This window comes from Pseudomonas sp. NUPR-001 (assembly GCF_052147955.1).
Taxonomy (GTDB): domain Bacteria; phylum Pseudomonadota; class Gammaproteobacteria; order Pseudomonadales; family Pseudomonadaceae; genus Aquipseudomonas.
Genome location: NZ_CP197353.1, coordinates 3,869,074 through 3,926,744 on the forward strand (window position 1 = coordinate 3,869,074; position 57,671 = coordinate 3,926,744).

Below are 57,671 nucleotides of genomic sequence, written 5' to 3' on the forward strand. Positions count from 1 at the left end.
TTTCAGCACCAGCGTTGGTGGTCATGATCACGATGACGTTGCGGAAGTCCGCCTTGCGCCCGTTGTTGTCGGTCAAGGTACCGTGGTCCATGACCTGCAGCAGCAGGTTGAAGACTTCCGGGTGGGCCTTCTCGATTTCATCCAGCAGCAGTACGCAATGCGGTTGCTTGGTGATTGCCTCGGTGAGCAAACCACCTTGGTCGAAACCGACATACCCCGGAGGCGCACCGATCAGCCGCGATACGGTGTGACGCTCCATGTACTCGGACATGTCAAAGCGCACCAACTCGACACCCAGGGCCTTGGCCAGCTGACGCGCCGCCTCGGTCTTACCGACACCGGTAGGGCCGGCGAACAGGAACGAGCCGACCGGCTTGTCAGGTGCCTTCAATCCAGCACGAGACAGCTTGATCGCGGTAGCCAGCGAATCGATCGCCGCATCCTGACCAAACACTGTCAGCTTCAGGTCACGCTCAAGGTTACGCAGCAGCTCTTTATCAGAGCTGGTGACGTGTTTTGGCGGAATTCGCGCAATTTTCGCGACGATATCCTCAACCTGCGCAACATCGATACGCTTGACGCGCATCTCTGCTGGCTGCAGGCGCTGGTAGGCACCGGCTTCGTCGATGACATCGATTGCCTTGTCGGGCATGTGCCGGTCATTGATGTAGCGTGCAGCAAGCTCGGCAGCCGCGCGCAGGGCCTCATCACTGTATTCGATATTGTGATGAGACTCGAAACGCCCCTTGAGCCCGCGCAGGATACCCACGGTGTCTTCCACCGACGGCTCACTGACATCAACTTTCTGGAAGCGCCGCGCCAAGGCGCGATCCTTCTCGAAAATGCCGCGAAACTCCTGGAATGTGGTCGAACCGATGCAGCGGATATCGCCCGAGGACAGCAACGGCTTGAGCAGATTGGAGGCATCCATTACACCGCCGGACGCCGCCCCCGCACCGATGATGGTATGAATCTCATCGATGAACAGGATGGCCTGCGGGCGTTTGCGCAGCTCATTGAGCAGCGCCTTGAAGCGTTTTTCGAAGTCGCCCCGGTATTTGGTACCCGCCAGCAACGCGCCCAGGTCCAGGGAATAGACCACGCTTTGCGCCAGCAAATCGGGCACTTGACCATCGACGATGCGTTTGGCCAGCCCCTCGGCGATGGCGGTTTTACCCACACCGGCCTCCCCGACCAGCAGCGGGTTGTTCTTGCGCCGACGCGCGAGAATTTGCGCTACGCGCTCAACCTCAAGCTCACGACCGACCAGCGGGTCGATACGCCCTTGCCGGGCTTGCTCGTTGAGGTTGCTGGCATAGGCATCCAGCGGGTTACCCGACGATGAGGTTTCGCCCGCGTCTTCGTCCTGCATGTCCTGCTCGCCTTCAGAGTGCTCACCATGGCCCGGCACTTTGGAGATACCGTGGGCGATGTAGTTGACCACGTCGATACGGGCCACGCTCTGTTGTTTGAGCAGGAACACGGCCTGGCTTTCCTGCTCGCTGAAAATGGCTACCAGTACATTGGCGCCAGTGACTTCTCGCTTGCCCGAGCTCTGGACATGGAAGACTGCGCGCTGCAGTACACGCTGAAAGCCCAGGGTTGGCTGGGTTTCACGATCCTCGTCATGCACGGGAATCAACGGCGTGGTGGAGTCGATGAACTCCTGCAGGTCGTGTTTGAGTTTGTCGAGGTTCGCGCCGCAGGCACGCAAAACGGTCGCGGCGGCCTCATTATCCAATAGCGCCAGCAGCAGGTGTTCGACGGTCATGAATTCATGACGCTTCGAACGGGCCTCCTTGAAGGCCAGATTGAGGGTGACTTCGAGCTCGCGGTTTAACATAGCTTCACCTCATACCCAAGTGGCCGGCGATTAACCGTCCTTCTCGATTTCACAGAGTAGCGGATGCTGGCTTTCCCTTGCGTATTGGTTGACCTGCATAGCCTTGGTCTCGGCGATGTCACGGGTAAACAATCCGCATACTGCCCGTCCTTCGGTATGGACGGCTAGCATGACCTTGGTCGCCAGCTCGCGATTCAGGTTAAAAAACACCTCGAGCACTTCGACGACGAAATCCATCGGTGTGTAGTCATCATTGAACAAAACCACCTTGTACATCGGTGGCGCCTGCAGGGCCGGCTTGGCCTCCTGTACCGCCAGGCCAGAACCATCGTCCTCATGCGATTGCGGGCGATCCTGATTGAATGTTAGTCGAATCTGGCTATGTGCATGCATGGAAAGAATTTCATCATTTCGACAAGTTGGATTATGGATTGACCGCACAGGTGATGCAGAACAGCCATCACCTCACCTTGACTATCGGCAAAACGGTGTTACAACCAATAAGAACCCACCGTGGTCGATAAAGATCCGCGCAGTCAACCAGAATTTTCGCAGGTTCATATGCGGATGGAGTGGATGATACTCCAGTGATGGAGTCCTTTGCAGAGGGATATGAGGATGGCAAGCGGTAAAGTCAAGTGGTTCAACAATGCCAAGGGCTACGGATTCATCAATGAGGAGGGGAAAACAGAAGACCTGTTCGCCCACTACTCGGCCATTAAGATGGACGGCTATAAAACACTGAAAGCCGGCCAATCCGTCAGCTTCGAGATAATCCAGGGCCCCAAAGGCTTGCACGCGGTGGAAATCACTTCCGCGACTGTTCAATCCACCTCTGCCCCGACCACTAACCCGGAAACGGTTAGAGCCTGACCCTCCAGGCAATAAAAAACCGACCAACCCGCAAGGGCTGGTCGGTTTTTTGTGCTGCTTACATATGCTTGATCAGTGCGTCACCGAAACCGGAACTGCTGACCAGGGTCGCGCCATCCATCAGGCGCTCGAAGTCATACGTCACGGTCTTGGCAGCGATTGCACCGTTGGTGCCCTTGATGATCAGGTCAGCCGCCTCGGTCCAGCCCAGGTGACGTAGCATCATCTCGGCCGAGAGGATCACCGAGCCCGGGTTGACCTGGTCTTTGCCGGCATACTTCGGCGCAGTACCGTGGGTCGCTTCGAACATGGCCACGGTATCCGACAGGTTGGCGCCCGGCGCAATACCGATGCCGCCCACTTCTGCCGCCAGGGCGTCGGAGAGGTAGTCACCGTTGAGGTTGAGGGTGGCGATCACATCGTATTCGGCCGGACGCAGCAGGATCTGCTGGAGCATGGCGTCGGCGATGGCATCCTTGACGATGACTTCGCGGCCGGTTTTCGGGTTCTTGAACTTCATCCACGGGCCGCCATCGAGCAGCTCGGCGCCAAATTCGTTCTTGGCCACCTCATAGCCCCAATCTTTGAAGGCGCCTTCGGTGAACTTCATGATGTTGCCTTTGTGCACGATGGTCAGCGACTTGCGATCGTTGTCCACGACGTACTGCAGGGCTTTACGCACCAGGCGCTGAGTGCCTTCTTTGGAGACCGGCTTGATGCCGATGCCGCAGTCCTGGTCGAAACGGATCTTGGTAACACCCATTTCTTCCTTGAGGAACTTGATGACCTTGGCCGCCTCGGGAGAACCGGCCTTCCACTCGATGCCGGCATAAATGTCTTCGGAGTTTTCGCGGAAGATCACCATGTCGACGTCACCCGGCTTTTTCACCGGGCTCGGCACACCCTGGAACCACACCACCGGCCGCAGGCAGACATACAGGTCCAGCTGCTGGCGCAGGGCAACGTTGAGAGAGCGGATACCGCCACCCACTGGCGTGGTCAGCGGACCTTTGATGGAGACAACATAATCTTTGACTGCGTCCAGGGTTTCCTGGGGCAGCCAGGTATCCTGATCGTACACCTGGGTGGCCTTTTCACCGGCGTAGACTTCCATCCAGGAAATCTTGCGCTTGCCCCCATAGGCTTTTTCTACAGCAGCATCGACCACTTTGATCATGACGGGACTGACGTCTACGCCAATGCCGTCGCCTTCGATGAACGGGATGATCGGATTATCAGGAACATTGAGAGAATGGTCCGCATTGACGGTGATTTTGTCGCCGACTGCCGGAACCTTGATTTTCTGGTATCCCATGCTGCACTCCGTTTTTTTTGGTGTGGTACGTCATCTGGATCCCCAGAGCGTACCCCAGTTGCACGGCAACGGGAACCACGCAGGAAAATGCCCCGTAATGGGGCAGCATCGTCTACATCTTTGGTCTAAAAAACACGCTTCGACGTGTTGATCTTGATCAATACGACCAAGGGTTTGGTATACTCCGCCGGTGACCAAAGGGTCACTTGGGGCGAACCGTCTGGAACGAGACCTGCAGGCCCCGACAAGACTGAGCTGTTACCGCAGCTCAGCCGTTTGACACTCGACTGATGCAATCCACCATCACCGCACAGAATCCTCGACCTTCTGCTCATGGATGTGTCTGAGCGAAGCGCTTACCCTGCGCACCTCCGAGATTCTGCGCACGCTCAGCAAAACAGAGAGTTAACCCGAATATGCCCACCCGATCCAAGATCATCTACACCTTCACCGACGAAGCCCCTGCCCTCGCCACCTATTCACTGCTCCCCATCGTCGAAGCCTTTACCGCTTGCGCCGACATTGCCGTAGAAACCCGGGACATCTCTCTGGCCGGCCGCATCCTTTCTGCCTTCCCTGAACAGCTCGGCGCCGACAAGCAAGTGGCCGACCACCTGGCAGAACTGGGCCAACTGGCAACCACACCAGAAGCCAACATCATCAAATTGCCAAACATCAGCGCCTCGGTTCCACAACTGAAGGCCGCAATCAAAGAACTGCAAGCCAAAGGCTTCAACGTTCCTGACTACCCAGAAGCTGCCGCTACCGACGCCGAGAAAGAAGCCAAGGCGCGCTACGACCGCATCAAGGGCAGCGCCGTGAACCCGGTACTGCGCGAAGGCAACTCCGACCGTCGCGCACCGCTGTCGGTCAAAAACTACGCGCGCAAGCACCCGCACAAAATGGGCGCCTGGGCTGCTGACTCCAAGTCCCACGTCGCTCACATGAGCCACGGCGACTTCTACGGCAGCGAGAAAGCCGCGCTGATCGAAGCCGATGACAGCCTGCGCATCGAACTGCTGGACAAGAACGGCACCACCACCGTTCTGAAAGAAAAAACCTCGGTTAAAGCGGGCGAAATCATCGACTGCGCCGTGATGAGCACCAAAGCGCTGCGCGCGTTCATCGCTGCCGAGATCGAAGACGCCAAGGCCAAGGGCGTACTGCTGTCGGTACACCTCAAAGCCACCATGATGAAAGTCTCCGACCCGATCATGTTCGGCCAGATCGTTGCCGAGTACTACCAGGACGCGCTGAACAAGCACGCCGAAGTACTGGAGCAAATCGGTTTCAACCTGAACAACGGTATCGGCGACCTGTACGCCCGTATCAAAGCGCTGCCAGCTGAACAGCAAGCGCAGATCGAAGCAGACGTCAAAGCGGTTTACGACGTACGCCCGGCACTGGCCATGGTCAACTCCGACAAGGGCATCACCAACCTGCACGTACCGAGCGACGTTATCGTCGACGCTTCGATGCCGGCGATGATCCGTGACTCGGGCAAGATGTGGAACACCGAAGGCCAGCTGCAAGACACCAAGGCAGTGATCCCGGATCGTTGCTACGCAACCATCTACCAGGCCGTTATCGAAGACTGCAAGCAACACGGCGCCTTCGATCCGACCACCATGGGCAGCGTGCCAAACGTTGGCCTGATGGCGCAGAAAGCCGAAGAGTACGGCTCGCACGACAAGACCTTCCAGGCCAAAGTCGACGGCACCATCCGCGTAGTTGACGGCAAAGGCAACCTGGTACTGTCCCAGGAAGTCGAAGCGGGCGACATCTTCCGCATGTGCCAGACCAAAGACGCACCGATCCAGGACTGGGTCAAACTGGCGGTCAACCGTGCCCGTGCCAGCAACACCCCAGCCGTATTCTGGCTCGACCCACTGCGTGCCCACGACGGCGTGCTGATCGAGAAAGTCCAGAAGTACCTGAAAGACCACGACACTGCCGGCCTGGACATCCGTGTCCTGTCGCCTGTCGAGGCCATGAAGGTCTCCCTGCAGCGCATCCGCGCAGGCCAGGACACCATCTCGGTCACCGGCAACGTGCTGCGTGACTACCTGACCGACCTGTTCCCGATCATGGAGCTGGGCACCAGCGCCAAGATGCTGTCGATCGTACCGCTGATGAACAACGGCGGCCTGTTCGAAACCGGCGCCGGTGGTTCGGCCCCGAAGCACGTACAGCAACTGGTTGAAGAGAACTTCCTGCGCTGGGATTCCCTGGGCGAGTTCCTGGCCCTGGCCGCTTCTCTGGAGCACCTGGGCACTGCCTATGCCAACCCGAAAGCCAAGGTACTGGCGGCGACCCTGGACCAGGCCACCGGCCAGTTCCTGGACACCAACAAGTCCCCTGCGCGCAAAGTCGGCGGTATCGACAACCGTGGCAGCCACTTCTACCTGACCCTGTACTGGGCCCAGGCACTGGCTGCACAGAACGACGACGCTGCCCTGCAGGCACGCTTCGCCCCACTGGCAAAAGCCCTGAGCGAGAACGAAGCGACCATCGTCGCCGAACTCAACGCCGTTCAAGGCAAGCCGGCTGAAATCGGTGGTTACTACTACCCGGATGCCGAGCTGACCAGCAAAGTGATGCGCCCAAGCCAGACCCTGAACAGCGCGATTGCCGCCCTGTAAGGTTCGCTTGACGTAACAACAGAAGCCCCGGCCACGCACCGGGGCTTCTGCTTTTTCGGAACCCATCGCGCCCACTGTGGGAGCGGGCTTGCCCCGCGATAAAAATACAGGAACCGCACAATGACCTGGCAACCGCACATCACCGTCGCCACCATCGTCGAAGACCAGGGCCGCTTCCTCATGGTCGAGGAATTCAAAGCCGGCAAACACGTCTTCAACCAGCCCGCCGGCCACCTGGAAGCCAACGAAAGCCTGCTAGACGCCGCCCGCCGCGAAACCCTGGAAGAAACCGCCTGGGAAGTCGAGCTCACCGGCGTGGTCGGCATCTACCTCTACACCGCGCCGAGCAACGGCGTGACCTACCAACGCGTGTGCTTCGCTGCACGCCCGCTCAAGCACCACCCCGAACGCGCCCTGGACAGCGACATCGTCCGCGCTGTGTGGCTGAGCCGCGAAGAACTGCTGAGCGACCCGGAACGCTGGCGCAGCGAACTGGTGCCGCGCTGCATCGACGACTACCTGAGCGGGCCGCTGCACAGCCTGGCATTGATTCGCGACTGACAGTGACGATGCCTTGACGGCCACAGCCTGATAGAATTGTTGTCTTTTTCCAGAAACACAGCCGGTACCTATGACCAGTCCAGCACTTTACGAACCCGAAAAGACACGCGTTATTGTCGGCATGTCCGGCGGCGTGGACTCTTCCGTCTCCGCCCTCCTGCTGATGGAGCAGGGCTACCAGGTGGAAGGCCTGTTCATGAAGAACTGGGAAGAGGACGACGGCACCGAATACTGCACCGCCCGCGAAGACCTGGCCGACGCTCAGGCCGTGTGCGACCGCATTGGCATCAAGCTGCATACCGCCAACTTCGCCGCCGAATACTGGGACAACGTGTTCGAGCACTTCCTGGCCGAATACAAGGCCGGGCGCACCCCCAACCCAGACATCCTGTGCAACCGTGAAATCAAGTTCAAGGCGTTCCTCGACTACGCCATGATGCTTGGCGCCGACCTGATCGCCACCGGCCACTACGTACGCCGCCGCGACACCGACGGGCGCACCGAGCTGCTCAAGGGCCTGGACCCAAACAAAGACCAGAGCTATTTCCTCCACGCCGTTGGCGGCAAGGAAATCGCCCGCACCCTGTTCCCGGTGGGTGAACTGGAAAAACCTGAAGTGCGCGCCATCGCCGAAAAACACGGCTTGGCCACGGCGAAGAAGAAAGATTCCACCGGCATCTGCTTTATTGGTGAACGCCGCTTCAGCGATTTCCTCAAGCAATACCTGCCGGCCCAACCCGGCGAAATCCAGACCACCGAAGGCGAAGTCATCGGTCGCCACCACGGCCTGATGTACCACACCATTGGTCAGCGTCAGGGCCTGGGTATCGGCGGCCTCAAAGACGCCAGTGACGAGCCGTGGTACGTACTGGAGAAAGACCTCAGCCGCAACGTGCTGGTAGTCGGCCAGGGCAACGAACACCCATGGTTGTTCTCCCGCGCCCTGCTGGCCTCGGAAATTTTCTGGGTCAACCCGATCGACCTGTCCAGCCCGCGCCAGCTCACCGCCAAAGTGCGCTACCGCCAAAGCGATCAGCGCTGCACCCTGGAGCGCACCGAGAACGGCTACCGCGCAGTCTTCGACGAGCCGCAACGGGCGGTCACCCCCGGCCAGTCCGTGGTGTTCTATGACGGTGAAATCTGCCTGGGCGGCGGCGTGATCGAAACGGCCGAGCCGTGGAGCGCGCACTGATGAGCTCGATTCAAGAGCAGTTGATTGCCCTGGGCGGCGTGTTTCAGGCGGCGGTGCTGGTTGACCGCATCGCCCGCACCGGCCAGGCCAGCGAAGCGAACCTGGGCTGCATGCTCGGCAGCCTGCTGGTGCGCGACCCGCAAAACACCCTTGAAGTGTTTGGCGGTGACGACCTCAACCTGCGAGACGGTTATCGCGCCCTGGCCAGCGCCCTGGAACGTGATCCAGGCAGCCTGCAGCGCGAACCACTGCGCTATGCGCTGTCGATGCTGGGCCTGGAGCGCCAGCTGGCCAAGCGCGGCGACATGCTTGATGTAATCGGCAACCGCCTGCCACAGATCCAGTCCCAGGCCGAACATTTTGGCCTGGTGCACGAAAACGTCATCGCCTCCAGCGGCGCCCTGTACCAGGACACCCTGAGCACCCTGCGCCAGCGCATCCAGGTGCACGGTGACATGCGCCACCTGCAACAGCCGAGCAATGCCTCGAAGATCCGCGCCCTGCTGCTCGCTGGCATCCGTGCGGCGCGCCTGTGGCGGCAACTGGGCGGGCACCGCTGGCAGTTGGTAATCAGCCGGCGCAAACTGCTCAAAGAACTGTACCCGATGTTGCGTGGCTAATTTGAAGCTATCGCGGGGCAAGCCCGCTCCTACGGTGGGAGCGGGCTTGCCCCGCGATTAAGATTTATCGGCAGACCATCTGTCAGCCACCCAACCCAGGCGCATTTTTCATGTATGATATGCGCCCTCTCAAAAGCCTGACTGTCCGAGAACACCCCATGCAGCTTTCCTCGCTCACTGCGGTTTCCCCTGTTGACGGCCGTTACGCCGGCAAAACCCAGGCCCTGCGCCCTATCTTCAGCGAATACGGTCTGATCCGTTTCCGCGCCCTGGTCGAGGTTCGCTGGTTGCAGCGCCTGGCCGCCCACCCGCAAATTGCCGAGGTTCCGGCGTTTTCCGCTGAAGCCAACGCACTGCTCAATGGCCTGGCCAGTGAGTTCGCCCTCGAGCACGCCGAGCGCGTGAAAGAAATCGAGCGCACCACCAACCACGACGTCAAGGCCATCGAGTACCTGCTCAAGGAGCAGGCTGCCAAGCTGCCGGAACTGGACAAGGTCAGCGAGTTCATCCACTTCGCCTGCACCAGTGAAGACATCAACAACCTGTCCCACGCCCTGATGCTGCGCGCTGGCCGTGACGACGTGCTGCTGCCGCTGATGCGCCAGATCGCCCAGGCCATCCGTGAACTGGCCCACCGCTTCGCCGACGTGCCGATGTTGTCGCGCACCCACGGCCAACCGGCTTCGCCAACCACCCTGGGTAAAGAGCTGGCCAACGTCGTCTACCGCCTGGAGCGCCAGATCGCTCAGGTCGCCGCCGTTCCGCTGCTGGGCAAAATCAACGGCGCCGTAGGTAACTACAACGCCCACCTGTCGGCCTACCCGCAGATCGACTGGGAAGCCAACGCCCGCGCCTTCATCGAAGACGAGCTGGGCCTGGTGTTCAACCCGTACACCACGCAGATCGAGCCGCACGACTACATCGCCGAGCTGTTCGACGCCATCGCTCGCTTCAACACCATCCTGATCGACTTCGATCGCGACATCTGGGGCTACATCTCCCTGGGCTATTTCAAACAGCGCACCATCGCTGGCGAAATCGGCTCATCGACCATGCCGCACAAGGTCAACCCGATCGACTTCGAAAACTCCGAAGGCAACCTGGGTATCGCCAACGCGCTGTTCCAGCACCTGGCCAGCAAGCTGCCGATCTCGCGCTGGCAGCGTGACCTGACCGACTCCACCGTGCTGCGCAACCTGGGTGTTGGTTTCGCTCACAGCGTGATCGCCTACGAAGCCAGCCTCAAAGGCATCAGCAAGCTGGAAATCAACGAAGCGCGCATCGCCGAAGACCTGGACGCCTGCTGGGAAGTCCTGGCCGAGCCGATCCAGACCGTAATGCGCCGCTACAACATCGAAAACCCCTACGAGAAGCTCAAAGAGCTGACCCGTGGCAAAGGCATCAGCCCTGAAGCGCTGCTGACCTTCATCGATGGCCTGGACATGCCAGCCGACGCCCGTGCCGAACTGAAAAAGCTGACCCCAGCCTCTTACATCGGTAACGCCGCAGCGCAAGCCAAACGCATCTGATCTGCGCCCTGCGCGTAAACGCCCGGCTCAGCCGGGCGTTTTTATTCCCGAAAGAAATTTACTTTTTTTCAATAGGTTACACATGAATCCTGATACTCCACTGCAGCTGCTGGGCGGCCTCACTGCCCGCGAATTCATGCGCGACTACTGGCAGAAGAAACCTCTGCTGGTACGCCAGGCCTTTACCGACTTCGAAAGCCCGATCGACGCCGACGAACTGGCCGGCCTGGCGCTGGAAGAAGAAGTTGAATCGCGCCTGATCATCGAGCACGGCGAGCGCCCCTGGGAAATGCGCCGCGGCCCGTTCGAAGAAGACACCTTCAGCACCCTGCCCGAGCGTGACTGGACCTTGCTGGTACAGGCAGTGGACCAGTTCGTCCCCGAGGTCAACGAGCTGCTGGAGCACTTCCGCTTCCTGCCGAGCTGGCGTATCGACGACGTCATGATCAGCTTCGCAGCCCCAGGTGGCAGCGTCGGCCCGCACTTCGACAACTACGACGTGTTCCTGCTGCAAGGCGAAGGCAAGCGCAACTGGAAGATCGGCCAGATGTGCGACAGCGACAGCCCGCTGCTGGAGCATGCCGACCTGCGCATCCTCGCCGACTTCGAGCAAAGCGACGAGTGGACCCTGGAACCGGGCGATATGCTCTACCTGCCGCCGCGCCTGGCCCACTACGGCATTGCCGAAGACAACTGCCTGACTTATTCGGTAGGCTTCCGCGCCCCAAGCGCCGCTGAAGTGCTGACCCACTTCACCGACTTCCTCAGCCAGTTCCTGCCTGACGAAGAACGCTACAGCGACGCCGATGCACAGCCGGTCAGCGACCCACACCAGATCCAGCACGACGCCCTTGATCGCCTGAAGAACCTGCTGACCGAGCACATGGGCGACGAACGCCTGCTGCTGACCTGGTTCGGCCAGTTCATGACCGAGCCGCGCTACCCGGAAATGGTCAGCGGCGAGCCGCTGGACGAAGCCGAACTGATCGAAAGCCTGGCCCAGGGCGCCATCCTGATCCGCAACCCAAGCGCGCGCCTGGCCTGGTCGGAAGTCGATGACAATCTGCTGCTGTTCGCCAGCGGCCAGAGCCGTCTGCTGCCGGGTGACCTGCGCGAGCTGCTGAAGCTGATTTGTGCCGCTGATGCGTTGCACATTGAAAACCTTGAGCAGTGGCTCGAAAACGATCAAGGCCTTACATTGATCTGCGAACTGGTCAAACAAGGAAGCTTGGGGTTTGCCAATGAATAAGATCCGTGTCCGCCTTGCCGACTGGCACAAAGACAACGCCGACATCCGTCGCATCCGTGAAGCCGTGTTCATCGCCGAGCAATGCGTGCCACCGGAGCTTGAGTGGGACGCCGACGATGACAGCGCCGTACACTTCCTCGCGATGGAAGGCGACTACGCCATCGGCACTGCCCGTCTGCTCGCCGACGGCCAGATCGGTCGCGTGTCGGTGCTCAAGGACTGGCGCGGCCTGAAGGTTGGCGATGCGCTGATGCAAGCGGTTATCGTCGAAGCGCAGAACCGCGACCTCAAGCAGCAGATGCTGAGCGCGCAGGTGCAGGCTACGCCATTCTACGAACGCCTTGGCTTCAAGGTGGTCAGTGAAGAGTTCCTCGAGGCGGGCATCCCGCACGTGGACATGGTTCGCGAGTCGCGCGAACTGGCTTGATAGCTGATCGCGGGGCAAGCCCGCTCCCACGGTGGGAGCGGGCTTGCCCCGCGATGAAGCCAGCAAACCCCCGACAAATTTGCCATCATGTCCACTCCACCCGCGGAGATCATGGACATGCCGCTACGCCCCCTGCTCGCCTCCCTGCTTCTGTCGTTCAGCCTGAGCGCGCTGGCCGCCACTGAAGTCCTGCCGTTGAACCACCGCAGCAGCGCCGAATTACTCCCCACCGCCCAAGCCTTCCTCGGCAAAGACGGCAGCGTCAGCGCCTTCGAAAACAAACTGATCGTCAACGCCGAGCCGCAACGCATCGATGACCTGCGCACCCTGCTGCAACAGCTGGACACTGCGCCGCGCCGCTTGATGATCAGCGTCGACAACAACGACAGCAACTACCAGGACAACCGCGGCAACGCCCGCATCATCCACTACGGCACCGCCAACCGCGAAGGCGGCCTGCAGCAGGTTCAGGCCACTGAAGGCAAGCCGGCACTGATCCAGGTCGGCCAGAGCATTCCGGTCACCAGCACCCGTACCGATGGCTATGGCCGCATCGACAGCAACACCGAATACCGCAACGTCACCCAGGGTTTCTACGTGACTGCGAGCGTCAACGGCAACGACGTTAACCTCAGCATCAGCACCAACAACGATCGCATGAGCCAGGAACGTCCCGATGTAGTGAAGGTTCAAAGTACCGACACAACCGTCAGTGGCAAGCTCGGTGAATGGATCACAGTGGCCGGCATCAACCAGCAGAGCCAGTCCGACCGCAGCGCTTCTACCCTCAGTTACAGTACTCAGCGCGGTGAAAACATGACATTGCGGGTAAAAGTCGACGCTTTGAACTGAACCCAGAGAAATCAAGGCCTCGACCAAAGGCCTCGGAACTGACTGATGGGTCGTATTAGACCAAAGATGTAGTGGAATGAAAAAAGCACTACAAAACATTTGACGACCACATTTGGCCAAGGCATGATGGCCCCGCTCCCGCTAATCAGAGGCCCTGGCAAGGGCCTTCGAGTCGCGCTCTAACCTACCCACTTGAGCCGACTCGTGTCTGTACAGCCCACAAGGCAGTTTGACGAGATTGCGACTGGAACGAGGTTGTCCTGAGGGACGGAAGCGCATCAAGAGGCACCCGGCAGTACTGTTCACTGCAGCTCGGCAACCACGAGCCACCCTGCAGCGATCACCTCGCCAACGCCTGCTCACTTCCCCCTTCGAGCCCCATCGTTCGACCGTCGCAACTTTCGCTGAACATGACTGACGCCAGGCTTCTGATCTGCGCTGTGTGAGCGAGAATTTTTACCCAAGACCGATGCGACGAGGTTTATTTCCATGGCACTGACACGCGAACAGCAAATTGCAGCCCTCGAAAAAGACTGGGCCGAAAACCCGCGCTGGAAAGGCGTGACCCGTACCTACACCGCCGCTGATGTCGTTCGTCTACGTGGCTCGGTCCAACCTGAGCACACGCTGGCCCGCATGGGTGCCGAGAAACTGTGGAAACTGGTTACCCAAGGTGCACACCCGGCTTTCCGCCCAGAAAAAGATTTCGTCAACTGCATGGGCGCCCTGACTGGCGGCCAGGCTGTTCAGCAGGTTAAAGCCGGTATCCAGGCAATCTACCTGTCCGGCTGGCAAGTGGCTGCCGACAACAACTCGGCCGAGTCCATGTACCCAGACCAGTCGCTGTACCCAGTCGACTCGGTACCGACTGTGGTCAAGCGCATCAACAACTCGTTCCGTCGCGCCGACCAGATCCAGTGGAAAGCTGGCAAGAACCCAGGCGACGAAGGCTACGTCGACTACTTCGCACCGATCGTGGCTGACGCTGAAGCCGGTTTCGGCGGCGTACTGAACGCCTACGAGCTGATGAAAAACATGATCGAAGCAGGCGCAGCTGGCGTTCACTTCGAAGACCAACTGGCTTCGGTCAAGAAATGCGGCCACATGGGCGGCAAAGTATTGGTGCCAACCCAGGAAGCTGTACAGAAGCTGACCGCTGCGCGTCTGGCTGCTGACGTTGCTGGCGTACCGACCATCATCCTGGCCCGTACCGACGCCAACGCCGCTGACCTGCTGACCAGCGACTGCGACCCGTACGACCAGCCGTTCGTTGTCGGCGATCGTACTCCAGAAGGCTTCTACAAAGTGCGCGCTGGCTTGGATCAAGCCATTGCCCGTGGCCTGGCCTACGCCCCGTACGCCGACCTGATCTGGTGCGAAACCGCCAAGCCGGACCTGGACGAAGCCCGTCGCTTCGCCGAAGCAATCAAAAAGGAATACCCGGACCAGATCCTGTCGTACAACTGCTCGCCTTCCTTCAACTGGAAGAAGAACCTGGACGACGCCACCATTGCCAAGTTCCAGCGCGAACTGTCGGCCATGGGCTACAAGCACCAGTTCATCACCCTGGCCGGTATCCACAACATGTGGCACGGCATGTTCAACCTGGCGCACGACTACGCCCGCAACGACATGACCGCCTACGTGAAACTGCAAGAGCAAGAGTTCGCTGACGCTTCGAAAGGCTACACCTTCGTTGCCCACCAGCAGGAAGTCGGCACTGGCTACTTCGACGACATGACCACCGTGATCCAGGGTGGCAAGTCTTCGGTTACCGCTCTGACCGGTTCGACTGAAGAAGAGCAGTTCCACTGATCACTGATCAGTTGCTGATATTCGGGTAACACGCAAAACCCGGGGCTTGTGATGGGGCCCCGGGTTTTGTTTTTTCTATAGGAGCGGGCTTGCCCCGCGATTGCGGATTGCCAGTCACCTCGCATCGCGGGGCAAGCCCGCTCCTACAGCCATATGATCTGGCGGATTCGGCGCTTTCCTATAATTGCTCAATAGCTATCCTAGGCACACAACAACACCAAGGATTGGCCATGTCTCGCCCTCTCACTCTGCTCTGCCTGGCACTGCTTGGCGCAGCCCTCTATTTATATGCACTGGCCAGCCAACAGGCACTGCTCGGCCTGGCGGTCAAACCGATTCCGGTGCTGGCCCTGATTGTCTGGCTCAACGCCGCCGAGCCCTCCCCCTATCGACGCTGGATCAGCATTGGCCTGGGCTTCTCGCTACTTGGCGACATTCTCCTGGCAGTACCCGGTGATCTGTTCGTATTTGGCCTGGCAGCGTTTCTCTGCGCTCACCTGGCGTACCTGCGCGGCTACCTGCGTGAGAACCGGCAACCCGCGCTCTGGGCCCTGGCAATCTCGGCAAGCATCGGTGCGGTCTTGTTGGCGGTACTGATCAGCCACGGCCTGGGCGAACTGCTGATTCCAGTGACCGTGTACGCCCTGGCCATCAGCGCGATGCTGTGGCGCGCCCTGGCCTGCGGCGGGCTTGCCGCGCTGGGCGCTGTTGCCTTTGTGTTCTCCGACAGCCTGATCGGCATCGACCGCTTCGTCGCCCAGTTCCAGGCGGTGCCGTACCTGATCATCCTCGCCTACTGGCTGGGACAGTGGGCCATCGCGGCCTCGGTATACACCAGACGTTCGCCAGAAACCTTGATCCAGAGCGCGGCAAATCAGAAAAAATTCGGTTAAAACACGAAGAGTGGAAACTTGCAGGCGATGCCTGTGCAAGCCAACTTTATAATTGACCGTATCAGTGGGTGATCTGTACTTCAGCAAATGATATTAATTATCATTACGAAATTGCGAGTTCATTACGCAGTGCAAGAAACATAATTAACAAAACCGCAGACAATGCCCGTCCCATGCGGGCTGCAGCGAGTTACGAAAGGTTTTTGTTCTTAATCCTACGAATAAATTTGCTGTAGAAATTTTACTTGCACCGGGTTTACCCATAAAATCAGCACGATAGATTCCGCTGCGACATATCGTCACTGCTCTACTACTTTCCAAGCCGCAGAGACTGGTCTCTGTATAAGGATTTTCAGCATGCCCGATTCGACAGGACTCATCGCCCACAACTGGGGCTTTGCCATTTTCCTTTTGGGTGTCGTTGGCCTGTGTGCCTTCATGCTCGGTCTGTCCGCCCTGCTCGGTAGCAAGGCCTGGGGCCGCAGCAAGAACGAACCCTTTGAGTCCGGCATGCTGCCTACCGGCGGCGCCCGCTTGCGCCTGTCGGCCAAATTCTATCTGGTCGCGATGCTGTTCGTGATCTTCGATATCGAAGCCCTCTTTCTCTTTGCATGGTCTGTGTCCGTCCGCGAAAGCGGCTGGACCGGATTCGTCGAAGCTCTCGTTTTCATAGCAATTCTGTTGGCAGGTCTTGTCTACCTTTGGCGCGTCGGTGCTCTTGATTGGGCTCCCGAAGGTCGCCGTAAGCGGCAAGCGAAGCTGAAACAATGAGGCTTTGGCAATGCAATACAATCTCACCAGAATCGACCCGGATGCTCCTAACGAGCAATATCCAATCGGAGAGCGGGAAACCGTCTCCGATTCGCTGCTAGAGGACCAGGTCCACAAGAACATCTTCATGGGCAAACTTGAAGATGTGCTCAGTGGCGCGGTCAACTGGGGGCGTAAAAACTCCCTGTGGCCGTACAACTTCGGCCTCTCCTGCTGCTACGTGGAAATGACCACGGCCTTCACGGCGCCCCACGACATCGCCCGCTTCGGCGCGGAAGTGATCCGGGCGTCGCCGCGTCAGGCCGACTTCATGGTCGTTGCCGGTACCTGCTTCATCAAAATGGCGCCGATCATCCAGCGCCTGTATGAGCAGATGCTTGAGCCCAAGTGGGTCATCTCCATGGGTTCGTGCGCCAACTCCGGTGGCATGTACGACATTTACTCGGTCGTTCAGGGGGTCGACAAGTTCCTCCCCGTGGATGTCTATGTGCCTGGCTGCCCGCCTCGCCCTGAAGCCTTCCTGCAAGGCCTGATGCTGTTGCAGGAGTCGATTGGCCAGGAGCGTCGTCCTCTTTCCTGGGTTGTCGGTGATCAAGGCATTTACCGTGCCGAGATGCCGTCGCAGAAAGAGCAACGCCGTGAACAGCGCATCCAGGTCACCAACCTGCGCAGCCCCGACGAAGTCTGATCCAGCGACCTGTTGCCTGCGCATGCGCGACAGGCAGCCTGGCTTCATTCTCTACGTTGACCGAAAGCGACCGAGACCATGACAGCGGACACCGCTATTTATATCCCGCCTTACAAGGCTGACGACCAGGATGTGGTTGTCGAACTGAACAACAAGTTTGGCCCCGAGGCGTTCGTCGCCCAGGAAACCCGTACCGGCATGCCGGTGCTTTGGGTTACCCGTGCCAAACTCAAAGACGTATTGACCTTCCTGCGCAACGTCGCCAAGCCGTACAGCATGCTCTACGACCTGCACGGTGTGGACGAGCGTCTGCGCACCCAGCGCCGTGGCTTGCCAGGTGCCGACTTCAGCGTTTTCTACCACCTGCTTTCGGTAGAGCGCAACAGCGACGTCATGATCAAGGTAGCCTTGAGCGAAGGCGACCTGAACCTGCCGACCGTCACTGGTATCTGGCCTAACGCCAACTGGTACGAGCGTGAAGTCTGGGACATGTTCGGCATCGACTTTGCCGGCCACCCGCACCTGACCCGCATCATGATGCCGCCGACCTGGGAAGGTCACCCGCTGCGCAAGGACTACCCTGCCCGCGCGACTGAATTCGATCCGTACAGCCTGACCCTGGCCAAGCAGCAACTCGAGGAAGAAGCTGCACGCTTCAACCCTGAGGCCTGGGGCATGAAACGCCACGGCGCCAATGAGGACTACATGTTCCTCAACCTTGGCCCGAACCACCCTTCGGCGCACGGTGCGTTCCGTATCGTCCTGCAGCTGGACGGCGAAGAAATCGTCGATTGCGTCCCGGACATCGGTTACCACCACCGTGGTGCCGAGAAGATGGCCGAGCGTCAGTCCTGGCACAGCTTCATTCCTTACACCGACCGTATCGACTACCTCGGCGGGGTAATGAACAACCTGCCATACGTACTCGCGGTCGAGAAGCTGGCCGGCATCCAGGTGCCGCAGAAGGTCGACGTGATTCGTATCATGCTGGCCGAGTTCTTCCGTATCACCAGCCACCTGCTGTTCCTGGGTACCTACATCCAGGACGTCGGCGCCATGACCCCGGTGTTCTTCACCTTCACCGACCGTCAGCGTGCCTACACCGTGATCGAAGCCATCACCGGCTTCCGTCTGCACCCGGCCTGGTACCGTATCGGTGGCGTTGCCCACGACCTGCCGCGCGGCTGGGACAAACTGGTGAAAGACTTCGTCGAATGGCTGCCAAAGCGCCTCGACGAGTACACCAAGGCCGCCCTGCAGAACAGCATTCTCAAAGGTCGTACCATCGGCGTTGCCCAGTACAACACCAAAGAAGCCCTGGAATGGGGTGTCACCGGTGCTGGCCTGCGTTCCACCGGCCTGGACTTCGACCTGCGTAAAGCCCGCCCTTACTCCGGCTATGAGAACTTCGAATTCGAAGTACCGCTGGCCCACAACGGCGATGCCTACGATCGCTGCATGGTCCGTGTCGAGGAGATGCGCCAGAGTATCCGCATCATCGACCAGTGCCTGCGCAACATGCCGGAAGGCCCGTACAAGGCGGATCACCCGCTGACTACGCCGCCGCCGAAAGAGCGCACCCTGCAGCACATCGAAACCCTGATCACTCACTTCCTGCAAGTTTCGTGGGGCCCGGTCATGCCGGCCAACGAATCCTTCCAGATGATTGAAGCGACCAAGGGCATCAACAGTTACTACCTGACGAGCGACGGCGGCACCATGAGCTACCGCACCCGGATTCGCACCCCGAGCTACCCTCACCTGCAGCAGATCCCTTCGGTGATCCGCGGCAGCATGGTTGCCGACCTTATTGCGTACCTGGGCAGTATCGACTTCGTTATGGCTGACGTGGACCGCTAAGCATGAACAGCACGCTTATCCAAACCGACCGTTTCGCCCTGAGCGAAACCGAGCGCTCGGCCATCGAGCACGAGATGCATCACTACGAGGACCCGCGCGCGGCGTCCATCGAAGCCCTGAAGATCGTTCAGAAGGAACGTGGCTGGGTGCCGGACGGCGCCATCTATGCCATCGGCGAAGTGCTCGGCATTCCTGCCAGCGACGTCGAAGGCGTGGCCACCTTCTATAGTCAGATCTTCCGTCAGCCGGTTGGCCGGCACATCATCCGCGTTTGCGACAGCATGGTCTGCTACATCGGCGGCCACGAGTCGGTGGTCAGCCAGATCCAGAGCGAGCTGGGTATCGGCCTGGGTCAAACCACTGCCGACGGCCGCTTCACCCTGCTGCCGGTTTGCTGCCTGGGTAACTGCGACAAGGCCCCGGCGCTGATGATCGACGACGACACCTTTGGCGATGTCCAGCCTGCTGGCGTCTCCAAGTTGCTGGAGGGTTACGTATGACCATCACTTCCTTCGGCCCGGCCAACCGCATTGCCCGTGCGGCCGAGACGCACCCGCTGACCTGGCGCCTGCGCGACGACGGCGAGCCGATCTGGCTTGACGAGTACCAGGCTAAAGACGGCTACAGCGCTGCCCGCAAGGCACTGGCGCAGATGTCGCAGGACGACATCGTCCAGACGGTCAAAGATTCCGGCCTCAAGGGCCGTGGCGGTGCGGGCTTCCCCACCGGCGTCAAATGGGGCCTGATGCCCAAAGACGAATCGATGAACATCCGCTACCTGCTGTGCAACGCGGACGAGATGGAGCCCAACACCTGGAAAGACCGCATGCTGATGGAGCAACAGCCCCATCTGCTGGTCGAAGGCATGCTGATCAGTGCCCGCGCACTGAAAGCCTACCGTGGCTACATCTTCCTGCGTGGTGAATACACCACCGCGGCAAAGAACCTCAATCGCGCCATCGATGAAGCCAAGGCCGCAGGCCTTTTGGGCAAGAACATCCTCGGCAGCGGTTTTGATTTCGAGCTGTTCGTGCACACCGGTGCCGGGCGTTACATCTGCGGTGAAGAAACCGCACTGATCAACTCCCTCGAAGGCCGCCGCGCCAACCCACGCTCCAAGCCGCCCTTCCCGGCCGCCGTTGGCGTCTGGGGCAAGCCGACGTGCGTGAACAACGTCGAGACCCTGTGCAACGTGCCGGCCATCGTCGGCAACGGCGTTGACTGGTACAAGTCGCTGGCCCGCGAAGGCTCCGAAGACCACGGCACCAAGCTGATGGGCTTCTCCGGCAAGGTCAAGAACCCGGGCCTGTGGGAACTGCCATTCGGCGTTACCGCCCGTGAACTGTTCGAAGACTACGCTGGCGGCATGCGCGACGGCTACAAGCTCAAGTGCTGGCAGCCTGGTGGTGCCGGTACTGGCTTCCTGCTGCCTGAGCACCTCGATGCGCAAATGTATGCCGGTGGCATCGCCAAGGTCGGCACCCGTATGGGTACTGGTCTGGCCATGGCAGTCGACGACAGCATCAACATGGTGTCGCTGCTGCGCAACATGGAAGAGTTCTTCGCCCGCGAGTCCTGCGGCTGGTGCACCCCATGCCGTGACGGCCTGCCATGGAGCGTGAAAATGCTGCGCGCCCTGGAAAAAGGCCAAGGCAAGGCGGAAGACATCGAGACCCTGCTGGGCCTGGTCAACTTCCTCGGCCCTGGCCGCACCTTCTGCGCCCACGCACCGGGCGCCGTTGAGCCGCTGGGCAGTGCCATCAAGTATTTCCGTCCGGAGTTCGAGGCCGGCGTCGCACCTGATTCAGGTAGCGAAGCCCTGCGCCCGAACCTGGCCAAGCCGATTGTCGTCGGCGCATAACAAATGAAACGCGGGTGGTCCGTGCCACCCGCTGCCTCGACAGCTCGCCAGGTAGTCCCTGTGCGGGCTGCAGGCACACAGATTTCCATTAGCCACGCCCGCAGACGCGGGCCAACGAAGAACTTTGAACCATGGCCACTATCCACGTAGACGGCAAAGCGCTCGAAGTCAACGGTGCAGACAACCTGTTACAGGCGTGTCTGTCGCTCGGCCTCGACATTCCTTATTTTTGCTGGCACCCGGCGCTTGGTAGCGTCGGCGCCTGCCGCCAGTGCGCAGTCAAGCAGTACACCGACGAGAACGACACCCGTGGTCGTATCGTCATGTCCTGCATGACCCCTGCCACTGACGGCACCTGGATTTCCATCGACGACGACGAGTCCAAGGCGTTTCGCGCCAGCGTCGTTGAATGGCTGATGACCAACCACCCGCACGACTGCCCAGTCTGTGAGGAAGGCGGTCACTGCCACCTGCAAGACATGACGGTAATGACCGGCCACAATGAGCGCCGCTACCGTTTCACCAAGCGTACTCACCAGAACCAGGAACTCGGCCCGTTCATCGCTCACGAGATGAACCGCTGCATCGCCTGCTACCGCTGCGTGCGTTACTACAAAGACTACGCCGGCGGTACCGACCTGGGCGTGTACGGCGCTCACGACAACGTGTACTTCGGTCGTGTTGAAGACGGCGTCCTCGAAAGCGAGTTCTCCGGTAACCTCACCGAGGTCTGCCCGACCGGTGTGTTCACCGACAAGACGCACTCCGAGCGCTACAACCGTAAGTGGGACATGCAGTTCGCCCCGAGCATCTGCCATGGCTGCTCCAGCGGTTGCAACATCAGCCCGGGTGAGCGTTACGGCGAACTGCGTCGCATCGAAAACCGTTACAACGGCTCGGTCAACCAGTACTTCCTCTGCGACCGTGGCCGTTTTGGCTATGGCTACGTCAACCGCGAAGACCGCCCACGTCAGCCATTGCTGGCCGATGGCAGCAAGCTGGGCCTGGACGCTGCACTGGATAAAGCCGCCGACATGCTGCGCGGTCGCAACATCGTCGGTATCGGTTCGCCACGCGCCAGCCTGGAAAGCAACTACGGCCTGCGCGAGCTGGTCGGTGCCGAGCACTTCTACTCGGGTATGGAAGCTGGTGAGCTGGAGCGCGTGCGCCTGGCCCTGCAGGTCCTCAACGACAGCCCGCTGCCGGTCCCTACCCTGCGCGACATGGAAGACCATGACGCGGTGTTCGTCCTCGGCGAAGACCTGACCCAGACCGCCGCCCGTGTGGCCCTGGCCCTGCGTCAGTCGGTCAAGGGCAAGGCTGAAGCCATGGCCGATGCCATGCGTGTTCAACCGTGGCTCGACGCGGCGGTGAAGAACATCGGTCAGCACGCCATGTACCCACTGTTCATTGCCAGCCTGGCTGAAACCAAGCTCGATGACGTGGCTGAAGAATGCGTTCACGCCGCACCGGACGACCTGGCCCGTATCGGCTTCGCCGTAGCCCACGCCATCGACCCGAGCGCCCCGGCTGTTGAAGGCCTGGACGCCGAAGCCCTGGCCCTGGCCAAGCGCATCGCCGATGCCCTGGTTGCTGCCAACCGTCCGCTGGTGGTTGCCGGTACTTCGCTGGCCTCCAAGGCCCTGATCGAAGCCGCTGCCAACATCGCCAAAGCCCTGAAGCTGCGCGAGAAGAACGGCTCACTGAGCCTGGTGGTGCCTGAGGCCAACAGCCTCGGCATGGCCATGCTCGGTGGCGAGTCGATCGACGCCGCGCTGGACGCTGTGATCAGTGGCAAGGCCGACGCCATCGTCGTGCTGGAAAACGACCTGTACAGCCGTGTATCGGCCGCCAAGGTCGATGCTGCCCTGGCCGCCGCCAAGGTAGTGATTGTTGCCGACCACCAGAAAACCGCGACCGCCGAGCGCGCGCACCTGGTGCTGCCAGCGGCCACCTTCGCCGAAGGCGATGGCACCCTGGTCAGCCAGGAAGGCCGTGCCCAGCGCTTCTTCCAGGTGTTCGACCCTACCTACCTGGACAGCAGCATCCTGGTACACGAAGGCTGGCGCTGGATGCATGCCCTGCGTGCGACCCTGCTCAACAAGCCGGTGGACTGGACCCAGCTGGACCACGTTACCAGCGCTTGTGCCTCTGCTGCACCGCAGCTGTCGGGTATCGTCAACGCTGCGCCGTCCGCGTCGTTCCGCATCAAGGGCATGAAAATCGCCCGTGAGCCGCTGCGTTACTCCGGCCGTACCGCCATGCGCGCCAACATCAGCGTGCACGAGCCGCGTACCCCGCAAGACAAAGACACCGCGTTCGCCTTCTCCATGGAAGGTTACTCGGGTACCGCCGAACCCCGTTCGCAAGTGCCATTCGCCTGGTCGCCGGGCTGGAACTCGCCACAGGCGTGGAACAAGTTCCAGGACGAAGTCGGCGGCAGCCTGCGCGCTGGTGATCCGGGCACCCGTCTGATCGAAACCGAAGGTGACAAGCTCAACTGGTTCGCCAGCGTACCGGCAGCCTTCGCCCCGGCCCGTGGTACCTGGCAAGCGGTGCCGTTCTATCACCTGTTCGGCAGCGAAGAGAACTCCTCGCGCGCCGCGCCGGTACAAGAGCGCATCCCACAGGCCTACGTTGGCCTGGCCAAGTCCGAAGCCGACCGCCTGGGCGTCAACGACGGCGCGATGCTGAGCTTGAACGTGGCCGGCCAGACCCTGCGTCTGCCGCTGCGCATCAATGAAGAACTGGGCGCAGGCCTGGTTGCCCTGCCCAAAGGCCTGGCCGGCATTCCGCCTGCCATCTTCGGTGCATCCGTCGAAGGCCTGCAGGAGGCAGCACAATGACCTGGTTCACCCCTGAAGTGATCGATGTGATCATCACCGTCGTCAAGGCCGTCGTGGTCTTGCTGGCCGTGGTGGTCTGCGGTGCGCTGCTCAGCTTCGTCGAGCGGCGCCTGCTGGGCTGGTGGCAAGACCGTTACGGTCCGAACCGCGTAGGCCCGTTCGGGATGTTCCAGATCGCAGCCGACATGCTGAAGATGTTCTTCAAAGAAGACTGGAACCCTCCGTTTGTCGACAAGATGATCTTCACCCTGGCGCCGGTCGTGGCCATGAGTGCCTTGCTGATCGCTTTCGCCATTATCCCGATCACCCCGACCTGGGGTGTCGCGGACCTGAACATCGGCCTGCTGTTCTTCTTCGCCATGGCCGGTCTGTCGGTGTATGCCGTGCTGTTCGCCGGCTGGTCGTCGAACAACAAGTACGCCCTGCTCGGCAGCCTGCGGGCGTCGGCGCAGACCGTGTCGTACGAAGTGTTCATGGGCCTGGCGCTGATGGGTATCGTTGCCCAGGTCGGCTCGTTCAACATGCGCGACATCGTTGACTACCAGGCGCAGAACCTGTGGTTCATCATTCCGCAGTTCTTCGGCTTCTGCACTTTCTTCATCGCTGGCGTCGCCGTGACTCACCGTCACCCGTTCGACCAGCCAGAAGCGGAACAGGAACTGGCCGACGGTTACCACATTGAATATGCCGGTATGAAATGGGGCATGTTCTTCGTCGGTGAGTACATCGGCATCATCCTGATCTCGGCGCTGTTGGTAACCCTGTTCTTCGGTGGCTGGCACGGTCCGTTCGGCATCCTGCCGCAAGTACCGTTCCTGTGGTTCGCCCTGAAAACCGCGTTCTTCATCATGCTGTTCATTCTGCTGCGCGCCTCGATCCCGCGCCCGCGCTATGACCAGGTGATGGACTTCAGCTGGAAGTTCTGCCTGCCGCTGACCCTGATCAATTTGCTGGTGACCGCTGCGCTCGTGTTGCTCAACACGCCAGCTGTTGCGGCCCAGTGAGGATTTGACCCATGTTCAAGTATATTGGCGACATCGTTAAGGGCACTGGCACCCAGCTGCGCAGCCTGGTGATGGTGTTCTCCCACGGTTTCCGCAAACGTGACACCCTGCAGTACCCCGAAGAGCCGGTCTACCTGCCGCCACGCTACCGTGGCCGCATCGTCCTGACCCGTGATCCGGATGGCGAAGAGCGCTGTGTAGCGTGCAACCTGTGTGCCGTGGCCTGCCCGGTTGGTTGCATCTCGCTGCAGAAAGCCGAAACAGAAGACGGTCGTTGGTACCCGGAGTTCTTCCGCATCAACTTCTCCCGTTGCATTTTCTGCGGCCTCTGCGAGGAAGCCTGCCCGACCACCGCGATCCAGCTGACGCCGGATTTCGAAATGGCCGAGTTCAAACGTCAGGACCTGGTGTACGAGAAAGAAGATCTGCTGATCTCCGGCCCCGGCAAGAACCCTGACTACAACTTCTACCGTGTTGCAGGTATGGCTGTTGCCGGCAAGCCGAAAGGCGCCGCGCAGAACGAAGCCGAACCGATCAACGTGAAGAGCTTGCTCCCTTAAGGAAGAAAGATGGAATTCGCTTTCTATTTCGCATCCGGTATCGCTGTGGTGTCCACCCTTCGGGTGATCACCAACACCAATCCCGTGCACGCCCTGCTCTACCTGATCATTTCGCTGATCGCCGTGGCGATGACGTTCTTCGCCCTCGGCGCTCCGTTCGCCGGTGTGCTGGAAGTGATCGCCTACGCTGGCGCCATCATGGTGCTGTTCGTCTTTGTGGTGATGATGCTCAACCTGGGCCCGGCTTCGGTCGCCCAGGAGCGTGGCTGGCTCAAGCCGGGTATCTGGCTGGGGCCGGTGGTCCTGGCCGCGCTGCTGCTGCTCGAACTGCTGTACGTCCTGTTCGGCAACCAGAGCGGCGCCGGTATCGGTCACACCACTGTCGACGCCAAGGCGGTCGGCATCAGCCTGTATGGTCCTTACCTGCTGGTGGTTGAACTGGCCTCGATGCTGCTGCTCGCTGCAGCGGTGACGGCGTTCCACCTCGGCCGCAACGAGGCGAAGGAGTAATCACATGCCTGCAATTCCTCTCGAGCATGGCCTGGCTGTCGCCGGCATCCTGTTCTGCCTCGGCCTCGTCGGCCTGATGGTGCGCCGCAACATTCTTTTCGTGTTGATGAGCCTGGAAATCATGATGAACGCCTCGGCACTGGCGTTCATCGTTGCCGGTAGCCGCTGGGCGCAGCCGGATGGACAGATCATGTTCATCCTGGTGATCAGCCTGGCCGCTGCCGAGGCCAGTATCGGCCTGGCGATCCTGCTGCAACTGTATCGCCGCTTCCACACTCTCGACATCGATGCTGCCAGTGAGATGCGCGGATGAACCTTATCTTTCTGACGTTCGTATTCCCCCTGATCGGCTTCCTGCTGCTGTCGTTCTCACGCGGTCGCTGGTCCGAAAACCTGTCGGCGCTGATCGGCGTCGGCTCGGTCGGCCTGTCGGCTGCCGTGGCCGCTTACGTGATCTGGCAGTTCAACGTTGCACCGCCTGAAGGCGGCGCTTACAGCCAGCTGCTGTGGCAGTGGATGTCGGTGGACGGCTTTGCACCGAACTTCACCCTGTACGTGGATGGCCTGTCGGTCACCATGCTTGGTGTGGTCACCGGTGTCGGCTTTCTCATCCACCTGTTTGCCTCCTGGTACATGCGTGGTGAAGCCGGCTACTCGCGGTTCTTCTCCTACACCAACCTGTTCATCGCCAGCATGTTGTTCCTGGTGCTGGGCGACAACCTGCTGTTCATCTACTTCGGTTGGGAAGGCGTAGGCCTGTGCTCGTACCTGTTGATCGGTTTCTACTACAGCAACCGCAACAACGGTAACGCCGCACTCAAAGCCTTCATCGTCACCCGTATCGGCGACGTGTTCATGGCCATCGGCCTGTTCATCCTGTTCGCCCAGCTCGGCACCCTCAACGTGCAAGAGCTGCTGGTACTGGCACCGCAGAAGTTCCAGGCAGGCGACACCTGGATGGTGCTGGCGACCCTGATGCTGCTCGGTGGTGCGGTCGGTAAATCCGCCCAGCTGCCGCTGCAAACCTGGCTGGCTGACGCGATGGCCGGCCCGACCCCGGTTTCGGCACTGATCCACGCCGCAACCATGGTAACCGCCGGTGTCTACCTGATCGCCCGTACCCACGGCCTGTTCGCCCTGGCACCTGACATCCTGCACCTGGTGGGTGTGGTCGGCGGTGTGACCCTGGTGCTGGCCGGCTTTGCTGCCCTGGTACAGACCGACATCAAGCGTATCCTCGCCTACTCGACCATGAGCCAGATCGGCTACATGTTCCTGGCCCTGGGCGTTGGTGCCTGGGAAGGCGCGATCTTCCACCTGATGACCCACGCCTTCTTCAAGGCCCTGCTGTTCCTGGCTTCCGGTGCGGTGATTGTTGCCTGCCACCACGAGCAGAACATCTTCAAGATGGGCGGCCTGTGGAAGAAACTGCCGCTGGCCTACGCCAGCTTCATCGTCGGTGGTGCCGCCCTGGCTGCCCTGCCGCTGCTGACCGCCGGTTTCTACTCCAAGGACGAAATCCTCTGGGAAGCCTTCGCCAGCGGTCACAACGGTCTGCTGTACGCCGGCCTGGCCGGTGCCTTCATGACCTCGCTGTACACCTTCCGTCTGATCTTCATCGCCTTCCACGGCGAAGCCAAGACCGAAGCCCATGCTGGCCACGGGATCTCCCACTGGCTGCCGCTGGGTGTACTGATCGTGCTGTCGACCTTCGTCGGTGCCTGGATTCATCCACCACTGGCTGGTGTGCTGCCGCAAAGCGTCGGCCATGCCGGCGGCGAAGCCAAGCACAGCCTGGAAATCGCCTCGGGCGCCATCGCCATCGCCGGTATCCTGTTGGCTGCGGTGCTGTTCCTGGGTAAACGTCGCCTGGTGACCGCGATCGCCAACAGCGGCATCGGTCGTGTTCTGTCGGCCTGGTGGTTCGCCGCCTGGGGCTTCGACTGGATCTACGACAAGCTGTTCGTCAAACCTTACCTGCTGATCAGCCACATCCTGCGCAAGGATCCGGTTGACCGCAGCATTGGCCTGATTCCGCGTATGGCGAAAGGCGGTCATGCCGCCATGAGCAAAACCGAAACCGGTCAGCTGCGCTGGTACACCGCTTCGATCGCCGTAGGTGCCGTGCTTGTACTCGGTGCCGTTGTTATGGCTGCGGTCTGATATGAACCTTGCGACTTTGCGAAAGGAATTGAGCCCGTCATGATTTTGCCTTGGCTGATCCTGATCCCCTTTATCGGCGGCCTGCTGTGCTGGCTGGGTGAGCGCTTCGGCGCCACCCTGCCGCGCTGGATTGCGCTGCTGACCATGTCCCTGCTGCTCGGTGTCGGCCTCTGGCTGTGGGCCAACGGCGACTACACCCTGGCCCCTGCACCTGGCGCTGCGCCAGAGTGGGCGGTCGAATTCAAAGTGCTGTGGATCGAGCGCTTCGGCATCAGCCTGCACCTGGCCCTCGACGGCCTGTCGCTGCTGATGATCCTGCTCACCGGCCTGCTCGGTGTGCTCTCGGTACTGTGTTCCTGGAAAGAGATCCAGCGTCACGTCGGCTTCTTCCACCTCAACCTGATGTGGATCCTGGGCGGCGTGGTCGGTGTGTTCCTGGCCCTGGACCTGTTCCTGTTCTTCTTCTTCTGGGAAATGATGCTGGTGCCGATGTATTTCCTCATCGCGCTCTGGGGTCACAGCTCCTCCGACGGCAAGAAGACCCGGATCTACGCTGCGACCAAGTTCTTCATCTTCACCCAGGCCAGCGGCCTGATCATGTTGGTGGCGATCCTGGGTCTGGTACTGGTCAACTACAGCAACACCGGTGTGATCACCTTCGACTACACCCAGTTGCTCAAGGCTGATCTGCCAGCGGGCACCGAATACCTGCTGATGCTCGGCTTCTTCATCGCCTTCGCGGTCAAGCTGCCGGTGGTACCGTTCCACTCCTGGCTGCCAGACGCTCACGCCCAGGCGCCAACCGCAGGTTCGGTTGACCTGGCGGGTATCTTGCTGAAAACCGCTGCGTACGGCCTGCTGCGTTTCGCCCTGCCGCTGTTCCCGAACGCTTCGGCGGAGTTTGCGCCGATTGCCATGACCCTGGGTCTGATCGGGATCTTCTACGGTGCGTTCCTGGCCTTCGCCCAGACCGACATCAAGCGTCTGGTTGCGTTCTCCAGCGTCTCGCACATGGGCTTCGTGCTGATCGGTATCTACTCGGGCAGCCAGCAAGCACTGCAAGGTGCAGTCATTCAGATGCTGGCACACGGTCTGTCGGCAGCGGCACTGTTTATCCTGGCCGGCCAGCTGTACGAGCGCCTGCACACCCGTGACATGCGTGAAATGGGTGGCCTGTGGCACCGCATCGCCTACCTGCCGGCCATCAGCCTGTTCTTCGCCGCCGCGTCGCTGGGCCTGCCGGGTACCGGTAACTTCGTTGGTGAGTTCCTGATCCTGATCGGCAGCTTCGTGGCTTCGCCATGGGTCACCGTGATTGCCACCTCCGGCCTGGTGTTCGGTTCGGTCTACTCGCTGATCATGATTCACCGTGCCTACTTTGGCCCTGCGAAGTCGGACGAAGTCCTGGCTGGCATGGATACCCGCGAACTGATCATGGTACTGGGCCTGGCTGGCCTGCTGATCTTGCTGGGCGTCTACCCGCAGCCGTTCCTGGACACTTCTGCCGCCACCATGAGCGGTGTGCAGCAGTGGCTGGGCTCCGCTTTCACTCAACTCGCTTCGGCCCGGTAAGAGCGCTATGGACCTGACGATTCAACACTTTATCGCGCTTGCGCCGCTGCTGATTACCAGTCTCACCATTGTCGTGGTGATGCTGGCCATCGCCTGGCGCCGCAACCACTCGCAAACCTTCCTGCTGTCGACCGTAGGCCTGAACCTGGCCCTGCTGTCGATCTTGCCAGTTCTGAAAGTTGTGCCCCTGGCGGTCACCCCGCTGCTGACCATCGACAAGTTCGCCTGCCTGTACATGGCGCTGATCCTGGTGGCCACCCTGGCCTGCGTTACCCTCGCCCATGCGTACCTGGGTGATGGCGGCAAAGGCTACCCGGGCAACCGCGAAGAACTGTACCTGCTGATCCTGCTGGCCGCCCTCGGTGGCTTGGTACTGGTCAGCGCGCAGCACCTGGCGGGCTTGTTCATCGGTCTGGAGCTGCTTTCGGTTCCGGTCTATGGCCTGGTTGCTTATGCCTTCTTCAACAAGCGTTCGCTGGAAGCTGGCATCAAGTACATGGTGCTGTCGGCCGCCGGTTCCGCGTTCCTGCTGTTCGGTATGGCCCTGCTGTACGCCGATGCCGGCAGCCTGAGCTTCGACGGTATTGGCAAGGCCCTGGCCGCCACCAACATGCCAAGCCTGCTGGCACAACTGGGCCTGGGCATGATGCTGGTTGGCCTGGCGTTCAAACTGTCGCTGGTACCGTTCCACCTGTGGACCCCAGACGTTTACGAAGGTGCTCCGGCACCGGTTGCAGCCTTCCTGGCTACCGCCAGCAAGGTGGCTGTATTCGCCGTTGTCGTACGCCTGTTCATGCTCTCCCCTGCTGCCAGCAGCGGCGTGCTTACCACCGTACTGTCGGTGATTGCGGTTGCTTCGATCCTGATCGGTAACCTGCTGGCCCTGACCCAGAGCAACCTCAAGCGTCTGCTGGGTTACTCCTCGATCGCCCACTTCGGCTACCTGCTGATCGCCCTGGTGGCGAGCAAAGGCCTGGCCGTTGAAGCCATTGGCGTGTACCTGGTCACTTACGTGATCACCAGCCTCGGCGCGTTCGGCGTAATCACCCTGATGTCCTCGCCGTACAACGGCCGTGACGCTGACGCACTGTACGAGTACCGCGGCCTGTTCTGGCGCCGTCCGTACCTGACCGCGGTACTGACCGTGATGATGCTGTCGCTGGCTGGTATCCCGTTGACTGCAGGCTTCATCGGCAAGTTCTACATCATCGCCACCGGTGTCGAGTCGCAGCTGTGGTGGCTGGTGGGTGCGCTGGTGATCGGTAGTGCCATCGGCGTGTTCTACTACCTGCGCGTCATGGTGACCCTGTTCCTGATCGAGCCAAACCTGCGTCGTCACGATGCCCCGCTGAACTGGGAACAGCGTACCGGTGGCGTCATGCTGCTGGCCATCGCCATCCTCGCCTTCGTGCTGGGTGTGTACCCGCAGCCGTTGCTGGACATGGTTCAGCACGCTGGATTGCAGTTGATCGGCTGATCGACCTGGCAATAACCAACACCCCGCTTCGGCGGGGTGTTTTGTTTTTGTGGGACCAACTGTCTTGCCCCGCCTGTGGGGGATACCGTCTTGCTCCGCCTGTGGGAGCGGGCTTGCCCCGCGAACACGGGCGAAGCCCGTGCCATTCACCGCAGTGCCTGCTTCGCGGGGCAAGCCCGCTCCTACGGTAGATTTCTGTGACTGTGCTTCGTCTGGTAGTTGTGACGTCTGATACCCGCTCACTGTCCCGGAACCCGTTTGATGCGTCCCACCCTACCCCGCTCGTCCCTCGCTCTGTTGATCTCTTGCACCGCCTCCGTCCAGGCCAGCGACGGCATTGAACTTGGCCAAGTACTGATTCAGGAAACCGAGCAAAGCGAGCTGCAAGATGCCCGTGAACGCCTGAGTCAGGTGCCCGGTGCCACCAACCTGGTGGACATGCAGCGGGTCGAGCAAGGTCGGGTCGCCAGCAACCAGGACGTACTCGCCTATCAACCGGGTGTTTTTGCCCAGTCCGCCGGCAACGACGGGATCAAGCTGTCGATCCGCGGCTCCGGCATCAACCGCGCGCCCGGCGCCCACGGTTCGGGCGTGTACACGATGTTCGACGGCCTGCCACTGACCGGCCCGGGCGGTACGCCTTATGAGCTGTTCGAACCGCTGTGGCTGAGCCGCGCGGAAGTGCTACGCGGCGCCAATGGTTTTGACCGCGGCTCCCTGGCCTTGGGCGGTGCGATCGATTACATCACCCATACCGGCCATGATGCCGCGCCGCTGCAGCTGCGTTATGAGCTGGGCAGCCGTGGGTATGCCAAGCGTCAGATCAGCTCGGGCCAGATATTGGGGGATCTGGATTACTACGTGGCCCTGACCGACTCTGAATACGACGGTTATCAGGAACACAGCAGCGGCAGCAGTAAAGGTATCGCCGCCAATGTCGGTTATCGCGTCAACCCGAACCTGGAAACCCGCTTCTACCTGCGCTACCGGGAAACCGAAAATGAACTGGCCGGGCGCCTGACCAAAGAGCAGATCAAGCACCATCCACGCGATGCCAACCCGGCGTACCTGGCCCGGGATGATAGCCGCCCGCAACCGGGCAGCACCTGGGTGGGCAACAAGACCACATTCTACCTGAGCGACGACGCACGCCTGGAAGCCGGGCTGGTCTACCACGACTACCCGATGGACCTGCGCGAGGGCCCGATGCGACTCAAGGTCGCTTACACCGACGTTAGCGGCACACTGAATTATTTCCGTACTGACACCCTGCTCGGCCACGAAAGCAAAACGACGGTGGGCTGGCGTTCCACCAAGCACCTGCCCAACAGCGGGGCTTCGCAGTTTGCCCGGACAAACGACATCACCGGCGCCCGGAGCCGAGACTTCAGTTATCAAGGCTCGGACAACGTTGCACATATCGGTAACGAACTCGAACTGGTGCCCAACCTGTGGCTGACCAGCGGCCTGGCGATGATTTACACCCGCCGCGAAAGCGAGGTGAGCTTTCCGGCCAACGGGGGCAAGGTCAGCCAGCATGACTGGGACTACGCACCGCGTCTCGGGCTGCATTATGACATCAATCCCGGACTGCAGGTGTATGGCAACCTGAGCCGCTCGGTCGAGCCGCCGCACCCGTGGTCGCTGATATGGAGCTCGACCAACGCCACTCAGCCGATCGAGATGCAGAACCAGACCGCAACCACCCTTGAGCTGGGTGCACGCGGCGAGTCGCTTATCGGCCGTTGGGACCTGGCCTGGTACTACTCCAACGTGCGTCATGAACTGCTGGCCGTGGAGATCGTGCAAGGCCTGCCCGCCAAAGAATTCAACGCCAGCCCCACCGTCCACCAGGGCGTCGAAGCCGGACTGGACAGCCTGCTCTGGGAACGAGCTGCAGTCGGCAAGCTGTCGCTGCGCCAGGCTTACACCTTCAGCGACTTCCATTACCGCGACGACGATACCTTCGGCGACAACCGCCTGCCGGGTATTCCGATGCATTACTACCAGGCCGAACTGCGCTTCGACCTGCCGAGTGGCTTTTTCGCCGGGATCAACACGCAAATGGCGTCCAAGGTCCAAGTCGACTACGCCAACAGCTATCACGCCGATCCCTATGCCTTGCTCGGCGCCACCCTGGGCTACAACGCCCCCAAGCAGGACTGGCAAACCTGGCTCGACCTGCGCAACCTGACCAACAAGCGCTATGCCGCCACGGTGACACCGGGCTATAACGACAACGGCCAGGACATCGCCCGCTCGACGCCTGGTGAAGGGTTCGGAGTTTACGCAGGCGTGTCCTACAGCTTCCGCTAATCGGGCAACTGCACCTTGGGTTTAGTCGAGACGAAGATCGCCCAGCTGGACATGAACAGCGCGGCGATCAACGGCCCGATGACAAAGCCGTTGAGGCCGAACACGGCCAGACCACCGAGGGTCGATATCAGGATCAGGTAATCGGGCATTTTCGTGTCTTTGCCCACCAATATCGGCCGCAACAGGTTATCAACCAGGCCGATGACCAGCACACCGAAGGCCGTCAGCACCACGCCTTTCCAGACGGTCCCGACGAGCAGGAAGTAAATGGCCACGGGCGCCCAGACAACACCCGCCCCAACCGCCGGAAGTAGCGACAAGAATCCCATCAGCACCGCCCAAACCAGCGGACTGGGAATGCCCAGCACCCAAAAGATGATGCCGCCCAGTGCTCCCTGTGTTACCGCCACCACCAGGTTGCCTTTGACCGTAGCCCGTACCACCCGGTTGAACTTCAACTGCAAGCGGCGTTTTTGCTGTTCGGCCAACGGCAGCGCGGTGCGTACTTTGCGTGCCAGTTCAGCGCCATCGCGCAGAAAGAAAAACAGCAGGTAGAGCATGACGGCAAAGCTCACCAGAAATTCGAAGGTGCCCTGGCCGAAGCTGAACGCTTGGCTGGCAAAGAACTGGCTGCCCTGCATCGCGCCCTTGCTGATCGCTTCGCGCAGCCCTTCCAGGTCCGCCATTCCCATGCGCTGCAAACCGCGCTGGGCGAACGCCGGTAGCAGGTCGTTGAACCGTTCGATATAACCGGCAATGTCCAGTTGGCCGCTTTCAATATTTTTGTACAGCGCCGCGCCTTCCTGTACCAGCAAAGTGCTGATGACGATCACCGGCAAGATGGCAATCAGCAGACAAGTCAGCAGCGTCACGCCGGCGGCCAGATTGCGCCGCCAACTCAGGCGCAACAACAGACGGCGCTGCAAGGGGGCGAAGAGAATGGCGAGGATGACCGCCCAGAACACCGCGCCATAAAAAGGCAACAGGATCCATACAAAGGCGATGGTGACCAACGCCAGTAACAGGTGCAGGGCCTTGTGCTGCCGGGCGGTCTCGCTCATAGGCACTCCGTTGGGGTTGTCAACGTTAGTGCGCAGCACAGGGCCAAAAGTGCCGTTATAGCAGCGCTATATCCCTATTGAAGTGCTATCCAGCGCTTTTACCAGTAATCGATCGTTGGGAGGCGGCAGGCCCGGTGCTGGCTGCCTGACTTCGTCAGGTTCCCAGCTGAAAGTGGCCGTCAGTTCGACAGGCACATAAACCGGGGCTTCTTGCCCTTGTTCCCCGTCAGTTGACGACACGTTGTACCAGCTGTTCTGGCTCGCGCTGTTGCTCCAGGTTATCGATTTACGCGTTTGCAGATCCTCAAACAGGTAGGTGCAGTTACTCACCCCCGCCAGGCTTTGCCCCTTCCAGTCCCACTGGTAGGTAGTGTCGCTGCACGACTTTTCAATCAACGAGTAACAAGTCGGGCCGGTTGCGTATGCGCCGGTAGGCGTCGCGTGGCTGATGGACCACGGTCCAAGCGATACCGTCAACGTCATCTGTGCTCCTCAATGCAGGCTGAGCCCACTATGGTCGGGGTTGCAGGCGCGGCTGCCAGGTATCAGGTCAACGATGCGAACCTCTTTGCCATCGACCTCAATCAACCCGTTTTGCTTGAGGCGAGTCAGCACCCGGGACACCGTTTCTGACGCCAGGCCCAGGTAGTTGCCGATCTCGTTTCGAGAAATACTTAAGTTCAACTGATTGGCCGAGTGGCCCAAGGTGTGAAAACGTGCCGAGAGGTTGACCAGTAACGCCACAACCCGCACATCAGCGGCCTTGGTCGACAGCAGGCGGGTCATTTGTTGGGTACTGCGGATCTCGCGGCTCATCGCCCGGATCAGGTGGCGCCGTACTTGCGGCAAGCGGATCAGCAGCTCGTCGAGTGGTCCGAAAGGCAGCTCGCAGACATGGCTGCTTTCCAGGGCCTGAACCGACACCGGGTAAGCGTCGGTGTCCATGCCGGACAAGCCGATCAGCTCACCCGGCAAATGAATTCCGATGATTTTTTCTTCCCCGTCGGCACTGAGGGCAACGGACTTCAATACCCCGGAGCGGATGGAATAAATAGAGTTGAAAGGTTCACCTTGGCGAAACAGGAAGTCGTCTTTTTTCAGTGTGCGACCGTGTTTGACCATGGCATCGAGTACGTCGATTTCTTCGTGGCCCACTGAACCGGGCAGGCAAACCTGCGCAAGGCTGCAGGTCCTGCATTGCGGCTGGCGGTGAGCGGGCAAGCTAACGTGCTGCGACATTCATCAGGTCCTTATGGAGTAACACCTGTGTGGCTGATCACAGTGCGATCATGCCCACGTTACGAACCCGACCAGTGTCCGATGAGCGGCTTTACAACACTCCTCAATAATCGTTATTTGATATCAAAGCACTGATTTTCTTTATAAAAATCAGAAAACGCAGCGTATTGGCGCAGTGCACGCTAACGGGCTGCGAATGCATAACGTTGATGCAGGTCAATCGCCCAGCCAGGAATAATCGTTAGCATCCGCGCCTTTTGCCGCGACCTAAAATGACTTCGCTCGCCAAACCTGAATTACTCGCCCCTGCCGGCACCCTGAAGAACATGCGCTACGCCTTTGCCTACGGCGCCGATGCCGTTTATGCCGGGCAACCGCGCTACAGCCTGCGCGTACGTAACAACGAGTTCGACCACGCCAACCTGGCCCTGGGCATCAAAGAAGCCCAGGCGCAGGGCAAACGCTTCTACGTGGTGGTGAACATTGCGCCACACAACGCCAAGCTGAAAACCTTCCTCAAAGACCTGGCGCCGGTCATCGAGATGGCGCCCGATGCGCTGATCATGTCTGACCCGGGGCTGATCATGCTGGTTCGCCAGCACTTCCCGCACATGCCCATTCACCTGTCGGTGCAGGCCAACACGGTGAACTGGGCCAGTGTCGAATTCTGGCGCAGCCAGGGGCTGACCCGGGTGATCCTGTCCCGTGAACTGTCGCTGGAAGAGATCGAGGAAATTCGCCAGCAAGTGCCGTCCATGGAACTGGAAGTGTTCGTGCATGGCGCGCTGTGCATGGCCTACTCCGGCCGCTGCCTGCTATCGGGTTACCTCAACCGCCGCGACGCCAACCAGGGCAGCTGCACCAATGCCTGCCGCTGGAAATACAGCGCCACGGCGGCGGTGGAAGATGCCAGCGGCGATATCGTGCGCGAAGTGCAGCCCACCCTGGGGGTCGGCGCGCCCACCGACCAGGTGTTCCTGTTGCAGGAAAGCAGCCGTCCAGACGAAGACATGCCCGCCTTCGAGGATGAACACGGCACCTACATCATGAATGCCAAAGACCTGCGGGCCGTCCAGCATGTAGAGCGCTTGACCCGCATGGGCGTGCACTCACTGAAGGTCGAAGGTCGGACCAAGTCGCACTTCTATTGCGCGCGCACCACCCAGGTTTACCGCCAGGCCATCGATGATGCCGTGGCTGGCCGCGAGTTCGACCGCAGCCTGATGCTCAACCTAGAGTCGTTGGCCCAACGCGGGTACACCGAAGGCTTCCTGCGTCGTCATGTGCATGATGAGTATCAAAACTATCAGCGCGGCAATTCAGTGTCCGAACGCCAGCAGTTCGTCGGTGAACTGACCGGCGAGCGCGTCGATGGCCTGGCCGAAGTGCGGGTCAAGAACCGCTTTGCCCTGGGTGATCATCTGGAGTTGATGACCCCGCGCGGCAACTATCACTTCGACCTGCACCAGTTGCGCGATCGCCAGGGGGCGGCCATTGAGGTGGCGCCGGGGGATGGGCATACGGTGTACCTGCCGATTCCTGAGCAGGTTGACCTGGCGTTTGGCTTGTTGTTGCGCGAGCTGGTGCACTGATCGCATCGCGGGGCAAGCCCGCTCCCACGGTAGGAGCGGGCTTGCCCCGCGAAGCGATTTACAATCAGGGCACACTATTTTCCTGAATCCGCTGCACCCGATACTGCGGATCCGCCTTGATCTGCGCCTCAGTGAACGGAATGGTATGCCACTGCTTAGCCGAGAAAGCCTTGGTCTGGTCGCTGGCATGCGCCGAATCGGCATCGCTGGACTCCGAAAAAGCCAACAGCCCTTTGGCTTGCGGCCCCTTGGCATCAAAGGTCACCAACTGCAAGTAACTGGTACCACTGACCACCAGGCGCTTTCCGGGTGCCGTCGGTACACTCTGGATCGCGTTATACACCCCCAAGCTGGCCGGCCCGCCATGGATCGGCGTGCCATCGGCAGCGTGCTGGACTTGCCCCCACTGCGCATCGGCAGCCAGCCCGGCCTGCTGCACTGCCGCCAATGAAGCCTGGGCCGCGTCATGCAAGGCTGCGCCGACTTCAGCCCGCTCGAATGCCAAGCCACGCGGGGTGTGCTGCGGGTCGTTCGGGTCGAAGGCGACCCGCCAGATATCCGGGCGTTCAAGCAGGTGTTCAAGCAGGTTCTGGAAATGCACCAGGCCGATGCCACTGTCCAGATCAGCGCGCAAATTCCAGGCCTTCAAACTGCTGCACACGGCGGTCACGGGTGAGTCTGCGGGTTGTTCAGCACACCACTGCGACACGTCCGGCATCAACAACTGCGCCAGATAAACCTGGTTATCCATGACCATTCGCTGCAGATCGGCCCCGGTCAGCTTGTCATCGCCACTCAAGCGTTGCAGGGCAAAGCGGCTGCGCGGCCCCAAGGGCTGGTCTTCAAGGCTGATCAACGGCGAATAGCCACGCAGAGGATGCGCGGGGTTGACCATCCAGGCCGAGTCGTTGGAGTGCTGAATAAAATCGCGCCGGCTCAGGCTTGGTTGCAACTGGGCAGGGAAGATACCGGCTTGCGCCGCACGTGAGTCAACCTTCCAGTTGCAGGCGCTGCGCGAGCCGTCGAGGACAATCAGTTCTTGCCCGGCCGCCGGATCGCTGCACTGCTTGAGCAAATCGGCATCCACAAACGGCACCACCGACTGGTTCAAGTACAAGGTTTGCCCCTTGGCGTCCACAGCCAGGGTGTTGACCCAGGGAATGCCTTGCAAACGCTGCACCGAACCCTGCAATGCCTGCAGGCTGTCTGCCTGGTTCATGCTGTACCACTGTTGCAGTACGCGGGTGTTGTCGAGGTTGGCATCACGCAAGCTGAACGCGTAATGGGCGTTCCAGTCCAGGCGCCCGGGCCATTGCACCACTGGGCCGAAGACTGAACTGTAGACATCGCGATTGACCGCTGTGAGCTTGCCATCCTCGCCTTTGACCATCACGGTCAGACGCTGCTGTTTCATGGCGTGCGACTTGCCGTCGAGCAGGTAGCGGGTCGGGGCCTTGGGATCAAGCTCAAGCCGATACAGGGTGAAGTGCTTGGAGGTATCCACCGTATGGGTCCAGGCCAGATGCCGGTTGAAACCGATATTGATCAACGGCAAGCCCGGCAGCGCCGCGCCCATGACATTCAGTTTGCCGGGAACCGTCAGTTGCATCTGGTAAAAACGCATGCCGCCAGCCCAGGGGAAATGCGGGTTCGCCAGCAGCATGCCCTGGCCCGTGGCTGAGCGTTCACTGCCAACGGCCACGGCATTGCTGCCACGCTCTAGGGCGAAGTTATTCTGCCGCGCTTGCGCCTTGCTCATGTCCAGCGCCAACGGTGCCACGGCATTGGGTGGCGTAGCGCTGGCCAGGGCTTCGGCAAACTGCCCCACCCCGCCCTCAACCAGCAGGCGCCGGGTCAACTTGACCAGATCCAGGGTAGTGATCGGCCGCAACCACTCAGCCTGCAGACACTGCGCCCCCTGACCTTGCGCCAAGCGTTCAGCCAGCGCGCGGTTGTAGCCCTTGGCATAGCCTTCGAGCAACGCACGCACCTGCGCCGGTTGCGCCTGCCAGAAGCCGAACACGGCAGTCGGCGTATTCAACCAGCTGAAAAACAGATCACTGGCCAGGTTCTCTCGTTGCTCGAACGTGAGCTGATCAGGCCCGAAGTAACGCGAACGTTCAGCATTGACGGTAACCACCTCGTTGGCCAACAGGCACAGGTTGTCCTGGGCATAGGCGTAGCCGATGCCATATCCCAGACCCTGTTCATCCTGGGCCAGGATGTGCGGCACACCAAAGCTGGTACGGCGGATTTCAGCACTGGCATCACCTGGGACAACCCGGGCCTGGGCAGCAACGCTCAGGCCGAGCAGCAGCCCGGCCAGGCAGAAACGGGTCAATGGACGGGGTTTGTTCACGAATACTCCTGCACCGTTCAGGGAACTGTTGATCCTGATTGAACGAAGCACAGGCGAAAAATTTACGGTAAATGCGGGCCCGATACGTCTTTACCTGAGTGGTTCGATAATTTTTTCGCCAGGTACTGCAGTTTTTCGACGCTCATTCGTCTTATAGGGTGTAGGGAACAATAATTCGGTAACAGGACTGACCACGAAAGGGAGTGTTCACATGTACAACCAGCAACAGCTTGCGATTGCCAATCGCCCGGAACGCAAAGCCCGGCAGGCGCTGAGCGTAAAAGCCGCGAACAGCGACAACGAACGCCCGGGCAATGAGCATATTCGTGAACTGCTCAGGTCATATGGGCTGCGTACCAGCCTGATCCGCCTGAAAGTCATCGATGCCTTGCACATGGCCGACCGCAGCGGGCGTAGCATCGGTGTACGCGGCGTACATAGCCAGCTTGAGCAGCTGGATATTCCACTGTCGTTTCTCAGTGTGCGCGAAGTGCTCAAGCGCCTGTGTGTCGAGGGCGTGATCAGCATGGGCAACGACAAGTGCTACAGCCTCAACCCCGAGGCCCGTAGCATTCTGGAACAAACCTACCCACGCTAAGCGCATGGCCGGCCAGGCTGCCGGCCGCGCAGATCAGCTCACATCTTCACTTTGCGCCGCATGATGCCATTGATCACCACGACCGCAATGGCCACCGCAATAGCGATGTACTGGAACACTTGCTCACTGATCGTCCCCTGCTTTTGCAGGTAAGACAGACCGAGCATGATCCCCAGCACCAGCAGGGAGATCAGAATGGAATATTTCAGGCGTTGACCTTGAGTCATGGATATTTCCTTGCAACATCGGGGTGAGGGCCGAAACGGCCCGTGCGCATCATACAACGTGACCTTGCCGCAAGCGGACAATTTCCTCCTTTTGCTACGACCTCGTGCTTGAAAACATGGCGTTCCGGGCTTTGCCCTCTGACGAACGGAAGATCGCCATGTTTCTGCGCCAACTGGCAACCGCCATCACCTTGCTGGTGAGCCTTCAGGCCCACGCGCTCTCCACCGCGGAGCTTTCTCCCGAACAACACCAGGCCTTGGGCAAGCAACTGGTCGAACAGGCCGGTGCGAGCCAATGGCAACAACTCTGGCATCGCTCCCGCCAGGCCGGACACCTGCAGAAGCAATCAACCGCCCCCTACTTTAGCCTGCCATCTGACGCGCTCATCAAAGCGGCAGCCCTGACCGTTTCAAACCCCGATCAAACCCAAGCGCTCAAGCAGACCCAGGTGCTATATCGGCGGGATTTTTCGCCACAGATTGTAGGCAAGCAGGCGCAGCATGACCTCAACGCCATCTGTATCTGGGTTGACTGGCGCACGCTGCCGAAACACGCCGCGCATCGACCCGGCCCCTATCTTGGCCAGATCAGCTTGCTGCTGGCACGTCCCTGCCAGTGAGCATGGTTTGCCCATGCATGAACACTTCTCACAGCTACCTGAAGCGCAGACTCAAGGGCTTACGCACTTATGGCCATGGATTTCCTATTTAAGCGAACCACGCTGCCTACAAACCATATACCCGATGCCCACCACCCCCGCCGCGCTTGCTGCCTGTTACCAGGGGCCCGAATGTTCAACCATGAAGGTGTCTAGCCACTCCCTACAAGGAAGTCACCATGGAACTGTGCGACCTCAAACGAATCGACACCCAGCAACTGCCCCATTCACTGCAAATGCTGATCGAATGCCTCGGCATTGAAAACGCCTACAACTTGACCCTCGCCTTCGGTGGCCGCCCCAAATATATCCCCAAACACCGGGAACGCACCGCACTGGCCCAAGTACTGCCAGAGGCGGCGCTGGACGCGTTGATCAAACGTTTCGCCGGTATGGCCCTGGAGATCCCCAAGGTCGACCATTTCCTGCGCCAACTACGTAATCAACAGATTCAACAAGAAAGTGCAGAAGGCCAGTCTCGCAGCATGCTGGCCAACAAGTACGGTTTGAGCTTGCGTCAAATCGGCAACATTCGCCGCCAGGAATCCTGCACGCACAGGAGCCTGAACCCTTGAACCGATAATCCCCTCGCCCAAAGAATGATTCGCACACTGATGTGCGCTCTATACAGGGAGTTTTCTCATGGCAACAATCGATAACAGTTTGATCGGCTCGGTGATGAATGCCCTGCCCCTGGACCGGATGATTTCCGGGCCGTTGCAAGCGATGATCCAGGCTCAGATTTCGGCGAGCAAGTCGTACGCCGACTTCCTGATGGGTGTCTGCGTTCAGGATGGAAAGGCTGTCGCCATTCAGTTCGACTACGACGAAACCATCACCGATGGGCAAGGCGTCTACAAGGGTACTGTTGCCAAAAAGATACAGATCCCGCTGCTCGCAGCGATTACCCACCCCAACATTGTGATGGAAGAAGGTACCGTCGAGTTTGAGCTGACCATCAGTCAGCAAGCCGAACGCATCTCCGAGACGGCCGGAGAAGCAAGTCTTGCCGCTTCATTGGGCTGGGAGGCGCTCAAGCTCGAAGTCAAAGGGCAAGTCAGTCACAAATCCACCCAAACGCGTAAAACCGATACTCGCGCACGCTATGCCTTCAACACCAAAGTTCGCCGTCAGGACCCACCAGAAGCCTTGATGCGCGTGATCGACCTCCTCATCGAGGCTTCGAGCAAACCAGTGGTCATGGCCGATACCACCGCGCAGAACCTCGACGCACTGCCCGAGTCGCCCTTGGCCATGCCGGACACAGAAGCTCAATCCTGATTCCTGCTTTTTTTACTGCCTTATTGCTGGCAAACAGGGCCTTTCTTTCCAGGAGAGGCCTTGAGCTAGAACCACCAGGAGTGTGCACACTTGGATGATCGTTCCTCGAAAACCGCCCCCATCACCGCTAGCGATTTGTGCGACATTACCCGCGGCCTGCAAGAGGCCGCTGCCGCCACCAACAATTTGATCGCCCAGCAATACATTCAGCTCTTCGACCAGTTTTTCGACTATGACGCCCAGCAGCTGGGCGCGCCGATGAAAGCCAAAATGGTTGAGGTGTCAATGGGCGAGCAGCACACCCTGAGGGTGCCGCTGATTGCGCTGGTGTCGCCCAGAGGCTTGGCGCTGGAGCGCATGCAGGTCGACCTCTCAGTACGCATCAACAACACTGAGACCGCTGAGGATAACAACAGCCTCAAGCGCGAGCGTTTCTATGTCACCGTAGGTGGCCAGAACAAGCGAAACGGCGATGGCCGTGATCCCGATGAGGTGCAGATCCGCATGCAGTTCCAAGCCTGCGAGCCACCTGAAGCGCTCAATCGCCTGATCGAGGAATACACCAACCTGATCAACCCGCGACCATTGCCTGATCAGCCGTCCCCTGCGGGCGACAGCAACGAACCAGTCGAAGCTGCCGCCGTCCACCGCTGAGGCGCCTCAAAAATCGCGCTTATAGAAAATATCCAGGGAGCTTGCCAGACCGCTGGCAGCTTCCAGATAGACTTTCTTGCTCAGTTTGTAGCGCAAGGCAACCGTGTTGACCGGCTCAAACACCCCCACGCCATAACGCAAGCTCAAGCGTTCTGTCAGATTACCGCTGGCCACTACACTCGTGCTGTTGCCGCTGCCTTGCGTATCGAGCTGGAAATCGTCGATGCCCAGGCTCGAAGCCAGGCTCCCGGTGACCCCGGCGCTGGTGGCAAGCCCCAGTCCGAGGGCTGCTTCGGCGAGCATGTTGTTGTCTTCACCCGTAGCCCCCAAAGGACGCCCCAGCACCAGATAGGACAACGCCTGCTCCTGGCTCATGGCCGGCTCGGAAAACACCTGGGTGGTCGGTTGCTCGGCGCTGCCACTGAGACGGATACCGGCAATCACGTCGTCCGTCTGGCGGATCGCTTCGATATCCAGATACGGCTGGTCGATCGGCCCGGCGAACAGCAGTCGCGCGCGCCGAATGGTCAGGCGCTGCCCGTACGCACGATAACGACCATCGGCCAGGCTCAGTTCACCACGGGTATCGAGGTTGTCGCCGATGTGCACATGGCCGAGCAAGTTGGCGGTCAATCCAAAACCACTGAACGACAGCTTGTCCTGACCGACCTCAACATCGATGTCCATGGCCACCGCCATCGGCGCTTTGCCCTCTTCGGTCTGATGGCCGATGATCACGGTGTCATCCGACACCTTGACCGTCGATGGCGGTAGTTCGCGCACGGTAATCTTGCCCTTGGGCACCCGAACCTTGCCGGTCACCGCCAGCTTGTCGTTCTGCACGCTGATTTTCAGGTCCGGCGCCACTTCCAGGTTTGCATAGGGCTCGACGGTCACCGGCAGGCGTTGTCCCTGCAGGTGCAGATCGACCGCCAGCGCCGGGCCCCAGCCAATCTGCCCGCGCAGACTACCCTGACCGGCGTCTCCGCTTTTCCAGGCGCCATTGATCTGCACCTGCTCGCCGGCAATCAGTGCCTGCAGGTTGAGGTCTTGCAGGCTGATGGGTAACTCTGCGCCGGAAACCTCACCGCCGCTCAGCTGCAAGTTGCCGGAGACCTGTGGTGACAACAAGGTGCCAGACAACTGCCCACTACCGTTCAATTGACCAGCCAGGCGCTCGACCATCGGCGCAAACGGGCGAGCGATGGCGATATCCAGCCCGCTCAGGCGGAAATCTCCACTGAGCGGCTTGTTACGGGCCACCGGGTCAAGCCGGGTGACCACCGCCAGCTCACCCAGGCCTGTGCCACGGAAATTCAGACGGGTATCAATTCGCCGCGGTGCCAGGGTGCTTTCCAGGCGCAGGGTCTGATAGGGAAAGTCCAGCCACTGGTCCTTTTCCCGCAGGCGCAGGGTGCCGCCACTGGCATCGACGACAATGCTGCCCTTGGGCCCACTGGCCGGTAGATCCAGGTTGATATCAGCGTTGAGCAGGCCCTGCCAGGCGAAATCCTTGGGTAGCCACTGCGCCAGGCTTTGCAGCGGGAATTGCTTGAGGTGATAGCGCAGGCGCGGCTCGGGGGCCAGGCGCTGGTCTTCACCGCACAGGCTGGCTTGCCCGGAGCGCCAGCAATGGGCGCCGAAGTCCAATTGCCCCGAGGCCAGACGCTGGAGTTTTGCCGGTGCCTGCAACCGCCAGTCCTGGCCGCCGGCCTGGATCTGACCGCTGGCCAGCTGCCCACGCCAATTGCCCTTGTCCAGTTGCCCATCCAGGCCCAGGTCGAGCTTGAGTTGCGGCCCATCCAGGGCCAACTGCAACTGCTGCTGACGGATATCGCCACGGCCTTTGGCCGTGAGTTCGCCCAGTAGCGTGTCGCCCAGACGAATACCGCTGGCTTGCAGATCGATGACTGCGCGCTGGGCATTGTCGAGGCGGGCCTCCAGTGCCAGGCGCTGTACATGGTTGTCGGCCTGGGCCAATCGCTGCCCCTGCAAGGTCAGGGTGCCTTGCGGTGCCTGTAACGTACCGCTGACGTCCAGCTTGCCGTTGAGCTGACCCTGTAGATGCGGCCAGAGCTGGCCCAGACGTGGCAGGTTGAGGTCCAGCTGTCCGGCCAGGCGCTGTTGCACGCTGCCACTGCCGTTGATGTGGTTGTCACCCAGGCGAATGTCCAGGGTGCCGAGGGTCCAGGCTTGCCCAGCTCCCTGGGCGACCGCCTTGAGCACCGCGGGTTGGCCACGCAGGCGGCCCTTGAGATCAAGGTTGGCCTCAAGGCTGAGTTCGTCGTTCTTTATCTGCCCCTTGCTACGTAGCGGGCCGGCCAGCGTACCCGGCAACTCGGCAAGCCAATACGCCGGGTTCAGCGCCGACAGTTCAAGGGCCGCGTCCCAGGCCAGCGTATCGGCAAATTGCACACTGACACTGCCGGCCAGCTTGCCTTGCCCAGCGTTGACCGCCAGTTGCGGCAAGGCGATCTGCTGCAGGTCACCCTTGAATGGGCTGCTCAGGCTGAAGGCACCGGCCGGACCATCGAGGTCGCCGTTGAATTCACCCTGATAGTTGCCATCGCGGTAGTGCACCTGGCCGTTGAAACGCCGCAACGTTACCTGAGGCGCCTGCTCAAGCGGGTACAAATGCTGCCAGGGAAAGTCCAGCCAATCGACCGTCGCGTCCGCATTCAGGCCTTGCTGCCAATCGGCATTGGCGGTGAGCTTGAGGCGCTGCTCGGGGCTGGCGCTCAGGTCCAGGGCGCTCAGTTGCGCGCCCTTGGCGTCAACCTTGCCCTGCAGGTTCAATGCGACCGGACCTTTTTCGGCAGGCAGGCTTGCCGAGCCGAGCAACTGGTAACCGCTTTGCAGGTTGCCCTTGGCACTGAGTTCAAGGTTATTCAATTGCAGCGTGTCGGGCAGGTCGGCTGCCGGTTTGAACGCCTGGGCACTGATCTGTAGCGTGGCGGGCAACTGCTCGGCCAAGGCTTGCAGCTCAGCACTGAGCCGAGCATTCAGATACCCACTGCTGTTGGCCGCGAGTTTCAAGGTGTTCTGTAGCTCGCCGTTCAGCGTTAACGCCAGCTGCCAGTCCTGGCCATCGACCTTGGGCAACTGCAACTGCCCCTGCAATTGCAGTGGCCAACCCCCTTCAGGCTGCAACAGGCCTTGCAGGCTCAAGTGCAGGTCATCGCGCTGCAATTGCAGACTGTCGATCTGCAAACCCGCGACCGTCCAATGGGCCGCCAGTTGCAACTGACTCAGTTGCTCATTGCCATCCAGGCGCAGGTGACCGATGCGTACCTCACCCAGCTCGATCGCCAACGGCAATTTCAGCGCAGGGAGTTGTATCGGCCCACTGTCGGGCGTGGGTTCACCGGGGGCGAAGGCAAGGTTGACCTGGTCGGCCTGCAGGCGCTCGATGCACAAGGTCATGCGCACCAGGCAAGAAGGTGACCAGCCAAACTGCGGTGCAACCAGTTCGACCCGATCAGCGCCCTGCTCCCACAGCACACGCTCGGCCTGCCACTGGCCGCCCAGGCGCCCCTGGAACTGTTCAACCTGCAGGCCCGGGACCAACCCCAAGGCCCAACGGCTGCCTGCCTGAGTCCCCAGCAACCATGCCAGAACGCACAACACGATCAGCAGCAGAGCCAGCACACTGAGGAGGATATTTCTGAAAACGCGACTCACAGTTCCGGCCCCATGGAGAAGTGCAGACGAAAGCCGCCGTCGTCATCCAGCGCATGGGCCAGATCCAGACGCAGTGGCCCGACTGGAGAGACCCAGCGCACGCCAATGCCGACACCGGTCTTGAGGCTGGGGAACTCCAGGTTATTGAATGAATTACCCTGGTCGACAAAGGTTGCTACCCGCCACTTCTCGACCACCTCGTACTGGTACTCAACGCTACCAGCCACCAGATAGCGGCCACCGATGCGGTCGCCGTCGGAATTTTCCGGCGACAGACTCTGGTAGTCGTAGCCGCGTACGCTCTGATCACCACCGGCAAAGAAGCGCAGTGACGGTGGAATCGAACTCTGGTAGTCATTGGTGGCGCTGCCGCCAACCTGCACGCGCCCAAGAAAACGATGCTTCTGAGCCAAGGTGGTCAGGCCCTTGAGCACCACATTGGCGTGCAACAGGTTAGTGTCTGACACCAGCCCTTCTTTGGCCGCCTGCACATCGAACTGCAGACGGTAACCGTTGTGCGGGTCGATGCGGTTGTCACTACGCAGGTAGGAGTAACTGACCCCTGGCATCAACAGGTTGCTCAAACCCGAATCATCACCCAGGCGATACTCCTCTCGCTGGTACTTGAGCGACAGCACACGTTGCCAGCCGCTGGGCAGCTTGCTGTGCCATTCCGGCCCGACGGTGAGCAGCTTACTCAAGGTATCAGTGCCGGCAATTTCTTCGTTCTGGTAGCCACCGGCAAAACGAAACTTGTCGGTCAGCGGTGGATCAAGCGGAATGTCATACCACACGCCAACGTTCTGACGCGGTGCCGACAGTTCGGTTTCCCAGCCGTAGCTATGGCCTTGCGGGTTGACCCAATGCCGCGTCCAGTTGGCCTTGCCGCGCGGCCCGACGTCGGTCGAAAAGCCCAGGCCCAGGCCCATGGTGCGTGGCTTGCGGGTTTGCAGCTGCACCGCTACGGGGATGGTTTGTGCCACGGCTGCGGTCGGTGCGGCATCGACGCGTACGCCTTCAAAGTAGCCGCTCGACTGCAGCGCATTGTTGAGTTCGGCAATCAGTTCGGAGTCATAGGGCGTGTCGGCCTTGAACGGGACCATGCGTTGCAGCAGGGTTTCATCGAATGGTGTATCGCCTGCGAAACTGACCTTGCCCAGGTAATAGCGCGGGCCACTGTCGTACACCAATTCAATGTCGGCAACGCCGGCCTGGGGATCAACCGCCAGGCGCTGGCGGACAAAACGCCCACTGAAAAAACCGTAGCGCGCCGCCTGATTCTGAATCAGGCGTTTGGCGTCGTCGTAGTGACCATGGTTGAGTACTTCGCCTGAGCGCAGTGCTTTGCTGTTAGGTATACGAAACGCTTTGAGCTCGCTGGCCGGCCCCTCGATGCGAATCGTCACGTCGCGCAGGTGCACGGGTTCGCCGGGGTCGATGGTGAGGATCAACTGCGGTGCTTTATCAGCCTTGGCCGGCGGTTTGACCTCGGTTTCAATCTGCGCCTGGTAGTAACCCAGCGCCTGAGCGGCCTTGCGCGCCTGCTCGACAGCACCACGGCTGAAGCGCAGCAGCGCCTCTTCATCGCGTTTACCAAGGCTGCCGATATAGCCCTCGACATTGGCCTTGAGTTCGTTGTTGGCAGGTTTGATTCGTACCACCAGCTCGCTCTGCGCATACGCGGCAACACTGGCAACCCATAGAATCAAACCGCAGGTGAATCGTCCTGAATACGTCATAGGCGCGGATGCTACCAGAGCCGGGCGTCATCATGGAGTCCGAGGCTCTCCCGCCTGTTATACAGACATGGCCGATGCACGTTGCGATGACTGGGGGTTGGGGTGAAAGAACACGTGCTCGCGAACAGGCCCTACCGCAATTTCTCCAATTTCCTGGTAACCCTGTCGCTGATAAAACGCCAGGTAGTGTTCGTTTCCGGTATCTAGCACGACACCTTGGGAATGCTCGTCTTCGGCACACCAGTCATGCACCGCTTGCAGCAATTGTTCACCAAAGTGCTGGCCTTGAAACTCTGGGTGGATCCCCAGCAGCGGTAACACATGCACCGCGTCATCCGGCAGGCAGGCCATCAAGGCGGCTTGATAATCGAGGTAGCGCCGGGTGCAGCGAAAACCGGTGGTCAGCACCATGCGCATGCGCCAGGCCCAACTTTCAGTAATGCCCAGACGACGCTGCGGCGGCGCGATCAGGGCGATGCCAACCAGCCGCTCTTCGATCAGCAGCCCCAACGCCGGCAGCTCCTGAAGAAAATGTTGATTGGTCAGCTCGCGTACCGTGGCACGGATGCGCTGGTCGTAACCTGGGCGCTGGGCTTCGAACAAAAAAGCGAAGGTCGGTTCATGCCGATAGGCGTGATACAACAACGAACGCGCCTCGCGGCCATAGCCACCATCGAGCAGACGGACCTGAGCCGGGACAGCCGTCGATTCGGTCATACTGACACACCTCCACAAATGGGCATTCATTGCCTTTGAGCTGAACCGCGCGCCAGCGTTCACCTCGAGGTCCACGTTAGCAGCCTATGCCCAGGCGCGCCACGCTGGCCGCGGCCTGCGATGTCGGCTAGGATTCCAGGTTTTACCAGGACTGTGTTTGCCATGAAGATCGTCTCGTTCAACATCAATGGCCTGCGCGCCCGGCCCCATCAGTTGGCGGCGTTGATCGACAAGCACCAGCCGGACGTGATTGGCTTGCAGGAAACCAAAGTCAGCGACGATCAGTTTCCGTTGGCAGAGGTTCAGGCACTGGGCTACCACGTGCACTTTCATGGCCAGAAAGGCCACTACGGCGTTGCCTTGCTGTCACGCCAGGCGCCGTTGAGCCTGCACAAAGGCTTTGCCTCCGATGAAGAAGACGCCCAGCGCCGTTTTATCTGGGGCACCTTTGCCGATGCAAACGGTACACCGATCACCATCATGAATGGTTACTTCCCGCAAGGTGAAAGCCGCGACCACCCGACCAAATTCCCGGCCAAGCAGCGCTTTTACAGTGACCTTCAAGCGTTGCTGGAAACTCAGTTCAACAATGACCAGCCGCTGATCGTCATGGGCGATGTCAATATTTCCCCTGAAGACAGTGACATCGGCATCGGTGCCGACAATGCCAAGCGCTGGCTCAAAACCGGCAAATGCAGTTTCTTGCCGGAAGAGCGTGAGTGGATGGCGCGCCTCAAGAGCTGGGGCCTGGTTGATAGTTTCCGCCACCTGCACCCGGAGGTTGCCGACCGCTTCAGCTGGTTCGACTACCGCAGCCGTGGGTTTGAAGATGAGCCCAAGCGTGGCCTGCGTATCGACTTGATCATGGCCTCGCAGGCGCTACTGCCGCGCATTAAAGACGCCGGGGTCGATTACGACCTGCGCGCCATGGAAAAACCTTCCGATCACGCGCCGATCTGGTTGGAACTGGCCTGATCTGCGACAGCGTATCGCGGGGCAAGCCCGCTCCTACAGATGTAACCTGTAGGAGCGGGCTTGCCCCGCGATTGCGATCCGGCTGTCATCTTACGGTCATCCAACCGTCTTAATCTGCGGCACATCCTTTGCCCGATGAGTGCCTGCCGGCATGTTCCGCCACCTCAGCTTAGTGTTTCTGTGTCTGCTGCCGTTCTTTGTCTGGGCCGCTACTGACACGCCTGTACAACTGCGTATTCAAGGTTCTAACACCATCGGTGCGGCGCTGGCGCCAGCCTTGGTCAAGGGCATGCTGGAGGCGCAAGGTGCCAGCGCGGTATCGATCATCACCACCGACACGGCCAATGAAGTCCAGGTCCGTGCTGTCGATGCCCAGGGCCAGCCAGTGCGCGTCGACATCGCCGCCCACGGCTCAAGTACCGGCTTCGCCGCCCTGAAGAACGGTCAGGCCGACCTGGCCGCTGCCTCGCGGCCGATCAAGGCCAGCGAGCTGAGCGACCTTCACGCCTTGGGCGATATGAACAGCGCAACTGCCGAACAAGTCATCGGCCTGGACGGTGTGGCGGTCATCGTTCATCCGGACAACCCGCTGCCGCAATTGAGTACCCAGCAACTGGCGCAGATTTTTGCGGGCCACATCACCCGTTGGGAAGCACTGGGCCTGGGTAGCGGGCCTATCCACCTGTACGCCCGCGATGACCGTTCAGGCACCTTTGAAACCTTCAAGGCGCTGGTGCTTGATGCGTTCGGCCAGACCCTGGCCGCTTCGGCTCGACGCTTCGAGTCTGGCGAGCAACTGGCCCAGCAAGTGCTGACCGACCGCCAGGCCATTGGCTTCAGCAGTCTGGCCTCGGTGCATGGTGCGAAGGTGCTGGCCATCGCCGACGGTGCTTCACGGCCCATGTTGCCGAGCCCGACATTGGTAGCCAGCGAAGACTATCCACTGGCACGGCGCCTGTACTTCTATCTGTCACCTACCCAGGCCACACCGTGGGCGCGGACGCTGGTGGAGTTCGCGCAAAGCCCCAAGGGCCAAGCCATAGTGACCGGCAGTGGCTTTGTCGGGCAGCAGGTTCACGCCGTCAAAGTACCCGCCACTGACGACATGCCGTTGCCCTACCGGGCGCTGGTGCGCGATGCCCAGCGCTTGTCGGTGAATTTCCGTTTCCAGGAAGGTCAGGCCAGCCTCGACAGCAAGGCACTGCGCGACGTGCAACGGGTGGTCGACTTCCTGCGCCAGCACAACAAGCTGGAGCGAGGTGCAGTACTGGTCGGATTTGGTGATGCCAAACAGGACACCGAGCGCGCTGCCCTGCTCTCACGCCTGCGCGCCATGGCGGTGCGTCGGGAACTGGCCAGGCAAGGGGTGACGCTGCGCGAGGTCATTGGTTTGGGTGACGAGTTGCCGGTGGCGGCCAACACGGCCGAAGAAGGCCGGATTCGTAATCGCCGCGTTGAGGTCTGGGTGTACTGAGGACTGCTGCAGCCTTGCGCAATCATTTGTAACAGGCCCGACTGGGCGTGCGCGCCTCCCGCGACTAGGCTTGAAGAAGTGACGCCGGGCCCCTCTGACGGCTGCCAAGCCGCCATGTCGGAGTCACTGTTGCTTATGCAACGTCGACAATCAAGGAGGGGCGCATGGCGACTCTACAGGCATTTCTCAACAACGACATTCTCGGTACCAGCGCGTGGTTCTGGCTGGCCTTCATTGCTATTGTCCTGACCTTGCTGGTGCTGGACCTGGGCGTGTTGCACCGCAAGGCCCACGAAATCGAAATGCGCGAAAGCCTGCTGCTGTACAGCGGCTATTTCAGCGTTGGCATGCTGTTCGGCGGCTGGGTCTGGCTGGAGCTGGGCGCACAAAAAGCCCTGGAGTTCTACACCGGTTTTCTGGTCGAGCAGTCATTGTCGATGGACAACGTCTTCGTCATGGCGATGATCTTCAGTTACTTCTCCATCCCCCGCCTCTATCAGCATCGTGTGCTGTTCTGGGGCATCCTCGGGGTGGTGGTACTGCGAGCGATCATGATTGGCGTGGGCAGCGCGCTGGTCCAGGAGTTTGCCTGGATCCTCTATGTGTTTGGTGCGTTCCTGCTGATCACCGGGGTGAAGATGCTGTTTTCCCGTGAGGAAACGCACCCGGACCTGGGTAACAACCCGGTACTCAAATTTGTACGCCGCCATGTGCGCGTGACCGATGACCTGCATGGCCCGCATTTCTTCGTGCGCCTAAAGATGGCCGGGCAACATAAAGCCGTGCTGTATGCCACACCGCTGTTCCTGGCGCTGGTACTGATCGAGCTGGCCGACCTGGTGTTCGCTGTAGACAGCGTGCCAGCCATTTTCGCCATCACCCAGGACCCGTTCATCGTCTACACCTCGAACATTTTCGCGATCCTTGGTTTACGCGCCCTGTACTTCGCCCTGGCTGCGCTGATGCACCGCTTTGTCTATCTCAAATACGCCCTGGCCCTGGTGCTGATTTTTATCGGTGGCAAGATTTTCTACCACGGCCTGATTGGTGCGGTTCCGGCCTTGCTGTCGCTGAGCGTGACGGTCAGCCTGCTCACGGGCGGTGTGTTGCTGTCACTGTTCAAGACCCGCGAGCAACCGCCCCACCCGGCCAACTCCAGTCAGCCTAAATGAACCACGGGTGGGACTACTGTGGGAGCGGGCTTGCCCCGCGAAGCGATCTTACAGATGAATCGCTATCGCGGGGCAAGCCCGCTCCTACCAGAAGAGTCAGTGCCCGCTGCGCAGCATTTCTTTCGGCACGTACTTGCCGATCTCATATTTGCCGATCGCCGCCCGGTGTACTTCATCCGGGCCATCGGCCAGGCGCAAGGTGCGTTGCATGGCATACATGTAGGCCAACGGGAAATCACCACTGACGCCAGCGCCGCCATGGATCTGAATGGCCCGGTCGATCACCTTCAAGGCCACATTCGGCGCCACCACCTTGATCTGGGCGATTTCGCTACGCGCCACTTTGTTGCCGACGGTGTCCATCATGTAGGCGGCCTTGAGCGTCAGCAGCCGGGCCATGTCGATTTCCATGCGCGAATCGGCAATCTTGTCGACGTTGCCACCCAGGCGCGCCAATGGCCGACCAAAGGCGGTGCGCTCTACCGAGCGTTTGCACATCAGTTCCAGTGCCCGCTCAGCCATGCCGATCGAACGCATGCAGTGGTGGATACGCCCCGGGCCCAAGCGCCCCTGCGCGATCTCGAAGCCACGGCCCTCACCCAGCAACACATTCTCGTAAGGCACCCGCACGTTTTCGAACACAACTTCGGCGTGGCCATGCGGCGCATCGTCGTAACCGAATACCGGCAGCGGCCGAACGATTTTCACCCCGGGAGTATCAGTGGGCACCAGGATCATAGAGTGCTGCTGGTGACGCGGACCGTCCGGGTTGCTCAAGCCCATGAAGATCATGATCTTGCAACGTGGGTCGCAAGCGCCGGAGGTCCACCACTTGCGGCCGTTGATTACCCACTGGTCACCCTCACGCACAGCACGGGCGGCCATATTGGTGGCATCGGAAGAGGCCACGTCCGGCTCGGTCATGGCAAAGGCGGAGCGAATCTCACCCCGCAGCAACGGCTCCAGCCACTGGCGCTTGTGCGCTTCACTGCCATAACGCACCAGCACTTCCATATTGCCGGTGTCGGGCGCCGAGCAGTTGAATGGCTCAGGGCCGAGCAGCGAACGGCCCATGATTTCCGCCAGCGGCGCATATTCCAGGTTGCTCAGGCCTGCCCCCAGCTCTGACTCGGGCAAAAACAGGTTCCACAAGCCTTCGGCTTTGGCCTTGCACTTGAGCTCTTCCATGATTGCCGTCGGCTGCCAGCGGTCACCTTCGGCAACCTGGCGCTCGAACACCGCTTCAGCGGGATAGACATAGGCATCCATGAACGCCGTGACACGTTCGCGCAACGCCTGGACCTTGGGTGAATAGGCGAAATCCATGGGCAGTACCTTCAAAGGAAAGGGGATCTGATGAGGAGCCTAGATCAGCCAGCAAAATCCACCTAGTCTATTCTCGGCGTGTATAAACATTCATAACCAATATATGATTCACCGATAACACCAACAAGAGCAGCGCCCATGAACCTGAGCAAGGTCGATCTGAATCTGTTCATCGTCTTCGATGCCATCTACACCGAAGCCAACCTGACCCGCGCCGGGCAGATCGTCGGCATTACCCAGCCCGCAGTGTCCAATGCCCTGGCGCGCCTGCGCGAGACCTTCAACGACCCATTGTTCGTGCGTACCGCTCAAGGCATGGTGCCCACCCCCATGGCACAGAACATCATCGGCCCGGTGCGCAACGCCCTGTCGTTGTTGCGCGTGTCAGTTCAGGAAAGCCGTATCTTCAACCCGCTGCAAGCCAACAAAACCTTTCGCATCAGCATGACCGACCTCACCGAAGCGGTGATTCTGCCACCGTTGTTTCAGCGTCTGCGGCGCCTGGCTCCGGCGGTGGTGATCGAGAGTTTTCTGTGCAAGCGTCGTGAAACCACCAAAGAACTGGCGGCCGGGCGTCTGGACTTTGCCGTGGATGCGCCGCTCAATACCGACCCGCAAGTGCGCCACGTCAAGCTGATGCACGATCAATACGTCTGCGCGATGCGCCAGGGCCACCCGCTGGCCAAAGACAAGCTCAGCCTGGACGATTACCTGGGGCTGACCCACATTCACATTTCCAGCCGCCGCAATGGCCTGGGTTATGTCGACCTGGCGCTGGGCAAGATGGGGGTGCAACGCAAAATCGCCCTGCGCTCGCAGCATTACCTGATGGCATCCCAGGTGTTGCAGCAAACCGACATGGTCATGACCGTGCCGGAACGCTTCGCCCGCCGCCATCAACTCAACTACCTGAGCCTGCCGGTCAACGATGTGCCGCCGCTGGAAACCCATCTGTACTGGCATGAAAGTACCGACCAGGACCCGGCCAACCGCTGGATGCGCGAGCAGATCATTGAGCTGTGCCAAGCCGTGGTCGCCCAGGATGAGCGGGCACGGGCATAAATCGCGGCACTTGACGTATACGTCAACCTGCCTTTAGGTTAGCTCATGCCCATTTCCCGAGCCTGACCATGAGCAGCCAGACCTACAGCATTTCCGACCTGTCGCGCGAGCTGGATATCACCACTCGCGCCATCCGATTCTACGAAGAACAGGGCTTGCTGAGCCCTGAACGCCGCGGCCTTGAGCGCATCTATTCAGCGCGCGACAAGGTCAGCCTGAAGCTGATTCTGCGGGGCAAGCGTATCGGCTTCTCGCTGGCCGAGTGCCGCGAGCTGATCGAACTCTACGACCCGACCAGCGGCAACCAGAAACAGCTGCACAGCATGCTGGCAAAAATCACCGAGCGACGTGCCCAACTCGAACAACAGTTGCTGGATATCCAGCAGATGCAACTGGAGCTGGACACCGCCCAGGAGCGCTGCGAACAAGCGCTGGCCACCACCTTGAACAATCAGAAAAACAATCATTGAGCCTTGAGGAACCGCGCCATGTCATTGCCTGAAACAGTCCGTCTGGTCGAAGTCGGCCCGCGTGACGGCCTGCAGAACGAAGCCCAGCCCATCAGCGTGGCAGACAAGGTCCAGTTGGTGGATGACCTCAGCGCAGCAGGCCTGTCTTATATAGAGGTGGGCAGCTTCGTTTCGCCCAAGTGGGTGCCACAAATGGCTGGTTCTGCCGAGGTGTTTGCCAACATCACGAAAAAGCCGGGAGTGACCTATGCCGCCCTGGCGCCGAACCTGCGCGGTTTTGAAGATGCCCTGGCCGCAGGCGTAAAGGAAGTGGCGGTGTTCGCCGCAGCCTCTGAGGCCTTCTCCCAGCGCAATATCAACTGCTCGATCAGCGAGAGCCTGGAGCGTTTCGTGCCGATCATGGAGGCCGCCCGTGCCAATGGCGTGCGGGTGCGTGGTTACGTCTCCTGTGTGCTCGGTTGCCCGTATGAAGGTGTGGTCAGCGCAGAGGAAGTCGCGCCGGTAGCCCGTGAGCTGTACGACATGGGCTGCTACGAAGTCTCGCTGGGCGACACCATCGGTACCGGCACCCCCGGTGCTACCCGCAGAATGTTCGAGGTGGTATCAGCCCATGTGCCGCGCGCTCAGTTGGCCGGGCACTTCCACGACACCTATGGCCAGGCCCTGGCCAACGTCTATGCCAGTCTGCTCGAAGGGATCAATGTCTTCGACAGCTCGGTCGCAGGCCTTGGCGGCTGCCCCTATGCCAAAGGCGCCAGCGGTAATGTCGCCAGCGAAGACGTGCTGTACATGCTGCAAGGCCTGGGTATCAACACCGGTATCGATCTTGAGCTGTTGATTCACGCGGGCCAACGCATCAGCAGTGTATTGGGCCGGGCCAACGGTTCGCGTGTGTCGCGCGCCCGTAACGCGGCCTGATCGGCGTGGCGGTAACAGCAGGCCGGGCGCCTGAGTGTTACCGCCCCCACGTTTTGCAGAAAAAAACCGGGTAACACGGAAACAAATCGACAGATTCTCCCGCCCTCTCTTCCTGCCAAAAAACCTAAACCATTGATTTTATTGGGCTTTAAAAAGTTGGCACGGCATCTGCTATATCTTTGGTACAAGAACAATAAAAAGTGCGACACACCAATAAAAACAATACGTACCGACTCTGACATAACAAGAACAACACGGCAGAGACGCAGCTAACAGATTTTTTTGGAGAAGATGTGCTTTTCCGGGGTTCGCCCCCGCAACCTGACACAAAACAATAAAACTACCCCAAGGTAGCGAAGTCACGGTTGGATCAGCAATGATGAAAGTAGATCAGCGCTCAAAAAAATACGTTTGCTCTTGATCCCGGATGGGGATCGCCAGTGACAAGAGGCAACGGTCGCCAAAAACAACAATAGGCCGCCCTCCAATAACAAAAAAGAGCACGCAACAATCTTTGAGGGGAGCTTCGGCTCCCCTCAGTGCTTCCTGCCCTCCTCGTTTTTGTCCTCATCGTCCTTTTCGAACCTGTCCACCACCCACGGCATTACCCCCAGCACCAACAGTGCCAGCAGGGTGCTGATGACTGCCGTCGCCTCGCGCCCCATCCCCGCAGCAACACCAATGGCCGCCGTCATCCACATCCCCGCCGCCGTCGTCAGGCCTTTGACATGGTCGAGTTGCTGATGGTGACCTTTGAGAATGGTACCGGCGCCGAGAAAGCCGATCCCTGCCACCACGCCCTGCACCACCCGGCTCAACGCTGCATCGTCAACACCGGCCATGCGCGGTACCAGCACAAACAGTGCAGCGCCCATGGCCACCAGCATGTGCGTGCGCACCCCGGCGGCCTTGCCCTTGAGTTCACGCTCAAAGCCCAGAATGCCACCGAGCAGCGCAGCCATCAGCATGCGCACCGTCACCTGGGTCAGTTGCTTGGCATCATTGATGTCGGCGAACTCAGCCACCAG

Annotated in this window: 50 protein-coding genes (2 of these 50 only partly in view); 37 read left to right on the top strand and 13 right to left on the bottom strand. The window is 60.3% G+C overall.

The window, feature by feature from the left end; genetic code table 11:
* Together clpA and clpS are read right to left on the bottom strand one after the other, a co-directional pair.
* On the bottom strand, nt 1-1,843 hold the 5' portion of the coding sequence (clpA, locus tag ACP6KB_RS17535; RefSeq protein WP_442108549.1) for an ATP-dependent Clp protease ATP-binding subunit ClpA. Its footprint begins 428 nt before the window's first position; the window shows 1,843 of its 2,271 coding nt (coding positions 1-1,843); the start codon lies at nt 1,841-1,843; the stop codon falls past the left edge of the window.
* A gap of 30 nt (nt 1,844-1,873) precedes the next feature.
* Nucleotides 1,874-2,236 carry an ATP-dependent Clp protease adapter ClpS gene (gene clpS / locus ACP6KB_RS17540; protein ID WP_009400967.1) on the bottom strand — a complete coding sequence of 121 codons (363 nt, stop codon included), beginning with the start codon at nt 2,234-2,236 and terminating at the stop codon, nt 1,874-1,876.
* A gap of 225 nt (nt 2,237-2,461) precedes the next feature.
* On the opposite strand from clpS, the gene cspD reads away from it, so the two are divergent.
* Nucleotides 2,462-2,716 carry a cold shock domain-containing protein CspD gene (gene cspD / locus ACP6KB_RS17545; RefSeq protein WP_442108552.1) on the top strand — a complete coding sequence of 85 codons (255 nt, stop codon included), beginning with the start codon at nt 2,462-2,464 and terminating at the stop codon, nt 2,714-2,716.
* Nucleotides 2,717-2,774: 58 nt separating this feature from the next.
* Here cspD and icd read toward each other — a convergent pair whose 3' ends face one another.
* Nucleotides 2,775-4,031: an NADP-dependent isocitrate dehydrogenase gene (gene icd, locus ACP6KB_RS17550; RefSeq protein WP_442108554.1), complete on the bottom strand. Its 1,257-nt coding sequence runs from the start codon at nt 4,029-4,031 to the stop codon at nt 2,775-2,777.
* 416 nt (nt 4,032-4,447) lie between these two features.
* Here icd and ACP6KB_RS17555 point away from each other — a divergent pair, with 416 nt between their 5' ends.
* From ACP6KB_RS17555 to ACP6KB_RS17670, 24 genes are all read left to right on the top strand, one after another.
* Nucleotides 4,448-6,673: an NADP-dependent isocitrate dehydrogenase gene (locus tag ACP6KB_RS17555; RefSeq protein WP_442108556.1), complete on the top strand. Its 2,226-nt coding sequence runs from the start codon at nt 4,448-4,450 to the stop codon at nt 6,671-6,673.
* 120 nt (nt 6,674-6,793) lie between these two features.
* On the top strand, nt 6,794-7,234 hold the full coding sequence (locus ACP6KB_RS17560; RefSeq protein ID WP_442108558.1) for an NUDIX hydrolase: 441 nt from the start codon (nt 6,794-6,796) through the stop codon (nt 7,232-7,234).
* Between the two features lie 70 nt (nt 7,235-7,304).
* Complete coding sequence (gene mnmA, locus ACP6KB_RS17565) at nt 7,305-8,426, top strand: tRNA 2-thiouridine(34) synthase MnmA (RefSeq protein ID WP_442108560.1); 1,122 nt, start codon at nt 7,305-7,307, stop codon at nt 8,424-8,426.
* Complete coding sequence (gene hflD, locus ACP6KB_RS17570; protein WP_045188388.1) at nt 8,426-9,046, top strand: high frequency lysogenization protein HflD; 621 nt, start codon at nt 8,426-8,428, stop codon at nt 9,044-9,046. Before mnmA ends, hflD begins: the two co-directional genes overlap by 1 nt.
* A gap of 158 nt (nt 9,047-9,204) precedes the next feature.
* Entirely contained in the window at nt 9,205-10,575 is a 1,371-nt protein-coding gene (purB, locus tag ACP6KB_RS17575) for an adenylosuccinate lyase (RefSeq protein ID WP_442108562.1), read from the top strand.
* Between the two features lie 82 nt (nt 10,576-10,657).
* Nucleotides 10,658-11,824 carry a ribosomal protein uL16 3-hydroxylase gene (locus tag ACP6KB_RS17580; protein WP_442108564.1) on the top strand — a complete coding sequence of 389 codons (1,167 nt, stop codon included), beginning with the start codon at nt 10,658-10,660 and terminating at the stop codon, nt 11,822-11,824.
* Entirely contained in the window at nt 11,817-12,251 is a 435-nt protein-coding gene (locus tag ACP6KB_RS17585; protein ID WP_442108566.1) for a GNAT family N-acetyltransferase, read from the top strand. Before ACP6KB_RS17580 ends, ACP6KB_RS17585 begins: the two co-directional genes overlap by 8 nt.
* Before the next feature lie 117 nt (nt 12,252-12,368).
* Nucleotides 12,369-13,103: a secretin N-terminal domain-containing protein gene (locus ACP6KB_RS17590; RefSeq protein WP_442108568.1), complete on the top strand. Its 735-nt coding sequence runs from the start codon at nt 12,369-12,371 to the stop codon at nt 13,101-13,103.
* A gap of 489 nt (nt 13,104-13,592) precedes the next feature.
* Entirely contained in the window at nt 13,593-14,918 is a 1,326-nt protein-coding gene (aceA, locus tag ACP6KB_RS17595) for an isocitrate lyase (RefSeq protein WP_133210109.1), read from the top strand.
* A gap of 230 nt (nt 14,919-15,148) precedes the next feature.
* Entirely contained in the window at nt 15,149-15,811 is a 663-nt protein-coding gene (locus tag ACP6KB_RS17600) for a lysoplasmalogenase (RefSeq protein WP_442108571.1), read from the top strand.
* A 357-nt stretch (nt 15,812-16,168) separates the two neighbouring features.
* Nucleotides 16,169-16,582, top strand: coding sequence for an NADH-quinone oxidoreductase subunit A (locus ACP6KB_RS17605; protein ID WP_010220397.1), 414 nt, complete (start codon nt 16,169-16,171; stop codon nt 16,580-16,582).
* A 10-nt stretch (nt 16,583-16,592) separates the two neighbouring features.
* Nucleotides 16,593-17,270, top strand: coding sequence for an NADH-quinone oxidoreductase subunit B (locus ACP6KB_RS17610; protein ID WP_107025573.1), 678 nt, complete (start codon nt 16,593-16,595; stop codon nt 17,268-17,270).
* 78 nt (nt 17,271-17,348) lie between these two features.
* Nucleotides 17,349-19,130 (top strand): NADH-quinone oxidoreductase subunit C/D, encoded by a 1,782-nt coding sequence (gene nuoC / locus ACP6KB_RS17615; protein WP_128324643.1) that lies wholly within the window; start codon nt 17,349-17,351, stop codon nt 19,128-19,130.
* Nucleotides 19,131-19,132: 2 nt separating this feature from the next.
* On the top strand, nt 19,133-19,630 hold the full coding sequence (gene nuoE, locus ACP6KB_RS17620) for an NADH-quinone oxidoreductase subunit NuoE (RefSeq protein WP_012313767.1): 498 nt from the start codon (nt 19,133-19,135) through the stop codon (nt 19,628-19,630).
* Nucleotides 19,627-20,991 (top strand): NADH-quinone oxidoreductase subunit NuoF, encoded by a 1,365-nt coding sequence (nuoF, locus tag ACP6KB_RS17625; RefSeq protein ID WP_442108574.1) that lies wholly within the window; start codon nt 19,627-19,629, stop codon nt 20,989-20,991. Before nuoE ends, nuoF begins: the two co-directional genes overlap by 4 nt.
* 131 nt (nt 20,992-21,122) lie before the next feature.
* Nucleotides 21,123-23,837 (top strand): NADH-quinone oxidoreductase subunit NuoG, encoded by a 2,715-nt coding sequence (nuoG, locus tag ACP6KB_RS17630; RefSeq protein ID WP_442108576.1) that lies wholly within the window; start codon nt 21,123-21,125, stop codon nt 23,835-23,837.
* Complete coding sequence (nuoH, locus tag ACP6KB_RS17635) at nt 23,834-24,841, top strand: NADH-quinone oxidoreductase subunit NuoH (protein WP_442108578.1); 1,008 nt, start codon at nt 23,834-23,836, stop codon at nt 24,839-24,841. Before nuoG ends, nuoH begins: the two co-directional genes overlap by 4 nt.
* Before the next feature lie 11 nt (nt 24,842-24,852).
* Nucleotides 24,853-25,401, top strand: coding sequence for an NADH-quinone oxidoreductase subunit NuoI (gene nuoI, locus ACP6KB_RS17640; protein WP_009400993.1), 549 nt, complete (start codon nt 24,853-24,855; stop codon nt 25,399-25,401).
* Nucleotides 25,402-25,410: 9 nt separating this feature from the next.
* Nucleotides 25,411-25,911 (top strand): NADH-quinone oxidoreductase subunit J, encoded by a 501-nt coding sequence (nuoJ, locus tag ACP6KB_RS17645; RefSeq protein WP_442108580.1) that lies wholly within the window; start codon nt 25,411-25,413, stop codon nt 25,909-25,911.
* A gap of 4 nt (nt 25,912-25,915) precedes the next feature.
* Entirely contained in the window at nt 25,916-26,224 is a 309-nt protein-coding gene (nuoK, locus tag ACP6KB_RS17650) for an NADH-quinone oxidoreductase subunit NuoK (protein WP_028944232.1), read from the top strand.
* Entirely contained in the window at nt 26,221-28,074 is a 1,854-nt protein-coding gene (gene nuoL / locus ACP6KB_RS17655) for an NADH-quinone oxidoreductase subunit L (RefSeq protein WP_442108583.1), read from the top strand. Before nuoK ends, nuoL begins: the two co-directional genes overlap by 4 nt.
* Nucleotides 28,075-28,113: 39 nt before the next feature.
* On the top strand, nt 28,114-29,646 hold the full coding sequence (gene nuoM / locus ACP6KB_RS17660) for an NADH-quinone oxidoreductase subunit M (RefSeq protein ID WP_442108585.1): 1,533 nt from the start codon (nt 28,114-28,116) through the stop codon (nt 29,644-29,646).
* Nucleotides 29,647-29,653: 7 nt separating this feature from the next.
* On the top strand, nt 29,654-31,123 hold the full coding sequence (gene nuoN, locus ACP6KB_RS17665) for an NADH-quinone oxidoreductase subunit NuoN (protein WP_442108587.1): 1,470 nt from the start codon (nt 29,654-29,656) through the stop codon (nt 31,121-31,123).
* Nucleotides 31,124-31,384: 261 nt separating this feature from the next.
* A complete protein-coding gene (locus tag ACP6KB_RS17670; protein WP_442108589.1) occupies nt 31,385-33,439 on the top strand; it encodes a TonB-dependent receptor family protein in 2,055 nt (684 codons plus the stop codon).
* On the opposite strand, the gene ACP6KB_RS17675 is transcribed toward ACP6KB_RS17670, so the two are convergent.
* The 3 genes from ACP6KB_RS17675 to fnr all read right to left on the bottom strand — a co-directional run bounded on the left by ACP6KB_RS17675 (nt 33,436) and on the right by fnr (nt 35,739).
* The gene (locus tag ACP6KB_RS17675) at nt 33,436-34,500 is read right to left on the bottom strand and encodes an AI-2E family transporter (RefSeq protein WP_442108591.1); all 1,065 of its coding nucleotides are present in this window, start codon (nt 34,498-34,500) and stop codon (nt 33,436-33,438) included. The two genes, ACP6KB_RS17670 and ACP6KB_RS17675, sit on opposite strands and share 4 nt — an antisense overlap.
* Nucleotides 34,501-34,566: 66 nt before the next feature.
* Nucleotides 34,567-34,983, bottom strand: a complete 417-nt coding sequence (locus tag ACP6KB_RS17680) for a hypothetical protein (protein ID WP_442108593.1) — start codon at nt 34,981-34,983, stop codon at nt 34,567-34,569.
* Nucleotides 34,984-34,992: 9 nt separating this feature from the next.
* Nucleotides 34,993-35,739 carry a fumarate/nitrate reduction transcriptional regulator Fnr gene (gene fnr, locus ACP6KB_RS17685; RefSeq protein ID WP_442108595.1) on the bottom strand — a complete coding sequence of 249 codons (747 nt, stop codon included), beginning with the start codon at nt 35,737-35,739 and terminating at the stop codon, nt 34,993-34,995.
* Nucleotides 35,740-36,011: 272 nt separating this feature from the next.
* On the opposite strand from fnr, the gene trhP reads away from it, so the two are divergent.
* The gene (gene trhP / locus ACP6KB_RS17690; RefSeq protein WP_442108597.1) at nt 36,012-37,331 is read left to right on the top strand and encodes a prephenate-dependent tRNA uridine(34) hydroxylase TrhP; all 1,320 of its coding nucleotides are present in this window, start codon (nt 36,012-36,014) and stop codon (nt 37,329-37,331) included.
* Between the two features lie 64 nt (nt 37,332-37,395).
* Here trhP and pvdQ read toward each other — a convergent pair whose 3' ends face one another.
* Nucleotides 37,396-39,690 (bottom strand): bifunctional acylase PvdQ, encoded by a 2,295-nt coding sequence (gene pvdQ, locus ACP6KB_RS17695; protein WP_442108599.1) that lies wholly within the window; start codon nt 39,688-39,690, stop codon nt 37,396-37,398.
* A gap of 211 nt (nt 39,691-39,901) precedes the next feature.
* Here pvdQ and ACP6KB_RS17700 point away from each other — a divergent pair, with 211 nt between their 5' ends.
* Nucleotides 39,902-40,288 carry a fe2+ zn2+ uptake regulation protein gene (locus ACP6KB_RS17700; RefSeq protein WP_442108601.1) on the top strand — a complete coding sequence of 129 codons (387 nt, stop codon included), beginning with the start codon at nt 39,902-39,904 and terminating at the stop codon, nt 40,286-40,288.
* 38 nt (nt 40,289-40,326) lie between these two features.
* On the opposite strand, the gene ACP6KB_RS17705 is transcribed toward ACP6KB_RS17700, so the two are convergent.
* Nucleotides 40,327-40,515, bottom strand: a complete 189-nt coding sequence (locus tag ACP6KB_RS17705) for a hypothetical protein (RefSeq protein ID WP_442108603.1) — start codon at nt 40,513-40,515, stop codon at nt 40,327-40,329.
* Nucleotides 40,516-40,673: 158 nt separating this feature from the next.
* Between ACP6KB_RS17705 and ACP6KB_RS17710 the strand changes: the two genes are divergently transcribed.
* From ACP6KB_RS17710 to ACP6KB_RS17725, 4 genes are all read left to right on the top strand, one after another.
* Nucleotides 40,674-41,135 carry a hypothetical protein gene (locus tag ACP6KB_RS17710; protein ID WP_442108605.1) on the top strand — a complete coding sequence of 154 codons (462 nt, stop codon included), beginning with the start codon at nt 40,674-40,676 and terminating at the stop codon, nt 41,133-41,135.
* 218 nt (nt 41,136-41,353) lie between these two features.
* Nucleotides 41,354-41,749: a Mor transcription activator family protein gene (locus ACP6KB_RS17715; protein WP_442108607.1), complete on the top strand. Its 396-nt coding sequence runs from the start codon at nt 41,354-41,356 to the stop codon at nt 41,747-41,749.
* A gap of 67 nt (nt 41,750-41,816) precedes the next feature.
* Nucleotides 41,817-42,455, top strand: coding sequence for a DUF2589 domain-containing protein (locus tag ACP6KB_RS17720; RefSeq protein WP_442108609.1), 639 nt, complete (start codon nt 41,817-41,819; stop codon nt 42,453-42,455).
* A gap of 120 nt (nt 42,456-42,575) precedes the next feature.
* The gene (locus ACP6KB_RS17725) at nt 42,576-43,109 is read left to right on the top strand and encodes a DUF2589 domain-containing protein (protein ID WP_442114329.1); all 534 of its coding nucleotides are present in this window, start codon (nt 42,576-42,578) and stop codon (nt 43,107-43,109) included.
* Nucleotides 43,110-43,115: 6 nt separating this feature from the next.
* Here the strand turns inward: ACP6KB_RS17725 and ACP6KB_RS17730 are convergent, their stop codons facing one another.
* From ACP6KB_RS17730 to ACP6KB_RS17740, 3 genes are read right to left on the bottom strand one after another with little or no spacing between them, the layout of a single operon-like run.
* Entirely contained in the window at nt 43,116-46,769 is a 3,654-nt protein-coding gene (locus ACP6KB_RS17730) for a translocation/assembly module TamB domain-containing protein (RefSeq protein WP_442114330.1), read from the bottom strand.
* A 17-nt stretch (nt 46,770-46,786) separates the two neighbouring features.
* The gene (locus ACP6KB_RS17735; RefSeq protein WP_442108610.1) at nt 46,787-48,529 is read right to left on the bottom strand and encodes an autotransporter assembly complex protein TamA; all 1,743 of its coding nucleotides are present in this window, start codon (nt 48,527-48,529) and stop codon (nt 46,787-46,789) included.
* Nucleotides 48,530-48,586: 57 nt separating this feature from the next.
* Nucleotides 48,587-49,246, bottom strand: coding sequence for a GNAT family N-acetyltransferase (locus ACP6KB_RS17740; protein WP_442108612.1), 660 nt, complete (start codon nt 49,244-49,246; stop codon nt 48,587-48,589).
* Between the two features lie 162 nt (nt 49,247-49,408).
* On the opposite strand from ACP6KB_RS17740, the gene xthA reads away from it, so the two are divergent.
* The 3 genes from xthA to ACP6KB_RS17755 all read left to right on the top strand — a co-directional run bounded on the left by xthA (nt 49,409) and on the right by ACP6KB_RS17755 (nt 52,867).
* On the top strand, nt 49,409-50,221 hold the full coding sequence (gene xthA / locus ACP6KB_RS17745; protein ID WP_442108614.1) for an exodeoxyribonuclease III: 813 nt from the start codon (nt 49,409-49,411) through the stop codon (nt 50,219-50,221).
* A 151-nt stretch (nt 50,222-50,372) separates the two neighbouring features.
* Entirely contained in the window at nt 50,373-51,695 is a 1,323-nt protein-coding gene (locus ACP6KB_RS17750) for a substrate-binding domain-containing protein (protein WP_442108616.1), read from the top strand.
* Between the two features lie 164 nt (nt 51,696-51,859).
* On the top strand, nt 51,860-52,867 hold the full coding sequence (locus tag ACP6KB_RS17755) for a TerC family protein (protein ID WP_442108618.1): 1,008 nt from the start codon (nt 51,860-51,862) through the stop codon (nt 52,865-52,867).
* A 96-nt stretch (nt 52,868-52,963) separates the two neighbouring features.
* Here the strand turns inward: ACP6KB_RS17755 and ACP6KB_RS17760 are convergent, their stop codons facing one another.
* Nucleotides 52,964-54,193, bottom strand: a complete 1,230-nt coding sequence (locus ACP6KB_RS17760) for an acyl-CoA dehydrogenase (protein WP_442108620.1) — start codon at nt 54,191-54,193, stop codon at nt 52,964-52,966.
* Nucleotides 54,194-54,331: 138 nt separating this feature from the next.
* Between ACP6KB_RS17760 and ACP6KB_RS17765 the strand changes: the two genes are divergently transcribed.
* From ACP6KB_RS17765 to ACP6KB_RS17775, 3 genes are all read left to right on the top strand, one after another.
* Nucleotides 54,332-55,255 (top strand): LysR family transcriptional regulator, encoded by a 924-nt coding sequence (locus ACP6KB_RS17765; protein WP_442108622.1) that lies wholly within the window; start codon nt 54,332-54,334, stop codon nt 55,253-55,255.
* Between the two features lie 68 nt (nt 55,256-55,323).
* Nucleotides 55,324-55,725, top strand: coding sequence for a MerR family transcriptional regulator (locus ACP6KB_RS17770; RefSeq protein WP_442108624.1), 402 nt, complete (start codon nt 55,324-55,326; stop codon nt 55,723-55,725).
* 18 nt (nt 55,726-55,743) lie between these two features.
* Entirely contained in the window at nt 55,744-56,643 is a 900-nt protein-coding gene (locus tag ACP6KB_RS17775) for a hydroxymethylglutaryl-CoA lyase (protein ID WP_442108626.1), read from the top strand.
* Between the two features lie 536 nt (nt 56,644-57,179).
* Here ACP6KB_RS17775 and ACP6KB_RS17780 read toward each other — a convergent pair.
* Nucleotides 57,180-57,671 carry the 3' portion of an MgtC/SapB family protein gene (locus ACP6KB_RS17780; protein ID WP_442108628.1) on the bottom strand. 33 nt of this gene lie beyond the right edge of the window, so the window shows 492 of its 525 coding nt (coding positions 34-525); its start codon lies beyond the right edge, outside the window; the stop codon is at nt 57,180-57,182.

Bases quoted from the DNA above. Each gene is read 5' to 3' on its own strand.
- ACP6KB_RS17700 (WP_442108601.1), top strand. From the start codon at position 39,902: ATGTACAACCAGCAACAGCTTGCGATTGCCAATCGCCCGGAACGCAAA.
- ACP6KB_RS17585 (WP_442108566.1), top strand. From the start codon at position 11,817: ATGAATAAGATCCGTGTCCGCCTTGCCGACTGGCACAAAGACAACGCC.
- nuoN (WP_442108587.1), top strand. From the start codon at position 29,654: ATGGACCTGACGATTCAACACTTTATCGCGCTTGCGCCGCTGCTGATT.
- ACP6KB_RS17680 (WP_442108593.1), bottom strand. From the start codon at position 34,983: ATGACGTTGACGGTATCGCTTGGACCGTGGTCCATCAGCCACGCGACG.
- clpS (WP_009400967.1), bottom strand. From the start codon at position 2,236: ATGCATGCACATAGCCAGATTCGACTAACATTCAATCAGGATCGCCCG.
- hflD (WP_045188388.1), top strand. From the start codon at position 8,426: ATGAGCTCGATTCAAGAGCAGTTGATTGCCCTGGGCGGCGTGTTTCAG.
- ACP6KB_RS17590 (WP_442108568.1), top strand. From the start codon at position 12,369: ATGCCGCTACGCCCCCTGCTCGCCTCCCTGCTTCTGTCGTTCAGCCTG.
- nuoJ (WP_442108580.1), top strand. From the start codon at position 25,411: ATGGAATTCGCTTTCTATTTCGCATCCGGTATCGCTGTGGTGTCCACC.
- cspD (WP_442108552.1), top strand. From the start codon at position 2,462: ATGGCAAGCGGTAAAGTCAAGTGGTTCAACAATGCCAAGGGCTACGGA.
- ACP6KB_RS17670 (WP_442108589.1), top strand. From the start codon at position 31,385: ATGCGTCCCACCCTACCCCGCTCGTCCCTCGCTCTGTTGATCTCTTGC.
- ACP6KB_RS17765 (WP_442108622.1), top strand. From the start codon at position 54,332: ATGAACCTGAGCAAGGTCGATCTGAATCTGTTCATCGTCTTCGATGCC.
- fnr (WP_442108595.1), bottom strand. From the start codon at position 35,739: ATGTCGCAGCACGTTAGCTTGCCCGCTCACCGCCAGCCGCAATGCAGG.
- xthA (WP_442108614.1), top strand. From the start codon at position 49,409: ATGAAGATCGTCTCGTTCAACATCAATGGCCTGCGCGCCCGGCCCCAT.
- nuoK (WP_028944232.1), top strand. From the start codon at position 25,916: ATGCCTGCAATTCCTCTCGAGCATGGCCTGGCTGTCGCCGGCATCCTG.
- ACP6KB_RS17710 (WP_442108605.1), top strand. From the start codon at position 40,674: ATGTTTCTGCGCCAACTGGCAACCGCCATCACCTTGCTGGTGAGCCTT.
- nuoL (WP_442108583.1), top strand. From the start codon at position 26,221: ATGAACCTTATCTTTCTGACGTTCGTATTCCCCCTGATCGGCTTCCTG.
- ACP6KB_RS17720 (WP_442108609.1), top strand. From the start codon at position 41,817: ATGGCAACAATCGATAACAGTTTGATCGGCTCGGTGATGAATGCCCTG.
- aceA (WP_133210109.1), top strand. From the start codon at position 13,593: ATGGCACTGACACGCGAACAGCAAATTGCAGCCCTCGAAAAAGACTGG.
- trhP (WP_442108597.1), top strand. From the start codon at position 36,012: ATGACTTCGCTCGCCAAACCTGAATTACTCGCCCCTGCCGGCACCCTG.
- ACP6KB_RS17580 (WP_442108564.1), top strand. From the start codon at position 10,658: ATGAATCCTGATACTCCACTGCAGCTGCTGGGCGGCCTCACTGCCCGC.
- nuoF (WP_442108574.1), top strand. From the start codon at position 19,627: ATGACCATCACTTCCTTCGGCCCGGCCAACCGCATTGCCCGTGCGGCC.
- ACP6KB_RS17560 (WP_442108558.1), top strand. From the start codon at position 6,794: ATGACCTGGCAACCGCACATCACCGTCGCCACCATCGTCGAAGACCAG.
- ACP6KB_RS17555 (WP_442108556.1), top strand. From the start codon at position 4,448: ATGCCCACCCGATCCAAGATCATCTACACCTTCACCGACGAAGCCCCT.
- ACP6KB_RS17715 (WP_442108607.1), top strand. From the start codon at position 41,354: ATGGAACTGTGCGACCTCAAACGAATCGACACCCAGCAACTGCCCCAT.
- nuoI (WP_009400993.1), top strand. From the start codon at position 24,853: ATGTTCAAGTATATTGGCGACATCGTTAAGGGCACTGGCACCCAGCTG.
- ACP6KB_RS17735 (WP_442108610.1), bottom strand. From the start codon at position 48,529: ATGACGTATTCAGGACGATTCACCTGCGGTTTGATTCTATGGGTTGCC.
- ACP6KB_RS17610 (WP_107025573.1), top strand. From the start codon at position 16,593: ATGCAATACAATCTCACCAGAATCGACCCGGATGCTCCTAACGAGCAA.
- ACP6KB_RS17775 (WP_442108626.1), top strand. From the start codon at position 55,744: ATGTCATTGCCTGAAACAGTCCGTCTGGTCGAAGTCGGCCCGCGTGAC.
- ACP6KB_RS17760 (WP_442108620.1), bottom strand. From the start codon at position 54,193: ATGGATTTCGCCTATTCACCCAAGGTCCAGGCGTTGCGCGAACGTGTC.
- nuoH (WP_442108578.1), top strand. From the start codon at position 23,834: ATGACCTGGTTCACCCCTGAAGTGATCGATGTGATCATCACCGTCGTC.
- nuoG (WP_442108576.1), top strand. From the start codon at position 21,123: ATGGCCACTATCCACGTAGACGGCAAAGCGCTCGAAGTCAACGGTGCA.
- ACP6KB_RS17750 (WP_442108616.1), top strand. From the start codon at position 50,373: ATGTTCCGCCACCTCAGCTTAGTGTTTCTGTGTCTGCTGCCGTTCTTT.
- nuoE (WP_012313767.1), top strand. From the start codon at position 19,133: ATGAACAGCACGCTTATCCAAACCGACCGTTTCGCCCTGAGCGAAACC.
- ACP6KB_RS17605 (WP_010220397.1), top strand. From the start codon at position 16,169: ATGCCCGATTCGACAGGACTCATCGCCCACAACTGGGGCTTTGCCATT.
- mnmA (WP_442108560.1), top strand. From the start codon at position 7,305: ATGACCAGTCCAGCACTTTACGAACCCGAAAAGACACGCGTTATTGTC.
- nuoC (WP_128324643.1), top strand. From the start codon at position 17,349: ATGACAGCGGACACCGCTATTTATATCCCGCCTTACAAGGCTGACGAC.
- ACP6KB_RS17770 (WP_442108624.1), top strand. From the start codon at position 55,324: ATGAGCAGCCAGACCTACAGCATTTCCGACCTGTCGCGCGAGCTGGAT.
- ACP6KB_RS17675 (WP_442108591.1), bottom strand. From the start codon at position 34,500: ATGAGCGAGACCGCCCGGCAGCACAAGGCCCTGCACCTGTTACTGGCG.
- icd (WP_442108554.1), bottom strand. From the start codon at position 4,031: ATGGGATACCAGAAAATCAAGGTTCCGGCAGTCGGCGACAAAATCACC.
- ACP6KB_RS17705 (WP_442108603.1), bottom strand. From the start codon at position 40,515: ATGACTCAAGGTCAACGCCTGAAATATTCCATTCTGATCTCCCTGCTG.
- nuoM (WP_442108585.1), top strand. From the start codon at position 28,114: ATGATTTTGCCTTGGCTGATCCTGATCCCCTTTATCGGCGGCCTGCTG.
- purB (WP_442108562.1), top strand. From the start codon at position 9,205: ATGCAGCTTTCCTCGCTCACTGCGGTTTCCCCTGTTGACGGCCGTTAC.
- ACP6KB_RS17755 (WP_442108618.1), top strand. From the start codon at position 51,860: ATGGCGACTCTACAGGCATTTCTCAACAACGACATTCTCGGTACCAGC.
- ACP6KB_RS17600 (WP_442108571.1), top strand. From the start codon at position 15,149: ATGTCTCGCCCTCTCACTCTGCTCTGCCTGGCACTGCTTGGCGCAGCC.
- ACP6KB_RS17740 (WP_442108612.1), bottom strand. From the start codon at position 49,246: ATGACCGAATCGACGGCTGTCCCGGCTCAGGTCCGTCTGCTCGATGGT.